The sequence below is a fragment of the uncultured Rhodoblastus sp. genome, from assembly GCF_903903185.1.
Lineage (GTDB): Bacteria > Pseudomonadota > Alphaproteobacteria > Rhizobiales > Beijerinckiaceae > Rhodoblastus.
This window is the reverse complement of sequence record NZ_CAIUXT010000014.1, coordinates 1-51933: the sequence shown is the minus strand read 5'-3', so window position 1 is coordinate 51933 and position 51933 is coordinate 1. Positions and strand designations below refer to the sequence as shown.

At 60.0% G+C, this 51933-nt stretch carries 45 protein-coding genes and 3 pseudogenes; 21 read left to right on the top strand and 27 right to left on the bottom strand.

Going from position 1 to position 51933, the window contains the following annotated elements; all coding sequences use genetic code 11:
* Both QZY01_RS01020 and QZY01_RS01015 read right to left on the bottom strand, forming a co-directional pair.
* Positions 1-916, bottom strand: a 916-nt coding sequence (locus QZY01_RS01020; protein ID WP_294532307.1) for a 3'-5' exonuclease, incomplete at its 3' end; no start/stop codon positions are given.
* A 41-nt stretch (positions 917-957) separates the two neighbouring features.
* Positions 958-1812, bottom strand: coding sequence for a hypothetical protein (locus tag QZY01_RS01015; protein ID WP_294532305.1), 855 nt, complete (start codon positions 1810-1812; stop codon positions 958-960).
* Positions 1813-1993: 181 nt separating this feature from the next.
* Between QZY01_RS01015 and QZY01_RS01010 the strand changes: the two genes are divergently transcribed.
* Positions 1994-2239, top strand: coding sequence for a hypothetical protein (locus QZY01_RS01010; RefSeq protein ID WP_294532302.1), 246 nt, complete (start codon positions 1994-1996; stop codon positions 2237-2239).
* Between the two features lie 191 nt (positions 2240-2430).
* Here QZY01_RS01010 and QZY01_RS01005 read toward each other — a convergent pair.
* The 3 genes and pseudogenes from QZY01_RS01005 to QZY01_RS00995 form a co-directional block, all read right to left on the bottom strand.
* Positions 2431-2556, bottom strand: a pseudogene (locus tag QZY01_RS01005) (HlyD family secretion protein); the annotation flags it as partial.
* 344 nt (positions 2557-2900) lie between these two features.
* Positions 2901-3074: pseudogene (locus QZY01_RS01000) on the bottom strand (transposase); the annotation flags it as partial.
* A gap of 196 nt (positions 3075-3270) precedes the next feature.
* Entirely contained in the window at positions 3271-4080 is an 810-nt protein-coding gene (locus tag QZY01_RS00995; protein ID WP_294532300.1) for a hypothetical protein, read from the bottom strand.
* Between the two features lie 297 nt (positions 4081-4377).
* Between QZY01_RS00995 and QZY01_RS00990 the strand changes: the two are divergent.
* Positions 4378-4614: pseudogene (locus tag QZY01_RS00990) on the top strand (transposase domain-containing protein); the annotation flags it as partial.
* A 184-nt stretch (positions 4615-4798) separates the two neighbouring features.
* Here the strand turns inward: QZY01_RS00990 and QZY01_RS00985 are convergent.
* From QZY01_RS00985 to QZY01_RS00945, 9 genes are all read right to left on the bottom strand, one after another.
* A complete protein-coding gene (locus QZY01_RS00985; RefSeq protein WP_294532297.1) occupies positions 4799-6355 on the bottom strand; it encodes a hypothetical protein in 1557 nt (518 codons plus the stop codon).
* Positions 6356-6617: 262 nt separating this feature from the next.
* Positions 6618-8549: a hypothetical protein gene (locus QZY01_RS00980; protein WP_294532294.1), complete on the bottom strand. Its 1932-nt coding sequence runs from the start codon at positions 8547-8549 to the stop codon at positions 6618-6620.
* Between the two features lie 106 nt (positions 8550-8655).
* Positions 8656-10143, bottom strand: a complete 1488-nt coding sequence (locus tag QZY01_RS00975; RefSeq protein ID WP_294532291.1) for a hypothetical protein — start codon at positions 10141-10143, stop codon at positions 8656-8658.
* Positions 10144-10250: 107 nt separating this feature from the next.
* Positions 10251-11042: a hypothetical protein gene (locus tag QZY01_RS00970; RefSeq protein ID WP_294532289.1), complete on the bottom strand. Its 792-nt coding sequence runs from the start codon at positions 11040-11042 to the stop codon at positions 10251-10253.
* A 19-nt stretch (positions 11043-11061) separates the two neighbouring features.
* Entirely contained in the window at positions 11062-13653 is a 2592-nt protein-coding gene (locus tag QZY01_RS00965; protein ID WP_294532286.1) for a virulence factor SrfC family protein, read from the bottom strand.
* A gap of 13 nt (positions 13654-13666) precedes the next feature.
* Entirely contained in the window at positions 13667-16747 is a 3081-nt protein-coding gene (locus tag QZY01_RS00960) for a virulence factor SrfB (protein ID WP_294532283.1), read from the bottom strand.
* Between the two features lie 5 nt (positions 16748-16752).
* Complete coding sequence (locus QZY01_RS00955; protein ID WP_294532280.1) at positions 16753-17634, bottom strand: hypothetical protein; 882 nt, start codon at positions 17632-17634, stop codon at positions 16753-16755.
* 10 nt (positions 17635-17644) lie between these two features.
* Positions 17645-19327 carry a trypsin-like peptidase domain-containing protein gene (locus tag QZY01_RS00950; protein WP_294532277.1) on the bottom strand — a complete coding sequence of 561 codons (1683 nt, stop codon included), beginning with the start codon at positions 19325-19327 and terminating at the stop codon, positions 17645-17647.
* 125 nt (positions 19328-19452) lie between these two features.
* Positions 19453-20202: an N-acetylmuramoyl-L-alanine amidase gene (locus tag QZY01_RS00945; RefSeq protein WP_294532275.1), complete on the bottom strand. Its 750-nt coding sequence runs from the start codon at positions 20200-20202 to the stop codon at positions 19453-19455.
* A 73-nt stretch (positions 20203-20275) separates the two neighbouring features.
* Between QZY01_RS00945 and QZY01_RS00940 the strand changes: the two genes are divergently transcribed.
* Complete coding sequence (locus QZY01_RS00940) at positions 20276-21118, top strand: tetratricopeptide repeat protein (protein ID WP_294532272.1); 843 nt, start codon at positions 20276-20278, stop codon at positions 21116-21118.
* Between the two features lie 100 nt (positions 21119-21218).
* On the opposite strand, the gene QZY01_RS00935 is transcribed toward QZY01_RS00940, so the two are convergent.
* Positions 21219-22937: a hypothetical protein gene (locus QZY01_RS00935; protein ID WP_294532269.1), complete on the bottom strand. Its 1719-nt coding sequence runs from the start codon at positions 22935-22937 to the stop codon at positions 21219-21221.
* A gap of 270 nt (positions 22938-23207) precedes the next feature.
* On the bottom strand, positions 23208-23681 hold the full coding sequence (locus QZY01_RS00930) for an integrase core domain-containing protein (RefSeq protein WP_294532266.1): 474 nt from the start codon (positions 23679-23681) through the stop codon (positions 23208-23210).
* Positions 23682-24018: 337 nt separating this feature from the next.
* On the opposite strand from QZY01_RS00930, the gene QZY01_RS00925 reads away from it, so the two are divergent.
* Both QZY01_RS00925 and QZY01_RS00920 read left to right on the top strand, forming a co-directional pair.
* The gene (locus QZY01_RS00925; RefSeq protein WP_294532264.1) at positions 24019-24342 is read left to right on the top strand and encodes a hypothetical protein; all 324 of its coding nucleotides are present in this window, start codon (positions 24019-24021) and stop codon (positions 24340-24342) included.
* A gap of 368 nt (positions 24343-24710) precedes the next feature.
* Complete coding sequence (locus QZY01_RS00920; protein ID WP_294532261.1) at positions 24711-25343, top strand: tyrosine-type recombinase/integrase; 633 nt, start codon at positions 24711-24713, stop codon at positions 25341-25343.
* A gap of 249 nt (positions 25344-25592) precedes the next feature.
* Here QZY01_RS00920 and QZY01_RS00915 read toward each other — a convergent pair whose 3' ends face one another.
* Complete coding sequence (locus tag QZY01_RS00915; protein WP_294532259.1) at positions 25593-26291, bottom strand: cyclic nucleotide-binding domain-containing protein; 699 nt, start codon at positions 26289-26291, stop codon at positions 25593-25595.
* A 315-nt stretch (positions 26292-26606) separates the two neighbouring features.
* Here QZY01_RS00915 and QZY01_RS00910 point away from each other — a divergent pair, with 315 nt between their 5' ends.
* The 11 genes from QZY01_RS00910 to QZY01_RS00860 all read left to right on the top strand — a co-directional run bounded on the left by QZY01_RS00910 (position 26607) and on the right by QZY01_RS00860 (position 40790).
* The gene (locus QZY01_RS00910; RefSeq protein ID WP_294532256.1) at positions 26607-29342 is read left to right on the top strand and encodes an MFS transporter; all 2736 of its coding nucleotides are present in this window, start codon (positions 26607-26609) and stop codon (positions 29340-29342) included.
* A gap of 21 nt (positions 29343-29363) precedes the next feature.
* Entirely contained in the window at positions 29364-33128 is a 3765-nt protein-coding gene (locus tag QZY01_RS00905; RefSeq protein WP_294532253.1) for a nitrate reductase subunit alpha, read from the top strand.
* A gap of 10 nt (positions 33129-33138) precedes the next feature.
* Positions 33139-34665 (top strand): nitrate reductase subunit beta, encoded by a 1527-nt coding sequence (gene narH, locus QZY01_RS00900; protein ID WP_294532251.1) that lies wholly within the window; start codon positions 33139-33141, stop codon positions 34663-34665.
* Positions 34665-35402, top strand: a complete 738-nt coding sequence (gene narJ / locus QZY01_RS00895; protein ID WP_294532248.1) for a nitrate reductase molybdenum cofactor assembly chaperone — start codon at positions 34665-34667, stop codon at positions 35400-35402. The genes narH and narJ overlap by 1 nt, the downstream gene beginning before the upstream one ends.
* Positions 35403-35416: 14 nt before the next feature.
* Positions 35417-36112 carry a respiratory nitrate reductase subunit gamma gene (narI, locus tag QZY01_RS00890; protein WP_294532245.1) on the top strand — a complete coding sequence of 232 codons (696 nt, stop codon included), beginning with the start codon at positions 35417-35419 and terminating at the stop codon, positions 36110-36112.
* Between the two features lie 5 nt (positions 36113-36117).
* Positions 36118-36942, top strand: coding sequence for a peptidylprolyl isomerase (locus tag QZY01_RS00885; protein ID WP_294532242.1), 825 nt, complete (start codon positions 36118-36120; stop codon positions 36940-36942).
* Positions 36943-36952: 10 nt separating this feature from the next.
* A complete protein-coding gene (locus QZY01_RS00880) occupies positions 36953-37132 on the top strand; it encodes a hypothetical protein (protein ID WP_294532239.1) in 180 nt (59 codons plus the stop codon).
* A 150-nt stretch (positions 37133-37282) separates the two neighbouring features.
* Positions 37283-37819 carry a DUF2478 domain-containing protein gene (locus QZY01_RS00875; protein WP_294532237.1) on the top strand — a complete coding sequence of 179 codons (537 nt, stop codon included), beginning with the start codon at positions 37283-37285 and terminating at the stop codon, positions 37817-37819.
* Between the two features lie 127 nt (positions 37820-37946).
* Complete coding sequence (nirK, locus tag QZY01_RS00870) at positions 37947-39383, top strand: copper-containing nitrite reductase (protein ID WP_294532235.1); 1437 nt, start codon at positions 37947-37949, stop codon at positions 39381-39383.
* A gap of 1 nt (position 39384) precedes the next feature.
* The gene (locus QZY01_RS00865) at positions 39385-40179 is read left to right on the top strand and encodes a formylglycine-generating enzyme family protein (protein ID WP_294532233.1); all 795 of its coding nucleotides are present in this window, start codon (positions 39385-39387) and stop codon (positions 40177-40179) included.
* The gene (locus QZY01_RS00860) at positions 40176-40790 is read left to right on the top strand and encodes an SCO family protein (protein ID WP_294532230.1); all 615 of its coding nucleotides are present in this window, start codon (positions 40176-40178) and stop codon (positions 40788-40790) included. The genes QZY01_RS00865 and QZY01_RS00860 overlap by 4 nt, the downstream gene beginning before the upstream one ends.
* A 9-nt stretch (positions 40791-40799) precedes the next feature.
* Here the strand turns inward: QZY01_RS00860 and QZY01_RS00855 are convergent, their stop codons facing one another.
* Positions 40800-41495, bottom strand: coding sequence for a Crp/Fnr family transcriptional regulator (locus QZY01_RS00855; RefSeq protein ID WP_294532227.1), 696 nt, complete (start codon positions 41493-41495; stop codon positions 40800-40802).
* A 93-nt stretch (positions 41496-41588) separates the two neighbouring features.
* Between QZY01_RS00855 and QZY01_RS00850 the strand changes: the two genes are divergently transcribed.
* Together QZY01_RS00850 and QZY01_RS00845 are read left to right on the top strand one after the other, a co-directional pair.
* The gene (locus tag QZY01_RS00850) at positions 41589-42767 is read left to right on the top strand and encodes an NnrS family protein (protein ID WP_294532223.1); all 1179 of its coding nucleotides are present in this window, start codon (positions 41589-41591) and stop codon (positions 42765-42767) included.
* 325 nt (positions 42768-43092) lie between these two features.
* Positions 43093-43449 (top strand): cupin domain-containing protein, encoded by a 357-nt coding sequence (locus tag QZY01_RS00845; protein WP_294532221.1) that lies wholly within the window; start codon positions 43093-43095, stop codon positions 43447-43449.
* A gap of 259 nt (positions 43450-43708) precedes the next feature.
* On the opposite strand, the gene QZY01_RS00840 is transcribed toward QZY01_RS00845, so the two are convergent.
* The 6 genes from QZY01_RS00840 to QZY01_RS00815 are packed head-to-tail and all read right to left on the bottom strand — an operon-like array spanning position 43709 to position 49169.
* Entirely contained in the window at positions 43709-45658 is a 1950-nt protein-coding gene (locus QZY01_RS00840) for a VWA domain-containing protein (RefSeq protein WP_294532219.1), read from the bottom strand.
* A gap of 7 nt (positions 45659-45665) precedes the next feature.
* Positions 45666-46481 carry a CbbQ/NirQ/NorQ/GpvN family protein gene (locus QZY01_RS00835; RefSeq protein ID WP_294532216.1) on the bottom strand — a complete coding sequence of 272 codons (816 nt, stop codon included), beginning with the start codon at positions 46479-46481 and terminating at the stop codon, positions 45666-45668.
* An 11-nt stretch (positions 46482-46492) separates the two neighbouring features.
* Positions 46493-47857 carry a cbb3-type cytochrome c oxidase subunit I gene (locus tag QZY01_RS00830; RefSeq protein WP_294532214.1) on the bottom strand — a complete coding sequence of 455 codons (1365 nt, stop codon included), beginning with the start codon at positions 47855-47857 and terminating at the stop codon, positions 46493-46495.
* 23 nt (positions 47858-47880) lie between these two features.
* Positions 47881-48339, bottom strand: a complete 459-nt coding sequence (locus tag QZY01_RS00825; RefSeq protein ID WP_294532211.1) for a cytochrome c — start codon at positions 48337-48339, stop codon at positions 47881-47883.
* Entirely contained in the window at positions 48336-48662 is a 327-nt protein-coding gene (locus tag QZY01_RS00820; RefSeq protein WP_294532209.1) for a hypothetical protein, read from the bottom strand. Before QZY01_RS00820 ends, QZY01_RS00825 begins: the two co-directional genes overlap by 4 nt.
* Positions 48663-48665: 3 nt before the next feature.
* Positions 48666-49169 (bottom strand): cytochrome c oxidase subunit 3, encoded by a 504-nt coding sequence (locus QZY01_RS00815; protein WP_294532206.1) that lies wholly within the window; start codon positions 49167-49169, stop codon positions 48666-48668.
* Positions 49170-49238: 69 nt separating this feature from the next.
* On the opposite strand from QZY01_RS00815, the gene QZY01_RS00810 reads away from it, so the two are divergent.
* Entirely contained in the window at positions 49239-49487 is a 249-nt protein-coding gene (locus QZY01_RS00810) for a hypothetical protein (protein ID WP_294532204.1), read from the top strand.
* A gap of 76 nt (positions 49488-49563) precedes the next feature.
* Here the strand turns inward: QZY01_RS00810 and QZY01_RS00805 are convergent, their stop codons facing one another.
* Both QZY01_RS00805 and QZY01_RS00800 read right to left on the bottom strand, forming a co-directional pair.
* Positions 49564-50040, bottom strand: a complete 477-nt coding sequence (locus QZY01_RS00805) for a hypothetical protein (RefSeq protein WP_342394865.1) — start codon at positions 50038-50040, stop codon at positions 49564-49566.
* 282 nt (positions 50041-50322) lie between these two features.
* Complete coding sequence (locus tag QZY01_RS00800; protein WP_294532202.1) at positions 50323-50511, bottom strand: hypothetical protein; 189 nt, start codon at positions 50509-50511, stop codon at positions 50323-50325.
* Here QZY01_RS00800 and ytfE point away from each other — a divergent pair.
* Positions 50462-51253, top strand: a complete 792-nt coding sequence (ytfE, locus tag QZY01_RS00795; RefSeq protein WP_342394864.1) for an iron-sulfur cluster repair protein YtfE — start codon at positions 50462-50464, stop codon at positions 51251-51253. The genes QZY01_RS00800 and ytfE overlap by 50 nt on opposite strands.
* Positions 51254-51403: 150 nt before the next feature.
* A complete protein-coding gene (locus QZY01_RS00790) occupies positions 51404-51601 on the top strand; it encodes a hypothetical protein (RefSeq protein WP_294532200.1) in 198 nt (65 codons plus the stop codon).
* Positions 51602-51690: 89 nt separating this feature from the next.
* Here the strand turns inward: QZY01_RS00790 and QZY01_RS00785 are convergent.
* Positions 51691-51933: hypothetical protein (locus QZY01_RS00785; protein ID WP_294532197.1), on the bottom strand; the 243-nt coding region annotated here is incomplete at its 5' end.

The window sequence follows — 51933 nt, the reverse complement described above, 5'->3', positions numbered from 1 at the left end:
AGTATTCTTCCTCTGCACGTTCGGGCAACTGCACCTCGCGGCTCCAGACCCCGCTGGCTTGACTCCATTGGTACCCACGCGCCCGCAAGACGCCCTTTGTCGCGAAGGCGGAGCCCGTCGCCTCGAACAGCAACGACGGCCGGCGCGAGGACTCGAAGAGAGTTTTGACGACCGTGCGCTCCTCCGAAAGGTTGGCCATCAGAAGCCCGACCAATGCGTCGACGTCGTTCGCAGCCCGATGCGCGGCGGGCTGAAACAGTCCGATCTGCATCAGCAACGCATTGAGGCCCTTGCCTTCGAAACCTTCGGCCCGCCAGTCGATTTCCGCAAAGGAACAGGCCCATGGCCGCAGCGGAAGCGATGGAAAGCGGCGTTCGATGAAGCGGCGGTCGAAGTTGGCGTTATGGGCGATCACAAGCTCGGCATTTTCGAACAGCTTGTGAACCGCGTCATCGTCGATGTTCTGGCCGCGAAGATCGTCATCCGTCAAACCGGTCAGCGCGATAATCTCCAGGGGCAAGGGCGATCCCGGGTCCTGGAAGAAGGCGACGGCCTCGCCGATGTGAACCACGGCGCCCAAATAATCCATGACGATCGGGCGCGCCGCAATCTCGACGATGGTGTCGGCGGCGGCGTCAAGACCGGTGGTTTCGACGTCGACGACTAAAACCCGAACATCGTCGAACATGCCCGGCGGGGGCTCAGGAGTCGCCTTGATATCGAGAGCGCGCAGGACGCGATAGTCGGGAGACGCCTCGAGAATTTGCGCAAGCGTTTCGAGACGGGCGGCTTCAAGCTTCCGGTGAATTTCGGAGGTCATGGTGATGATCTTTCTTTTGTTGGTGATGTGAAACGAGGGCTCGCATTCGGTTTTTTCGACGCGAACGACGCAGCCCGACGCAAACGGCGGCGCCATGAGCGCCGCCGGATTTCTTGAGAGACATGGAGTATTGACCGTCAGCCCTTCGCCGGCGCGCCGCGAACAGGCTTCAAACCGACCGCCTCGAGGAGGATCTTCTCGGCGATGGCGATGATTCGATCCGCGCCGGAGTAGATGGAGAAGGCGCAGAGCTCATCGGCTGGTGAAATCCGGGACTGGTCGGCCCCGCGATAGGCCGAAAATCGCTGACCGATGGCGGGGTCGACGCCAAGAAAACCGCAATGATCGCGACCTTCGGGCGTCATCACCCAACGGTTGAGCGCGCCCTTCCGGGTCTCCGCGTCGAAAAGCTGATCGAACTTCCTGGGGTCCATTCCGCAGGGCAGGGGCACAATGATCGCGCGTTCCTGAACAATCACCGGGCTTCCCGGCGAAGGGAAGCGCTGAGGATGGAGATGCGAGGGGTACCAATCGTCCCAGCCGGCGTCCTCCACGTAAGCTTGGCCATTATGCCAAAGCGCGCCATGCCGATCTCGGCGGGACTCATTATTCCGGGTCCAGACGCGATCGGCGCCAGTGGTCGAGACTTTGTAGACCGGTATCTTGAGAATTCGGCTGAGGCTCCAGAGACCGCCGCAGGCGGCGGCGTAGCAGCCGCGGCGATGAGGTCCTGGAATCCAAAGCTTGCGGAACTCATCGGTTTCGAACAAATCGGTCGGCTCCGGATCGAAATCGTGACCGCCGATTCTGGCCCAGTTCGTCGATAATTGCCGGCGCTTGGCGGCGTCTTTCGGTGGAAGCGGAACGGCCTGAGGCGCTTGGGTCTTTAGGCTGTCTAAACAGTGAGCCAGGGCCTGTTGCGCGGCTTCAAGCGCTCTCTCGATATCGAAAAGATGTTCCAGAACAGAAAGTGTAGTTGATTCATTTGCCATTGATGTTGTTGCCTTTTCATTCGACCCAACCTCGAAGCCGCGCACGCGACGCATCAAGCCGATCCCCGACCATTTCGGTCGTGGACAAGAATGACGGCGTCGCGTTCGAGCGCCGGAATTTGGGTCATTGGAGGGTGAAAATCCCGTGCGGGATCATTCGGTTCGAAGGACGTGCTGGGAAATGACCTTCGATGTTACAGAAGAATACCTTCTTAGCTGGCAAGCGAAGCCAACACTTGTTTCTCTTTTTTCTCTTTCTTTTTTCGGGATTCTTAGGTCTTCTCCTGCAAAAACATTTATTGAATTGTCATCTTCTCAAAATAACGCCGATGCGCCTACAAACAGGGATCGCCACTCCTGTCGACCGGCCTACAACGTGGGTTCGCCATCGCAGATGGCCGTGGAATTCGAAAGCAGGCATCAATAAGAAGGAAATACACAAAACTGCGGGACCGCCGGAAAGCGGCCATTGCCGGAATGGCAAGTTTTGACCCAAAGCCGCCGGTCGCCAACCTTGCCAAGAAACTCGGTCAGCGACCGAAAGGGGTCATTCTCGAGGCGATAAACCGCAGTATCTAAACACGAAGTGGCGCACCGGGTCTTTGTCTTTTAGCGAAGGATGCGCACAGGCACGCGCTGCACGATCTTGGTGAAATTGCCGGTCGTGTTTTCGGCGGGCAGAACGTTGAATTGGGATCTCGTCGCCGGCGCCGTGCTGGCGACGATACCGGTGATGGTTTCGCCCGGCTTTCGGTTACGGCCGAAGTTGACCAGCGCGGCGGCGAGAAGCAACAGCCGCCGACGCGCGTCGGCTCCGCCGTGCTTTGCCCAGCGGCTTCGTCGGAATCCGGAGCGCCTCAAAAAGTAGGGCTGATCCTTCGCAAAGTCGATTTGCTGGCGCGCCAAAGCGAGGTTGCCGCGCGGCGCGCATTGAGGTGAGGCGACGGTTCTGACTTGTCGCGTAGTTTTTCAGTAAGTTATCCCCCGGCAAAGCCGGGGGCTTTAGGATTGGGGCCGCTCGAAGCGGCCCTTGGGGGGCGCTAACGCGACCCCACTTCCGTTGGCCGCCTAAAGGCGACCACGCCGCGTCATTTCCACATGCTCAACTGTTCCAGGCGCGTGTCCTCGTTTTCCTGATTGCGAATATATTCCCGGATGACTTCTTCGTCGCGACCCACGGTCGAGACGAAATATCCCCGCGCCCAGAAATGTTGCCCGACAAAATTCCGCTTTTGCTCACCATAGACCCGCGCCAAATGGATGTACCCATCGCTTCGGCGCCGGGTAGAGGCGGTATGTCCGCCAGGCGCTCGATGAACCAGCCGAAAGCATTGACCGCCAGCGCAGCCGAGCTTTCCGGATGGGCGAACTTTCCGCTGCCGATCTCGTCTCCGCCGGCGGCGGCAAGGCGCGCGCGGACGTGCGCTACGGGCACGCCGGGAAGGAACGGTTCCTCGGTCATTGGCTCCTTCCAACCATCCAAGAAATGCGGTTGTCGAGTGCGGCAAGCAACGCCTCGTCACCAAGGGTCACGGAGCCGACCAACCGTTCGTCGAGTGCGTGAAATGCAAACGTCATTGTCACGCCCTGCGCTTGACCGAGCGCACGACATCCCCGGTTGAGCGCTGCCTCAAGCTCGGTGAGATTGTAACCCCTATAATAATCCACCGGAGCCAGCACCCTCAGATCGACGTGATCGGCGTCAAGGATTTCCGGCTTTAGGCTGGGTGGGTTTGCGCGGGCGAGCAGCCAAATGCAGCCGTATTCTATGATCTCGACTGCGGCATGGAGCGGTGTATCGCTGGCGATCTTGAGTTCGATCAGTTCGAAGCGCCGCTCCCCGCACCGGTGGGCGAGGTCGATCGCGCCGCGCCCGCCCGCAGGGCCAGCGATCAGTCCCGATGCGACGGGCACTTGATTGGCCCAGTCTTTGGGGCAAGCATGCTGACAGGCTGCGGCAATCTTACGCTCCAACACGACCTCGCGACTCCGGTTATTCCCGGAGATTTGGGTCTGGAGCTGCCAGCGCCAGTTTTGTTGCGACCGATTGCGATTGGCGGCGGCATCCCCCTGCTCGTAATTGCAGGCCACCGTTCGGAAGATCAGGTCTACGAGATCCTGTTCGGGGGGCGGCCGCAGGTCGCGCGTCGCCGAAATATGCCGCGTGCTGGCGATTCTCAGCGCGCTACATACTCTCTCCTCTACGCGCTCAATCAACGACCTTGGAGCGACTAAAGCAGTTCGGTCGATGTCTGGATTTTTCTGCACTTAACCCCTTTCAGTCTGTCGGGTCGCAAACGTTCGCGGCGCCGCGATGCTCCATCACAGGGCCATGGCGTAGACATAGTGCTCATTTTCGTCGAGCATGGCCCGCCATATAATATGGATAAATAATTGAAATTAAAAGACATTGTGTGAAAGCTAAGTTTTCGGCCCTGCTTTTTGTTCCACTTTCGGCGCTGGACCGCTCTCGTCATGGACGAATGGCTTCGGAAAACCGGCGCGCCAGTCTCCGACCCTGCCGATGAGAAGGGTTTGGAACCGGAGCCAAGGCTTAGTCACTGGAGCCTTTTCGAGCGGGCCATCAGACCCCAAGCAATTACAAGAAAGAACTCACTTTTCGCCGGTTCCGCCGACGGAGGGCGGACATGGGCGTCCATCGCCACCATGCTTCAGACGTGCAAAATGAACGGCGTCGACCCCAAAGCCTGGGCCAAACAGACCCTGGAGCGAATCGCCAACCGATGGCCCAACAAGGACATCGAGGCGCTGATGCCGTGGAATTTCAAGCCCTACGAGTGAACGGCGCGCGATGGACGCTTACGAGACACCAATCACTCGTTGCATTTTAGCCCTCGAAAAAATGAGGGGATAGCTGAAAGATGCGATGCCGCGCGTCACGCCGCGGGACCGAGGTTATCCAAAGAAAGTTTCTCTTCGAAAAAGCCCGCTAAAATTTTCATTTCCCCTGAACTGCCAACAGGGATCAATAGCGCTGCTCGACCTTGGAGCTTTCGCTGATTACCTTTGGATTGCTCTGGCTATTGGCGATCAGAAAGTCGAAAGACGACATGCCACGGGATCTTTTGCCACGCGCGGAGCTGTAGAAATCGTATTCAACCTGCCCGACTGCTCGACAAACTTGCCCGGAGGAATTGCATGCCACCGAGATCGAATCATTTCGCAGATAGAATCGGCGAGTGTCCCATCTCTGGTTATAGGCGATCTTCTCTTTCATGATTTCGGCATTGGATTTTTGCGATCCGTAGAAATTCACCTCCGGCGCATAAATGCTGCTTAGACTTGCGCCGTCGGCTTCGCCCTGTGAACTGGACGCGTAATAGATCCGGTCGATAAACGTGCGCGTCGCCTGTTCGGCGGACGAAATCTGAGGTGCCGGCGTAGGTGGCGCCGGTTGCTGAACGATCGGATGTTCAGTCGCACAGGTACGGGCGGCGTTCTCGGCTGTTTGCAACACTTGCGAGACATGGGCGCTGCCGGGGAAGGCGGAGGTAAAGGCGCTAGCGCACCGCGCGGTGTCGCAGGCGGCGGCGGCCACGCAGCGGTTGAAATCGGCGAATGCGGATTCTTCCTGCAGGTATCGGCAATCATTGGCCGACGTTGCGGCTGCCTGGCGCAGGCTCGACGCGTAAGGTTCGACCGTCAGCTTGTAGCGATAGCGGTCGACGCATTGCGACCGATTGCAGACGTTGATCGTGATCCTCATGCATTCGCTGAAGGCGGAGAAATCAACAGCCGCAATCTTTTTTTGCTCCTCGGCCTGACAAGATTTTTGGCTTTCCATTCTTGCGGCCTTCACCTGGACCGAATGGGCGCCATTGGTGAAGCCCGACAGATAACTGTCGCCGCAGATTATTTGCGCGCAGGCTTCCTTGCCCGGCAGACATTGCAGATAATCGTTATAGGCTGTTTGTTCAGGGTCGACCTCCGCCACTTCCGGACAGGAAACGAGCGCGTGGGCAAAGCTTACGCCATGCAAGGCCCCGGTCGGTTCGCAGACAAGCCCCTTGGCCGCTTCTGTTCCACGGAACAGGAACATAGCAATAATCAACACGGCTATGCCATTGGCGATCAGCAAGGCATAGCGCAAGCTCAAGCCTTTGGCGGCGGGCGTCGGCGCGGCAAAGCTTGGCCTCGTTTCGCTTATTGGCGGTGGCGGGGGCGGCAAAGGTTCAGCCAACGCTGCGGCCACAGCCGCCTCCGTAGCCGCAGAAGCACCGGCGGCGACAGACGGAATTTCGCCCGTTATGCCCGCCTCATTGGATGCGGTCGGCTCGGCAATGACATAGCCGCTACTCGCGCCCGCGCTAGGGCGGATCGCCGGCCAGACCAAAATGCCAAAGGCGCCGGCGCCTGCGGCGTGAAGTGCGAGGATCGTGTCCGCCTCAACATGATCGACAATTTCCGGCCCCAGCCGGGCGGAGGTCGTATTTATCGCCTCGATGTCGAAATAATTGGGCTGTTTGGTCCATTTCCCGCCTTGGGTGAGATAAAGGCCGGAACTGCGGTCCTCAATCGCCACGGCAGCAGGCGCCGCTCCACCTTCGACGCAGAGGATCGCATAGCCGCCGCCAGGCCGCGAGGGATCGCTTTTCAGGGTAAGGGACATGGAGAAACTATTTCACGGGTTTGGAGACAGGAATGGGCTTGATATGACCGGGGTGATCGACACAGTATTAGCGTGGCGAAAGCGACGTTTGCGCTGAACTGACACTTGGAGGCGAGCACGCGTCGGAAGGTGAGCTTAACCTCAGAGGCTGACCGACGAGACCGTGCGCTGTTTTTCAATAACATGTCGGTCGCTCGGACGGGGGTTGTCGTCCCTTGTTTATTTCGCGTTCAATCATTTCCCTTGCAGATTTGTCCACACAGGCGCCACGCTTAGCTAATCGCCATCCCTCAATCTTGTCTTGGCCAATGGCTGCGGGATAACCGGTATAAAGGGCGACGCCCAATGTTCCAGCGGCTCTTTCGTCGCCGCGCCGAAGGGCATCTCGCAGGAGAGTCACAGCTCGCTCGACATCCTGCCGGACGCCGTTTCCGACCAACAACTGCGCCGCATAGTTACGCTCGCCTATGACATTGCCTCCTTGCGCCGCTTTGAACCAATAGCGATTTGCCTGATATTCATCCGGAGTTACGAATTCATGTGCACCAGCTCTATTGAAGCTTCCAATATAGAATGTGCCCAAAAGGTTCGCAGAGTAAACAGAGCCTTGTTCATCTGCTGTACGCCAGTTCTTTACGGCATCTCCCATGTCCTGATCCGCTTGTGCAGAGGATCCATTTTTTGCTAGTCTGACTGCTCGTTCTGCCAGCAGGCGACCGCGCTGCAAGTAAATTCGGCGTCCCAAGTTCACATCGACATCTGCGCCCTCGCAAGCTCGTAAACCCTTTTCGAGATCTTCGTCGGACAATGTTGCGACATCATCGACAAAACCCGAGTTCGCGGGTCTGTCTGCGTCAAAACGTGCTGCCGCCAACCTGTCACAGTCAGCTACTCCTCCAGTATTTCGCTGCGTGGCTGCACAGATCCTTGCCGCATTTTCAGCCGTCGAAAGCACCTTGGAGACGTAGCTGCTTGCCGGGAAGGCGGCGGTGAAGGCGCCGGCGCAGCGCGCGGTGTCGCAGGCGGCGGCGCCGGCCACGCAGCGGTTGAAATCGGCGAAAGCGGATTCTTCCTGCAGGCGGCGGCAATCATTGGCTGCAGTTTCGGCTTCCTGGTGCAGGCTTGACGCGTACGGTTCAACCGTCAGCTTGTAGCGATAGCGGTCGACGCATTGCGCCCGATTGCATACATTGATCGTGATCCGCATGCATTCGCTGAAGGCGGAGAAATCATCGGCCATGGTCTTTTTTTGTGCATCGGCTTGGCAGGATTTCTGGCTTTCCGTTCTTGCGGCATTCACTTGGGCCGAATGGGAGCCATTGGTGAAGCCAGAGAGATAGGCGTCGCCGCAGTTGGTTTGTGCGCAGGCGGCCTTGCCCGGCAGACATTGCAGATAATCGTTATAAGCTGTTTGTTCCGGGTCGACCTCCGCCGTTTCCGGACAGGAGACGAAAGTGCGCGCAAGGCTGACGCCACGCAAGGCCCCGGTCGGTTCGCAGACGAGCCCCTTGGCCGTTTCTGTTCCGCGGAACAGGAACAGACCAATGATCAAGACGGCGAGGCCATTGGCGATCACCAAGGCATTGCGCAGGCTCAAGCCTTTGGCGGCGGGCGGCGGCGCGGCCAAGCCGGGCCTCGTTACGCTCATTGGCGGTGGCGGGGGCGGCAAGGGTTCAGCCAGCGCTGCGGTGACAGCCTCCTCTGTGGCCGCAGATGCTCCCTCGGCAGCAGGCGGAATTTCGCCCGTTATGCCAGCCGCGTTGGACGCGGCCGGCTCGTCAATGACATTACCGCTGCTTGCGCCCGCGCTGGGGCGGATCGCCGGCCAGACCAGAATACCCAGGACGCCGGCGCCGGCGGTGTGAAGTGCGAGGATCGTGTCCGCCTCAACGTGATCGACAATCTCCGGCCCCAGCCGGGCGTCTGTCGCATCTATGGGCTCGATGTCGAAATAATTGGGCTGTTTGGTCCATTTCCCGCCTGGGGCGAGATAAAGTCCAGAACTTCGGTCCTCAATCGCTACGGATGAAGGGGCCCCGCCGTCGACGCGGAGGATCGCATAGCCGCCGCCGGGCCGCGAGGGATCACTTTTCAGGGTCAGGGACATGGAGGGCGATTTCATGGGCTTGGAGAAAGTAGGGAGCTTAATCTGACCGGGACGCTGCTATAAAAAGGCTCGGTCGGAAGGGAAGCTCGTAAGGCATTGCTTCCGCCTAATTTTTGGAACATGCATTATTATCGCAGTAAGTCGAGTCTTGCCACTCCCAGTTGCAATTTGGCAAGGGGTCGCCGGTTTTCCATCGCAGGAAAGCGCTTCGTAAGTGGAGAATGCCTCCATTTGGCGCCCTTACCCCTAACGAGCGCGGAATCCATTCAAGCGTTCCCGTGCATTTCTTCTGCTCGCCATCGAGCGACATGGTCATTTCAAAAGGGATGTTCTTCGGCCGGGGGCCATCCATGGCCTTGTATATTTGGGCGGAAAAAAGATAGTTCCCGGCGGGGGGATCATCATGCCAGACAATATGTTCAACGGGATCGTGCTGGATATTCATGACCAAATTGCGGTTGGCGTCGACATCGAGGTTGCCATCGCCGCATACGCCTGGTCCAAAGGAGCCGCCAAAGGTGCCGCCAAAGGCGCCGAGTCTACCGCCGGGGCAAGTGATTACCAGATCGAGGTCATCGAGCGTGTGCCAGGCGAGGAAGACCTCCAGTTTGCCGGATGTCGCGTCTGGCACACTTTTGTGGAATTCGTGCCGCAGGGGAATAAATTCCTTGTTGGGCTTGGACGGCTCCCAGATCGGTTTGCGCGCGACATCCAATTCGGCTGCGGTCTTTTTTTGCGCATCATCACCACAGGATTTCTGGCTTTCCGTTCTTGCGGACTTCACCTGGACCGACTGGGCGCCATTGGTGAAGCCCGAAAGATAGATGTCGCTGCAGCTGATTTGAGCGCAGGCTGCTTTGCCCGGCAGGCATTGCAGATAATCGTTATAGGCTTTTTGTTCAGTGTCGATCTCCGCCGCTTCCGGACAGGAAACGAGCGCGTGGGCAAAGCTGACGCCATGCAAGGCCCCGGTCGGTTCGCAGACGAGCCCCTTGGCGATTTCTGTTCCGCGAAACAGGAACAGAGCAATAATCACCACGGCCAGGCCATTGGCGATCAGCAAAGCATTGCGCAGGCTCAAGCCTTTGGCGGCGGGCGGCGGCGCGGCAAAGCCGGGCCTAGTTTCGCTCATTGGCGGTGGCGGGGCCGGCAAGGGTTTAGCCAGCGCGGCAGCCACAGCCTCCTCCGCAGCAGCCGAAGCTCCGGTGGCTGTAGGCGAAGTCGTTATACCCGCCGCGTCGGACGCGACTGGCTCGTCAATGACATTGCCGTTGCTTGCGCCCGCGCTGGGGCGGATCGCCGGCCAGACCAGAATACCCAGGACGCCGGCGCCGGCGGAGTGAAGTGCGAGGATCGTGTCCGCCTCAACGTGATCGACAATCTCCGGCCCCAGCCGGGCGTCTGTCGCATCTACGGGCTCGATGTCGAAATAATTGGGCTGTTTGGTCCATTTCCCACCTCGGGCGAGATAAAGTCCAGAACTTCGGTCCTCAATCGCCACGGCAGAAGGTGCCGCGCCACCTTCAACGCGGAGGATCGCATAGCCGCCGCCGGGCCGCGAGGGATCACTTTTCAGGCTCAGGGTTATGGACATGGAGAGACTATTTCACGGGCTTGGAGATAGCAGCGGGCTTGATATGTCCGGGACGCTGCTATGAAAAGGCTCATTCGGAAGGAAATCTCGTAAGGCATCGCTTCCGCCTAATTTTTGGAACAGCCATTGGGGGTATCGCAGTAAATCAAGTCTTCCGACTCCCAATTGCAATTCGGCAATGGGTCGCCGGTTTTCCAGCGCAGGAAAGCGCTTCGTGAGTGGAGAATGCCTCCATTTGGCGTCCTTACCCCCAACGAGCGCGGAATCCATTCAAGCGTTCCCGTGCATTTCTTCTGCTCGCCATCGAGCGACATGGTCATTTCAAAAGGGATGTTCTTCTGCCGGGGGCCATCCATGGCCTTGTATATTTGGGCGGAAAAAAGATAGTTCCCGGCGGGGGGATCATCATGCCAGACAATATGTTCAACGGGGTCGTGCTGGATGTTCATGATCAAATTGCGGTTGGCGTCGACATCGAGCTTGCCATCGCCGCATACGCCTGGTCCAAAGGAGCCGCCCGCGCCGCCCAACCTGCCGCCAGGGCAAGTAATTACCAGATCGACGTCATCAAGCGTGTGCCAGGCAAGGAAGACCTCCAGTTTGCCGGATGTCGCGCCACGCTTGTAAGTTCTTTCGCGCAGGCGAATAAATTCCTCCTTGGGCTTGGGCGGCTCGCAGATCGGTTTGCGCGCCACATCCAATTCTGCGACGTGGATCTGCCGCTGCAACATTTCCGCCTTCTCGGCCTCCAGGGCGAGGCGCGCAATGTCCACTTTCATTGGGCAGGCGTTCCAGATCCAGCCGCCGAGGCCAAAGCCGCAGGCGAACAGGAACTGCCCTCCAAGAACCAGCAGGATGAGGGCGAAGATCGCCCAGGCGCCGCCGATCAGCCCGCGCATGTCAGGCTCCTTTCCGCTTTCATGCGGCGACTGCTTTCAAGATCTCGCCCAGCCGGGCGTTTTGCGCCGGGTCTTCAACCGAACCATTCAGCGATGTCGCATTCTTGGCGACCGTTGCGCGGAAGGCAGTGCCCCACCCAATCATGTAATCGACGGCGAAGTCGCGCCGCTCCGGGGGGAGTTCGATGACGTCATATTGCACCGGTCGCGCGATGAAGACCGGCGCCAGCAAATCTTCGCCAAATTCTGCGGTCTGTGCAGCCGGGGGTATGCCGTCGAAATCCATTTCGGCGACGAAACGATTGATGACCCGTTCCGTCACTAGACCGACCTTGCGCACTACCGAGTCGAGATTTTCATTTGGCGTCGCGCGTTCGCGCATCTGTTCAGCGATGCGTTCATCGAGCTTCACGCGCCGCGCGGCATGACCAAATTCCGCAACGATCTCTTTGAGCGTCTCGGAGCGAATGCCGATCCGGCGCGTGAAGGCGGGGTCATCCGTGCGCTCGAACATCAGATTGGTCCAATAGCTCAGGGCGGCGACGCCGATCCGGCTCCAGCGGTCGGAGGCGCCGGTCGCCGCCTCCTGCGGCTTGACGATGCCGGTGAACAACCCCCGGGCCCGCAGCTGGGGAGCGGGCGTCTCCGTCGGCGCCGCATGGTTGAGTAGCTGCCAGAAGGCGCCGTAGAAATCCGAGGCGTCGATCATCAAGCCGCGCAGCGCCGTGCCGAACGCTTCAGTTTCAGCGCAATAATTGAGATCGACGAAAATCTGCTCATCGACCATGGCCAGACGCTGCGCGCGGCGCACGGCGTAATCGTCGTCAATGTAATAGACTTGGAGCAGATTATGTGTTTCTCGGCGGATATCGACGAGCCGCGACGCGACCTGGCCGAGTTTGAGATCTTCGGTGGCGACGCCGGAGAGCGCGTTGGCGAGATGGGTTACGCCGCCGTCGTTCAGCTTCATCACCTCGTCCCAGCTGCGCTCTGGATCGCGGAAATGCGTCCTCACTGCAGTCGACCCGATGAAAGCGGCGCGCAATTGCCCGATACGATCCAGGCGTTGCGGGATGATCTCGATCTCCCGGCGTTCAACGTAATTGATGATATGTTCCGCCTTGAAATTGGGATTGCGGATCCAGAACAGATTGTCGAAAGCTTGTCCGGGCGTCCATTGCCTGGGCCAGGAGGGCTCGACCTTGGCGAAGGGATTGAGCAGGGAGGCGCTTAGCCGGATTTCGAACCGCAGCGCCGGGTCGTTGCCCTCCTCGCCAGCTGATTCCATCAGGTGGCGGTCGAATTTGGTCAGGGCAAAAAATAGCAGGATCGGCTTGCCAATCCGCTTCTCCGGCGTCGCGCCATGGGTGACGCCGATCCAATTTTCAATCGCTTTGGGCAGACTTGTGACTTCGAGATTGGAATCCGGAAGGCAGAGAATCAGGCTGGTCAGTTCGAGATTGGCCGTATAACTCTGGAACAGATAATCAACCTTGCCTCGCAGGAACAATTCCTTGGGCGCAGCAGTGGCCGCATCGCGCATGTATTTCGCCAAGTTCTGCCGGGTGCGGCTGCGATAGCCGGGGAAGTCTAGTAGGTCGGTGTGATGGAAAAACCCATGAGGTTCGTCGCGGCAGACAATTCTCAGTTCCGCCGCTAGCGCCGCGACCACGGCGCGCGACAATTCCACCGACACGCCATGGGCGTTGCAGATGCGCAGCGTTGCGCCTCCACCCGCGAGCAGGGTTTGCAGGGTTTTCACATTGAGAATGCCTTCCGTCGCCGGGAGCAGGCTCTCCATCGGGCAGAACGCTTCGGTCGCAAATTCCAGGCTGGCGAGGGCCTTCGCCAGGGCGATGAACAGCTCCGTATAGGTCTGGTGCTTGCCCCAGAGAATGCTGAGCAGGGCGCCGCGGTCGTCAGCACCGAGCAGCGGCGCGATGCGCTCCAGGCGCACCCAGCTGGACTCCAATGAACGCGCCGAAACCGCGCCGGAGGCGTGTTTGGTGACATATTCTTGCAGGTCCCATATGTCCTCGCTGCGCAGCACGTCCACTGGCGCCGACGCACAACGGCTTTCGTAACTGCGGATATGGGCGTCGAGTTCTGCCGCCTCCAATCCCGCCTCATATTCCTGGTCGCCGTCTTGAAGGTACGAATTAACAAGGATTTTCAGAATGTCGCATTGCGTCAGCAGGCGCAGGCAAACTGGAAAGCCCGCGGGAGTCGGCTTGCCCTTGAGTGTGAAACGGGTCACCAGCCCCGTCGCTTCCTCGCCACCAAGCGGATTGATGCTTTTGATGAAATCAACCTCCGGGACCGGGCCGGAGAATTTGGCGATCAGCGCCTCCTCGCCCTCCGGCCGAGCCAGAACCGAAATCAGATACGACTTGCCTGCCTGGCTCGGTCCGAAAACTGCAACGCATCCAGGCTGCGCCAAAGTTTTTTGGAGCCTCTCGGCTTCTGCGACATTGCGCCGCAGGACGCGTTCTATTTTCGTGCGATCCTGACTCAGCTTGCGCTCATTGCGCGGATTGGCCGCCCAATTGAGCGCGTCCAGCGCCGCCGCTCGGGTCTGCTGACAGGATTTCGCGAGTTCAGCCGCTTTCATCGCACAACTCCAATCAACCGATGGTCAAAATGCCGGTGTCGAGCCAATAGGCGTCTTCGCCGCCCATGGTGTCGAGATTCAATTGCATGATCTTGGTCAGTGAGGCGCCATTGGCGTCGAAGGCTTCGGTGATACGAATTTCCTCTTTCTGCGCTTCCGACTTCTGCAATTTGTTGATTTCCTCAAAACTCACGTCGTCTTCCGGAACGCCGCGCTGCAAGACGACACTGATCGGTGTGCGCGCCCGCTGTCCAGGCGGCATTGAAAGCTTGTAAAGCGGATTCGCGTTCCAGCGGCTGAAGGGCAATTGCCGGAAGCCGATACGCATGGGCGCGTCATAACGCAATTCGATGCCGCCGTCGTCAGCGCCAGAGTTCTCTGGAGCGAACCAGATATTTTCTGCCGGCAGACGGCCATCCCCTTCGAGCTGGCCGATGAATTTCGCGGTGGATTTCATGGTCAGGCGATCGGAGTGGATGGTAAGGTTCATGATCTGCCTCTCTGCGAGCGCGCAAAGCATGCCGCCGACGACCGTTGCAGTCTTCGGGTCGGAAATCCGCGCATTGCCCCTGGTCTTGAACGGATACCAGGGCCCAACGCGATATTCATGCAGCGGCAAGATGCGGTCAGGGGCTACGGCGAGCTTGTTCACAAGGAGATCAACCACCGCCGGCAGCCGGGACGGCCGACCGGAAAGCAGCACGACATCGCAATCGAAATGGTTGAGAACCTCCGCTGCGTTGCTGAAAACTTCGTCCATCACCGAAGCCACGGCGTCGCGAATGCGGGAGTAATCGTATTCGAGTTCGACCTCGCCCAGTACAAATGGGATTTGCGCCTGGGCATTGGCGCTTTCGCCGATAAAATTCTCGATACGCGCGGAGACAGGCTTGAATTGTCCCTCCGCGATCAGAGTGGCGATGGTCTTGACGACCGTGGTTTCCTGATCGCTGAAATTTGAAGCCTCAAAAGCGCGGAGCAATTCAATACCAAGTGGTCGCAGCACGCGCAGCACGAATTGCAGGCGCAGGTGTTTATCCTGCTCCGACATGTTGGCGCGATTGCCGCCGAATTTAGCGTTGAGGAATTCCTGATGCGCGGGCACGCCGCAGGCGGCGAGCCGTTTCGCTAATTGTGGAATGACTGCCCGCTCGATCAGCGACTTGAGGATATCGTCGCCCGCGATGCGGAAGCTCTCGCGGAAAGTCTGCACCGGCTTGATGGCGTAGCGCCCGTCAGCATAATAGGTGGTGATCATCAGATCGGTGGTGCCGCCGCCAATGTCGATGCTGGCGATGCGGATCGAAGGCTCCGGCTGCACGTCGGCCGCAGGCGTCTGATCGACCTCGGCGAAGGCGCGCGGACGTCCGGCCAGCTTGAAAAAGCCTGGCACGTCGCCGCCGAGTTTTCGCGCGATCTCGGTGTAGAGATAGACGAAATGGACGCAGCTCGCCTCGTCCCAGCGCACCACGATTTCCGGCACCCGCAACATAGGATTGCGCATATTGCGCCAGCCCATCAGTTCCCAGACCAGCCTGATCGCGCCCCTGACGCGGCTGCGCATGATACACTGTTCGCGCACCGGCATGGCTGTCGGAAGGGTCAGGATCAAACGGTTCAGGCGACGAGGCGAGTCAGTGAATTTGCGCTGTTGCCGCACCTGGAAATTATTGATCATCGACAAAGCCTGAGCGACGATTTCGGCGACCAGAAAGGTGAAGAACGACGATCGCGAGGCTTCGAGCCGTAACCCGAATTCATTCAGTGCGCTCAGGTCGCCCTTGCTGGTCACGCTTTCGTATAGCGCGCGTTCCGCCTTGACCTCGGAAAGAATGTCCCCGCGCCCGTTCATCAGCAGCCGCGCCGCGCGGTCGATCATCGGGCCAAGACCCAGGTCGTCGTAATCGCGGGGCTGGAACCGCCAGGGCTGAGGAACCGGCGCAGTGTCCCACAGATAGCGCTTGGGGCTCGACATGCCGGAGGCGGCTTCGCCACCTTGGGCTTCTTCGCGGAAGCGCGCGGCCTCTGAGCCGATGCGCACCAGGCTCGGCCAGAAAAAAGCCTTCACTCGGCCGGAGGTCTTGGAAAGACGTTCGGGCCCGAAATCGGCCTGCGCCAGTTCGACATGGCTTTCGAAAGGTTCGGAATAAACACATTCGGGCCGCGACAGGTCGCGCAGTTGCAGGACCATGGAATTGCCGAGATCGACGGAATCGTCGGTGGCGAAGGATTCAATTAAAATGCCGCAGGTGCGGCTATTGCCAACATCGAGCACCAGATCGACATTGACCGGCTTGGCGAAGGGTTCGTCGGAAACCGTATCGATCAGTTTAACGCGGTCGAAATCGAGCGTCACTGCGAGAAAATTGAGAAAGGCGACGTAGCGGGCGACATGCTCGAGACGAAATTCGAAATCCTCCTCACGCACCACCCGGCCACGCGCCTGCTTGCGCTTCATTTCAATGAATAAACCACGAATCCATTCCAGCGCCCATTGCTGCATGTTGCTGACGCGATTGCCATGGGGGTCCGAAACTTCGCTGGAGAAGAACCAGCCGAGGTCCATGAACCGCCGTGCGAGCATGAATTCCTGCTCGTTGCGGGCGTCCTGCTCCGTGGGGGCGATATAGCCGCCGGCTTCCGCGGAAGCCAATTGGGTGTCGAAGGCAAAGACGATTTTGTGGGTGCAGCCGGCTTCGTCCTTATCGACCCTGGTTATTCGGGCGCGCGCCCAATTGCTCGGCCCTTGGGCAAGTACTGGAATGCCGCCTGGGCTCGCGCCGGGGCGGACCGCCAGAAAGGGCATGGGAACCCATGCATCGAGAAAAGGCTCGATGGCGCGTTGCTTGTTGATGTCATAGGTCGCGTCGCCAAGATGACCATCATATTTTTGGAGTGGCTCCAGTTCCAGATCGATTTCATTATAGCCGGGCAGGAGATGAACCGGGGTCACGCCAGTGGCGCTGCGCTGGTCGATTTGCGGTCTTTCGATAAAGCTCCGCGAGAAGCGACCGCCAGCCTCGATGTCGAAACCAAAGACGAGGAATTGTACACCGCTGTGCGGCGTCAGCGTTGCGACATTGCTGTCTGCCATCTGTTTCAATTCCTCGGTTCGTCGCTAGCCAACGCAGCGGCAATGTTTTGGCGTGCGGGCGAAAAATTCGGATTTTCGGTTTGGGCGAAATAACCGGGTGCGTCGCGCGCGGCTCCCTTTCGCGGTGAAGGGCAGGTCTGCTGTTGACGCGCCAGATCGAGTTCGGCCTGTTCGATCTGGCGCAAAAGCCGGATACCCTCGGCAGAGGCGTCATCCGCGAATGAGATTGCCGGGCAATTGCCAATGGCCACGGGCGAGAAAGGCGACCGGAATTGCAGGCCGCAGGCGGGAAGCAATTCGGCGTAGATCGTTCCCATAAGAGAAATGAAAACAAACCAGAGGAACGGCGAAAGCCATGACGCCCAGCGCCGCTTGCGCTTTTCTGGGTCGGTAGCGACGGTCGGGGGCGGCACCGTATCCAAAATGACGGTCGCGCCCGAAATGGCGGCGGACGCAGCCGTTTGACTGTCGGCGAGGGCGAAGCCCCAATTGACGACGAGCGGCGCTCCTTTGTAAAGCCATAGGTCGTCGACCGGAAATATGGTGGCGTCGCGCAGGGCGCGGGCTAGGTTGCGACTATTCGTGCCTTCGCCGTCAAGGCGGTCGGCCAGGGCGCGGATGGCGCCAATCTGCATGTCGCATCGCGCCTTCAACAAGGTTCGATATTCTTCTGGAAGGTCACGAATATTCACCGGCGCCGGCGCCGCATCGACGAACCAGTCGCGCGTATCAGAATCCCGCGTCTCGAATTCGGCAAAAAGATTGGCGTAAGTCGGGCCGAGTTGGCGCTCGATCACCGCTGTGAGCAAATCGCGCTGAAGATCGGCGGTACGGCCCGCAGCATGCAGCCCGCGTAATTTTGTGGTGGTGAAAAGCAGCGTTCCCATGGCGCACCCGTCAATTTGGACCGGTCGCAGGCCTTGGTGCCGGCGTTTCCGGTCTCGGGGCTGGCGACTCGGGTTTGGGCGGTGCGAGCGGCGCGCATTCAGCGTCTGCCTTTACGTATGAAATATCGTGGCTGTCGAGGAATTTTCGCAATTCCTCCGCATCGAGGGACTCATTGTAAGTTTGGAAGTTTTGTGTCTGGTCCGAGTCGAATGAGAACCAGGAATTGACACCGACGGCGCAGGCCCCCTCATCGACCAGCGGACCGCCGGAATTGCCGTGGCCAATTTGCGCTGTGTGAATGATGGCGCCGACCCCGTCCGGCTTCTGAAATTGACGCGAGGTGACGATGCCTGCTGAAATATTGGCCTCGGGCAACTGATCCGTCCGGCCGAGATCGATGGTGGAGATCACGGCTCCGGGAAACCCGGCAGCGAGAACTGGACGCAATCGCCCCGGCGTTACGCCGATGCGCAAGGCAGGGACGGCCGAGCCAGACTCAATTTCGAGCACAGCCACATCCTGGGTGCCGCGTTCGCGCCCGGCGCCAACGGCGGCGACCCGCGCCTTGACGAAGCCGCCCAAAGCTCGATTGCCTACCATGACCCCAGAGGCGTCGCCTACGACATGGTGGTTGGTGACAATATTGCGCTCGGAAATGAAAAATCCCGACCCGCTAGAATTGCCGTTGACCACCAAGACCGTCGCCTTGTCGATCAAATCGGCGAGTGAGGAGGCGCCAGGCTGGCTCTGTCCCTGTCGCGGCGCAACGGGAACAGTAGTTTTTTCGGGCGCCACCGGCAGCAGTTTCTGTTCGCCCTGGGTATTGGGCGCCAGGCAGACATTGCCAGCAGCCTGTTTGAGCTGCGCCAGGCGCTCTGCCAATGCCTGATTGGTCTGACGCTGCAAATCCACCCGGTCGGCGAAACTTTGCGCAATCGGCGCGTCGGGATATCGGAGCAGGTGGAAGAGATCGATGACCGCCAGCACTAGCGCGGCCGTGGCGACCGCGATCAAGGGCGCGAGCCAAGGGCGGCTTAGGGGCGGGGCGAGCGGCGCGGCCTCGGCGGCCGAAGATTTCGCGGCGGCGGCCTTCACAGAGGTTGCAGGAGCCGCCGCACCAGGTTCGGAATTGTCTTGCGCGTGCGCTAACCGGGTGGCGAAAACGGCGGCTTCGGGATCCGAAAAAGGCGGAGCCGGCGCGTCGTCTGGCAAGACCCCGCCAAGAACACGGCGGAAATGGGCTTCACGGCTCGCACTGGCCTCGCCCGTGCAGGCCGGGACCATGCCCCAATTAGTCAAAACCGGTTGGCCGGCGATGGAAACCACATCCTTGGGGTCGAGAATATAGAGCCAGGACGCGAAAACCGGACCACTGGCGGGACCGACGAACAGGCTGGCGAAACGCGCTAGGCGATCGCGCAGCAGGGCTGTAGCCCGCGCCTTGTCCGCAGGGTCAAGCTGTGAAAGCGGGACGGTAGAGCCTTCAAAAGCCGCATACCAGGTCACGAGAGCCGGCTTGCCTGGACGGGCGGGGTTGCGCACTGGCTCTGCAAACAGGCCCGCGACTGGGTCGCCGCATTTCTCGCGGACGACGCCAATTAATTCGGAAAAACTGTCGATGGAATCCTTGCCGCCAACATGAGCTAACGCGACATTGCCGAGCTCGGTGGTTCCCAGCAGGTAGTCGTGCACGACAACACCCTTCAAAAAACGACCTTCAAAACTCGCAAGACTTCTTACGCGCCTCAAATATGCCGCAAATTACGCAGGCTTGGCGGCGCCGTCAATCTGCAACCGCGGTGGACCTGAATTTAAGCTCAAGGAGGAAAGTCGCAGAACTGCAGGACGGCCTGGGCGACGCTCTCGGCGATTAGTGCTCTTCGCTCGGGCGTCGCCGCGCGCCGCTCCTCATCGCGATTAACGATCACACCAGCTTCGATCAGCGCAGCCGGAGCCCGCACGCGCCGCAGGATGACCAACCCATCATAGGCGTATATTCCTCGATCCGGGTCGAGTAAAGTCTTGTTTTCATGCGAAATTGGCTCGGCATGATGCCTCGAGAAAGGAAGGCCGCGCGTTCGTAGCGCGTTTGCGAGCGCCGTGGCGAAGGACAGGCTTCGGTCGAACTGGACATTGTCGCGGGAGACAAACAAAGACCAGCCTTGAAAACGGTCCGAGTAACGTTCAATCCGTCCATTTGCCGTCCAGAATTGCAAATATTGCGGCTGGACGGAATCATGATGGATCGACAGGAACAGGCGCGGATGGATGGCGTTCGCCCGCGCCGCGCGAGAAATAAGGCCCCCGCTTTCGCTCTGAAGCACGGTCACAGGATAGCCGCCGACGAGCAATTGCTTCTCAATCGTGGTCGCCAGATCGCGGTTGAACTCAAATTCGGGCCGCCCGGTGGCGCTGATGGCCCCAGGCTGAGAAGGGCTATGGCCGATGTCGATTACGACCGGAAATGAGGCCGCGTCACAAGCGCTGGCCGGGGAGCTTTGATGGGCAACCGCCAACAGGACAGCCCGGAACAATATTTTCAAATAAAAATACTCATTTCGTTCCATCTTTTGCTTCAAGCGTCACCAGCTATTTTGGCCAAATTAGAAAATTCGTCCGTCTCTGACGAGCTAAAAAGCCTTGCCAGTCGTCGCTAAAATCAACAAAGAGGTTGTCATTGACTCTCATAGCTTAGGCGTCAACATGTCACCATTCCCGGTTATCTTCCGAAATTGCGCCTTTTCGGTGCTTTTGGCGCTTGATATTTTTCCGCTGTTTCCCGCCGTGGCCGCCGCCGATGCAGCGAGTCAGTGCAAGCGCGCCAGCCAGGCCAATGAAAAATTGCATTATTGCACTCAGGCGATCGCGCAAACGAGCGATCCCCGCTTGCTCGAGCGTTTCTATCTTCGGCGCGGCAACGCCTATCTGGAACTCAAGCTCTATGCCGATGCCAAGAAGGATTTTTCCAAACTGATCGCCCTCAATCCCGGCATCGCCGGTTATTTCGACAATCGCGCGTTTGCCTCACAGGAACTGGGCGATATGCAGGATGCGCTTGCTGACGCCAATCGCGAAGTGGCCTTGGCGCCCAACGCGACCTTCGTCTATCGCAGTCGGGGGCTTCTTTTCGAAAAAATGATGGATTATCAGCGATCTCTGAGGGACTTTGAACAAGCCGCCGCAATCGACCCAAACAACATTGGGCTTGTCATCGACAGGGCGCGGCTGAAGTCGAAATTGGGGCGGGTATCGGAAGCCGTTATGGACCTCAATGGTGTGATCAGCCGTGAACCTGGTAATCTCTGGGCTTATCGCGAGCGGGGCCTAGCCTACGTTCTCATGGGCGACACCGCCAATGCCGAACAGGACCTTGAGTTTTTCGCACGGACCGCTCCGAACGATGAAGAGGTTCAGAGCACGCTCGCTATCGTCCGCGCACGGCAAAGAGCAGGAACTCCAACTTCCAGCATAGATCCTAACTGATCATTTGCCAGGGCGATATCCGTCTCGCCATGATGCACCTCCATTTTCATTAAACACTAATTCGGTGTAGGTGGAACCCGCAGCAGCTCGCGAAATTATTTCAGTTACAGAAGATTAGGAAGCATTTAGGCTGGCGGCGCTTCTCTTCGCGGACCTTTTCGACTGTTCGTTTGGTGTTGATGAGGCGGATCTCGGTTTTGAAGGCGCCTAAACCGGTTAAGGTCGCTTTGGCCATATCGTCGGGAACTTTCGAGAAACCGGCGGCGGCCCAGGTTGCGCTGATGCGCGCGGCCATTTCTTCTCGATTGTTCATGTCTGGGATGGCGAACCCGTCCTGCTCACGCGCCGATTGCTCATGGAGTGTAGTCACCAGCGAGTCGAAAGTGGCGCAGTAGATCGTTGTTTCGATCTTTTTCTCGGCTAAAGCGCGGGTCTCACATTGCAAGATGACCTCGTTCACTCGAGCCCAGCCTTTGTATAGCAACGTACGAGCGAGGCCCTTGCCGGCGTTTGTCGCCTCATTTTCAAGGATAGCGGGAAAGATGAAAGGGTCCGCCGACTGGACTTGTATTTGTGCCGGCGGTTGTGGCGCGACTCGGCGGTCTCGACAAGTTCTCGCGGAATTTTCCGCGACCTGAAGCACACGCGAAACATAATTGCTGGTGGGAAATGCGGACGTAAAGCCGCTCGCGCATTTCGCAGTGTCGCAAGCTTCGTTCGCCGAGACGCACTCGTTGAAGGTTGCGAACGCCGCTTCTTCCCGTTGGCGTTTGCATTCACCGCTCGCGGTCTGGGCAGACTGTCTCAGGCTTGAGACGTAAGGCTCCGCCGTCAGGCGATTGCGGTATCGTTCGACGCAACCGCCGCGGTCGCAGGCGTTGACTGTCGCCCTGATACATTCATTGAACGCGGCAAAATCGCTCGCGAGTTTCAGATCGGCGTCTGTCTGGCAAGTCCGATCCATTTCGCGCTTGGCCGAACTCACATCGGCAGTGTGTGCGCCAGACGGAAAATCGGAGATATATCTATCGGCGCAAACTTTTTGCGCACAGCCCGGCTTCCCGGCAAGGCATTTCAAGAAGCCATTATAGGCGAGTTCTTCTTGATCAGGCGCCTTGGGCGCCTCGGCGACAGGACAAGACACAACGGACCGCGCAATGCGTGATTCATGTAAGGAGCCATCGATATTGCAAACGAGCCGCTGGGCGAATTCTGCGTTTCGCAACGGAACAAGAGCTGCAAGCGCCACGACAAGAATGCCGCCAATGACGAGCCATCTAATGAGAGCCGAATTCCGTGGCGTGGCGGCGATCGCAGCTGCATGAACATCTGGCGGGACCGGCGGAGCGACCGGTGGCGGCGGAAGTGGCGTCGAGAGCGGTGGCGGAGTCGGCGGCGGAGTCGGCGGCGGAGTCGAACGTTGCGAGCTGTTCTCTGAAATGGCGATTGCGTCGGCGCCGGCCTTCACGAAATCAAGTTTTACACGGTCGGGCATCACGTCGCCGCTTGCCGCTCCCGCGCTGGGTCGGATCTCCGCCCATACAACGTTGCCGACCACGCCCCCGGCGCCGTGCACTGCAACAGGCGTGTCCGACGGCATGAAATCGACGATTGCAGGTCCTAGGAGGACGCTATTGGCGTCCACCGAATTGACCTTGAAGTAAATGGGCTGCTTCGACCATTTCCCTGCTTCGGCGAGATAAAGGCCCGAGCTTCGATCTTCAAATGCGATATCGTTCGGCAGTCGGGTACCATCGAGCCGCAAAATGGCGTATCCGCCGCCCGGCTTCGTCTTATCATTGCTGACTTTCAGCGTCACAATTCAGGCTCCGTCGAAAACACTTCGTCATCCAAAAAAATCTTTGGCGCACAAGGGTAGCCAAATGCGCTGACTTTCAATGGCTTGGTTCACTTTATTGGCAACCTTCGTCGAAAAATCTGGAGCAAGCTACATCCAGTTGCATTCGAGGAGTGGCGTGTCAATCATCGCGTAAGTTATTGGAGGCGAAAACCGCCTCACTGGAGTGGGCCCCTCCGGGCGGACAGGGATCAGGCGGCTGATTTGACCGCCCGCTGGGCGGTGGTGATCCTAGAATTTCTGAGGGCTCCTGTAGCCGAGTGCCGAATGAAGCCTGCGGCCGTTGTAGACCTCTTCGATGAAGCGCGGAAGATTTTCCGCGACATCGGCGAAGGTCTCGTAGGCCATTTGATAGACCGCTTCAGCCTTCAATGTCTTCATGAAGCTCTCCGCCTTTGCGTTGTCGTATGGGTTGCCGTGCCGTCCCATAGAGCCGACGAGACCTTGCGCATCCAAGGCTTCCCGACAGGCCAGCGCGGCGCATTGCGAGCCGCGGTCGGAATGATGCACGTAACCGGTCGGAGACTTTCGGTTCTCGATTTCGGCGTTCAGCGCGGAAAGCGTCAGCCGGACGTCGATTGAGCGGCTGATCGCGTAGCCGACGACGCGGCGCGACCAGGCGTCGAGAATTACCGCGACATAGTCGAAGCCCGCCGCGATGGTGACGATTGTGAAGGCCTTCTTCTGGCCGAGCCTCGTCCGCATCCGTCCCGAGGCGGCGCCGAACCGTGAAGAAGCGCAAGCGGCGAGGCGGCCTCAGGCATGTCGAGTCCCAAGCGCTATCTCTGGACCATCGCCGCAGTGCTGCAGCCGCGGAAAGTCCTGCCGCGCGACTGGAACTGGAAGCACGTGTCGCCAGCACTTGAGTAATCGAATATGGTGTCTTTTCGGTGTAAGATCGCTACCTTGATGATGCTGTAATGACATTGCTGGCTCCGCGATCTCGTTGCCCGTCAACGATCAGGACAACCAGCACTGCCGGCAGCCGTCAAGCTGATAGTTGGGCGACGAAATGTAGCTTATTTTTCGGTCAGAGAAGCGCATGAAGAGAACCCTCCTTTTATTTTTTTTGATGTTTCACGCATGTGGAAGTCAGGCTGCTTCCACGCAATGGTATATAATGCTTGGTGCTTTTAAGGAAGAAACCCACGGAGAAATCGCCGCCTCCAATTTGCGAAACACTGCTTTGAAATGCGGATTCGACGCAAAGTTTGACTATTCAGTTACCTTGCGTGGAACAACTCTCGGTTATGTAGTTACGTTCATTGGCCCGTTTGGAAAACGGTCGATTGCTGAAGACCTACTTCCTGGCGTTAAGGCATGCATCCCGGAAGCTTACATCAAGCAAGTGATTCTCGGCGATTGAAACCACACTTCCAACAGTTTTTTGCGGTGATTTCGAAGACAACGAAATTCATGGAGGTGTGTCCGACTGATCGGCAGAGCCCACCGAGTAGGCGGAACTCTTCTTCAACTCTGGAACGAGACGCAATAGCGCGTCGCCGGACAGACGACACTGCCGAAAAAAGCAATCCTTTCTCGCTGGAATGACAGCTTTTCGCCAATCCATTGATCGACGATGGACGACCGCTTCTGGCGCCGAGCCGGCGTACAGCGGCCATTTTGAACGGCAGCTACGCTCGGCTTGGACCTTCAGAGCAGCCTACGCGTTATATTTCAGGCTCGCATGGCGCGGGGATCTCGGGTGGGAGGGTAGGACGGAAGGCTACATCCATGTCCGAGACCCACATCCAAAAAACGGCCCATCGCGAAGCGCCCTGGAACAAGGGACGACTGGTCGGTCAAAAACGCCCCCTCAAACCAAAGGAGGTCTGGAATATCCGGGCCCGCCTTCAAATAGACGCGCGAAGGCGCGACCTCGCCATGTTCAACCTGGCGATCGACAGCAAACTGCGGGGGTGCGATCTTGTCCGGTTGAAGATCGACGATCTGTGCATCGGCGGTCACCTGCGCGACCGCGCAACGATCATTCAGAAAAAGACCGGCAGGCCAGTTCAATTCGAACTCACGGAGCAAACTCGGGCGTCGGTCGAGGATTGGCTGGCGATACTCAAAATCCGAGATGGGCGTTTTCTTTTTCCAAGCCGGGTCCATGAGGAGCCCCACATTTCGACGCGACAATATGCTCGAATCGTCCATGGCTGGGTAAAAAGCGCCGGCATGGACGACTCGGCCTACGGTACGCATTCGATGCGGCGAACGAAGGCTTCCCAGATATATAAAAAGACGGGAAATCTGAGAGCGGTCCAGCTTTTGTTGGGGCATTCGAAGTTGGAAAGCACCGTTCGCTATCTCGGCATCGAGGTGGATGACGCGCTCAGCATTTCCGAGCAGGTAGAATTGTGACGGAACGGTTGCGGCGCTGCCGGACGGCGGGGCCGCAACTTGACCACAGCGGTTATTCCGGCGGCTTTCCCAAGGACAGCGGTCGTCGAAAGAGCAGCCTGACCGGGGAATTTTGACCCAAACCGGCCGTTCCCCGAAATCGACCAGTGCTTAAATGAAAGGTTCAAAGCGGACCTTCGCCAAAAATGAATCCTTCCAGAGAAACGACGATCGCCATGAACGCTCCTTTCGGTCGATGGTGGTTCGACGTCAAATCGTTTCATCGTCGATCAACGGGTCGGGATGAGCCAGTTTTTCCAGCGCCTTCCAGTCCTTGACGATTATAGTAGCACTATCGACGTGGACATCATATTGCGCCAGTGTCGCAAACGCGCGCGAAAGTACTTCCGGGGCCATCCCGAGGCGTGCGGCCAGAATTTTCTTCTCGTAAGGCAAAACGAAACGATGGCCGCCGCCAGTCTCCTTGTCGCGATGTACCAACCAATTGGCAAGGCGCTCCAGGCTGGTCCGCAACTTCTGGTTCTTCAGCTCCTGCGCCACATTTCGATAGGAATTGGCCATTTCCTCGGCGATGGCCGTCGCAAAGCCCGCGTCGCCGCGCATGGCCTGGCGCACCGATTCTGAGGGCAGCATCAGGATACGGGCCGGCTCCATCACGCGCGCCGATTGCAGGTAAAGTCGGTCGAGCACGACTGCGGCGACGATGAACGTATGCGGCGCGCCGATCACGGCAATCGTCGTTTCCCGGTCCAGATAGGCGGCGGAAAGCTCGATCGAGCCCGACAAGACCGCATAGAGGAAATCGGCTTTCTCGCCTTCTCGCGTCAGGTTCGTATGGGCGGGAAAGCGCTGGACGAAAGCTCCGCGCAGCAGAAAATCGGCCGTTTCGGGACGGCAGGCCGCAAGAAGCGGCAAACGGACGATTTCTTCGCGTTCTTCCGCGCGCATGGTCTGCTCCCCCTTCGCCGGCCTTCGATGGCGCCCGATACTTGATATTTATCAAGTCACGGTCCGCCAATCATTGCCCGCGGTCAAATGAAAACGTGATGAGACAATTGACAAAAATCTAATAACTTATTGTTTTTCCAATAATAAGTAAGTTTTTTGATCGAGATCAAGGAGACATTCGCGCCCCTGTCGCCAGGTGCTCCGAGGTCGGAGGCATGGCGTGAGTAGTTTCCGAAGCTGCCGGGTCGCCATCGAGGCCCGGTAGAATCCCCTACTTTAGGGTTTCCTTTCCTGGGCAGGTTGGCGGATTTGAAGATGACAGACGCATTGCAGGATCGTGGCGCGCAGAGACGCGCGCTTTGGATTTCGACCATCGCCTTCACCCTGTGCTTCGCGGTGTGGACGATCTTCGCCATTATCGGCATCCAGATAAAAAAAGACCTGGGCCTCAGCGAGACGCAATTCGGCCTGCTGGTTGGCACGCCGATCCTGACCGGATCGCTCATCCGCCTGGCCCTGGGCGTTTGGACCGACCAATATGGCGGGCGCCGCGTTTTCACCTTCGTCATGCTGGCCGCCGCTGTCGCCACCTATTTGCTGACCTATGCGCAAACCTATCCACAATTCCTGATCGCCGCGCTTGGCGTCGGCATCGCCGGCGGGTCCTTCGCGGTCGGCATCGCCTATGTGTCGCGCTGGTACGAGGCCGGAAAACAGGGTACGGCGCTGGGCATTTTCGGCGCCGGCAATGTCGGCGCGGCGCTTACCAAATTCTGCGCGCCCTTCGTGATGATAGCCCTGGGATGGAAGGGCGTCGCTGACGTCTGGGCGGCGGTTCTGGCCCTGATGGCGGTGGTGTTCTGGTTCACCACGAAGGAAGATCCGGTGGTGGCCGAACGTCGCCGGACCGGCGCAACGCCTCCGAGCGCGTGGCTCGAAATGGAGCCGCTGAAAAACGTCCAGGTCTGGCGCTTTGCTCTTTATTACTTCTTCGTCTTTGGCGCGTTTGTCGCTCTGTCGCTGTGGTTGCCGCAATATCTGATGAATGTCTACTCGGTCGATCTGAAGACCGCCGGCATGACGGCTGCGCTGTTCTCACTGCCCGCCAGCCTGTTTCGCGCCTATGGCGGCCATTTGTCCGACCGTTATGGCGCACGCACCGTGATGTACTGGACTTTTCTCGTCGCGATCGTCTGCACCTTCATCCTGTCCTATCCGCCGGCGGAATATGTGGTGCAAACCGCCTATGGAGCAAAGGCATTTCATCTCCAGATGGGCCTGTCCGGCTTCATCGTCACGATTTTCGTGCTCGGCTTCTTCATGGCGCTCGGCAAGGCCGCCGTCTACAAGCACATCCCCGTCTATTATCCCCACAACGTCGGCGCGGTTGGCGGTCTCGTCGGCATGATCGGCGGCCTAGGCGGCTTCGTTCTGCCGATCGCTTTCGGCGCCCTGCTCGACCTGACGGGACTGTGGACGAGCTGCTTCATGCTGCTGTTCGTGATTGTGTCGGGCGCGCTTGCCTGGATGCATTTCTCGGTCCGTCACATGGAGCAGGGCGCCGTGGCCAGCGCGCTCAAAACCCTGCCGCAACTGCCGGAAATGCAGGACATTCATACGCCGGAGCACGTCGGCGCCCTGTCCGGCGCCGTGCTGCAGGACTGGCGTCCGGAAGACAGGACCTTCTGGGAAAAGAGCGGCCGCGCCATCGCGCGGAAGAATCTGTGGCTGTCGATACCCTCGCTGTTCCTCTCCTTCGCCGTGTGGCAGGTGTGGTCGGTGGTGGTGGCCAAACTGCCGCTGGTGGGGTTCAAATATTCGACCGATCAATTGTTCTGGCTCGCGGCTCTGCCCGGCCTGACGGGCGCCACCTTGCGCATTTTCTACTCTTTCATGGTGCCGATTTTCGGCGGTCGGCTCTGGACGACTCTCGCCACATGGTCGCTGCTGATCCCGGCGGTCGGCATCGGCTTTGCCGTGCAAAATCCAGACACGCCCTATGTCGTGCTTATGATCCTGGCCTTGCTGTGCGGGTTCGGCGGGGGCAATTTCGCCTCCTCGATGGCCAATATCTCGTTCTTCTTCCCGAAGGCGGAAAAGGGCAACGCCCTGGCGCTCAACGCCGGCCTCGGCAATCTCGGCGTCAGCGCCGTGCAGTTCCTGGTTCCGCTGGTCATCGCCTCCGGCGTGTTCGGCTGGCTTGGAGGCGCGCCGGAAACCGCCGGCGAGGGCGCGAAGGCGACCACGCTGTGGCTGCAAAACGCCGGCTTCGTATGGGTACCGTTCATCGCAATATCGGCCTTCGCGGCCTGGTTCGGCATGAACGACATCGCTTCGGCCAAGGCCTCCTTCGCCGAGCAGTCGGTGATTTTTTCGCGCCGCCATAACTGGATCATGTGCGTCCTCTATACGGGCACATTCGGGTCGTTCATCGGCTATTCCGCCGGCTTCCCGCTGCTCAGCAAGATCCTGTTCCCGCAGATCGACGCGCTGCAATTCGCCTTCCTCGGCCCGCTGGTAGGCGCGCTCGCGCGCTCGGGAACCGGCTGGGTCGCCGATCGCTGGGGCGGCGGACGCGTCACGCTTGGCGTATTCATCGGCATGATGATCGGCGTGCTCGGCGTGATCTACTTCATAGGGATCAAGGACCAACCTGGCGCCTTCTGGGGCTTCTTCTCCTGCTTCCTGTTCCTGTTCCTGATGACGGGCATCGGCAACGCCTCGACCTTCCAGATGATCCCCAACATCATGCGTAAGGAAATCGCGCGCCTTGAGCCGCAACTGGACGCACCTTCGCGGATAAGGCAGGCGGAAAAGGAATCGGCCGCGATCACCGGCTTTACTTCCGCCATCGCCGCCTATGGCGCCTTCTTCATCCCCAAATCCTACGGGACGTCGATCGCCTTGACCGGCGGCGTTTCGGGCGCGTTGTGGAGCTTCTTCGGCTTCTACGTGATTTGCGTCCTCGTCACCTGGGCCGTTTACACCCGCAAGGGCGGCTTGCTGCATGACGTCGAACGCGCCGTCGCCACGCCCTCTCTCGCGCAATAAAGACAATCGGAGTTTTCGCGCATGAGCCATTTTCTCGACCGGCTGACCTTCTTCCAGAGGTCGAAAGAGCCTTTCTCCAATGGTCACGGCATCACCACGACGGAAGACCGCAACTGGGAGGACGGCTATAGAAAACGCTGGCAGCACGACAAGGTCGTGCGCTCGACCCATGGCGTGAACTGCACGGGTTCGTGTTCGTGGAAAATCTATGTCAAGGGCGGTATCGTCACCTGGGAGACGCAGCAGACCGATTACCCGCGCACGCGGCCGGAACTGCCCAATCACGAACCGCGCGGCTGTCCGCGCGGCGCGAGTTACAGCTGGTATCTCTATTCCGCCAACCGGGTGAAATATCCGCTGGTGCGTTCGCGCCTCTTGAGGCTTTTCCGCTCGGCGCGGCAGAGCTTGCCACCAGTCGCAGCCTGGGCCTCCATCGTCGAGAACCCTGTCCAGCGCGAGTCCTATACCAGCAAACGGGGCCACGGCGGGCTGGTTCGGGCGTCGTGGGACGAGGTCAACGATATCATCGCCGCCGCCAATGCTTACACGGTCAAAAAGCATGGGCCGGATCGCGTCGTCGGCTTCTCGCCCATCCCCGCCATGTCGATGGTGTCCTATGCGGCAGGCGCCCGTTATCTGTCGCTGCTCGGCGGCGTCTGCCTGTCGTTCTACGACTGGTATTGCGACCTGCCGCCGGCCTCGCCGCAGACCTGGGGCGAGCAGACCGACGTGCCGGAATCGGCCGATTGGTACAACGCTGGCTTCCTGATCCTGTGGGGCTCCAACGTGCCGCAGACGCGCACGCCGGACGCGCATTTCTATACCGAGGCGCGCTATCGCGGCGCCAAGAGCGCGGTCATCTGTCCCGATTATTCCGAGGCCGCCAAGTTCGGCGACATCTGGCTTTCGGTGAAGCAGGGAACCGACGCAGCGCTGGCCATGGCGATCGGCCATGTGATCCTGCGCGAATTCCACATCGACAAGCAGGTCGATTACTTCGTCGATTACCTGAAGTGTTACACCGACATGCCCATGTTGGTGAGGCTGGTCGAGAAAGACGGCCGTCTCATTCCCGACCGTTTTCTGCGTGCGTCCGATCTGGATGGGGCGCTGAACGAGACCAATAATGCGGAATGGAAAACGCTCGCCTATGACCGCAAGAGCGGCGAACTGGTGGCGCCGAACGGCTCCATTGGCTTCCGCTGGGGCGAGAAGGGCAAATGGAACCTCGACGCGAAATCCTCCGATGGGTCGCCGGTCGATCTGCTGCTGTCGCTGAAGGATCGGGAGCACGAGAAGGTTGACGTCGCTTTCCCCTATTTCGGCAATATCGCGCATGAGCATTTCGCCAGTTCCGACCATGCCAGCATCTTGCAGCGGCGCGTTCCCGCGACGCGGCTGAAAACGGTCGAAGGCGACGTTCTGGTTGCTTCGGTCTACGATCTTTTCCTCGCCAATTACGGCGTGGACAGGGGTTTTGGCGGCGACAACGTCGCGAAAAGCTTCGACGAGAACACGCCCTATACCCCTGCCTGGGCGGAGGCGATCACCGGCGTCGCGCGCGAAAAAATCATCCAGGTCGCGCATGAGTTCGCGCTGAACGCCGAAAAGACCAAGGGGCGTTCGATGGTCATCATCGGCGCGGCGATGAACCATTGGTTCCATTGCGACATGAACTATCGCGGCGTCATCAACATGCTGGTGATGTGCGGCTGCGTCGGCCAGTCCGGAGGCGGATGGGCGCATTATGTCGGACAAGAAAAGCTGCGGCCGCAATCGGGCTGGGCCCCGCTCGCCTTCGGCCTCGACTGGGGCCGTCCGCCGCGCCAGATGAACGGCACGTCTTTCTTCTACGCTCATACCGATCAATGGCGCTACGAGACGCTCGACCCCAAGGAGATTCTCTCGCCGACGGCACCCGCCGGTCCCTGGGACGGCGCGGTAATCGACTACAACGTGCGCGCCGAGCGCATGGGCTGGCTTCCCTCCGCGCCGCAGCTCGAACAGAACCCGCTGACGCTGGCGGCGAAGGCGGCGGCAAATGGATTGGAGCCAAAGGATTATGTCGCGCAGGGACTGGTCTCGGGCGAACTGAAACTGTCCTGCGAAGATCCCGACGATCCCAAGAACTGGCCGCGCAACATGTTCGTCTGGCGCTCCAACCTGCTGGGCTCCTCGGGCAAGGGCCATGAATATTTTCTCAAACATCTGCTGGGGACGTCGCATGGCGTATTGGGGAAAAACCTTGGCGAGGAGGGCCGCGCCAAGCCGAGCGAGGTCGCCTGGCGCGACGAAGCGCCGGAAGGAAAACTCGACCTGTTGGTGACGCTCGATTTCCGCATGTCCACGACCTGCGTCTATTCCGACATCGTGCTGCCGACCGCCACCTGGTACGAGAAGGACGATCTCAACACGTCCGACATGCACCCGTTCATCCATCCGCTGACCGCGGCGGTGGACCCGGCCTGGGAATCGCGGTCCGACTGGGAAATCTACAAGGGCATCGCCAAGGCGTTCTCGGCCGTCGCGCCGGAGGTTCTGGGCGTGGAGAAGGATGTCGTGCTGACGCCGATCATGCACGATTCCCCCGGCGAAATGGCGCAGGCGCTCGACGTCAAGGACTGGAAGAAGGGCGAATGCGCCGCCATTCCCGGCAGGACCATGCCTGCCGTCACGGTGGTTGAGCGCGACTATCCCAACCTCTACAAACGCTTCACTTCGCTCGGCCCGCTGATGGACAAGATCGGTAATGGCGTCAAGGGCATAGCCTGGGAAACTGGACACGAGGTCGAGTTGCTCAAGCAGCTGAACGGTCGCGTGACCGAGGAAGGTCCGACCAAGGGGCTGGCGCGTATCGACAGCGCCATCGACGCCGCCGAAGTCATCCTCATGCTCGCCCCCGAGACCAATGGCGAGGTCGCCGTGCGCTCATGGGAGTCCCTGTCGAAAACCACGGGCCGCGAACACGCCCATCTGGCCCTGCCGAAAGAAGACGAAAAAATACGCTTCCGCGACATCGTCGCGCAGCCGCGCAAAATCATCTCGGCGCCCACCTGGTCGGGGCTGGAGAGCGAGCACGTCTGTTATAACGCGGGCTATACCAATGTGCATGAGTTGATCCCGTGGCGCACGCTGACCGGGCGCCAGCAGACCTATCAGGATCATCTGTGGATGCGGGCGTTTGGCGAAGGGTTCTGCGTCTATCGTCCGCCCATCGACACCCGCGCGATCAAGCCGGTGATCGACAAATATCCCAATGGCGAAAAGCAGATCGTCCTTAACTTCATCACCCCGCATCAGAAGTGGGGCATCCACTCCACTTACACCGATAATCTGCTGATGCTGACGCTTTCGCGCGGCGGGCCGATCGTCTGGATCAGCGAGGTCGACGCCAAACAGGCGGGTCTCGTCGATAACGACTGGATCGAAGCCTATAATTCCAACGGCGCGCTGGTGGCGCTGGCCGTCGTCTCGCAGCGCGTCAAGCAGGGCATGTGCATGATGTATCATGCGCAGGAAAAGATCGTGAACATGCCGGGCTCGCAGACGACGGGACGGCGCGGCGGCATCCATAATTCGGTGACCCGCACGGTGCTCAAGCCGACCCACATGATCGGCGGCTACGCCCAGCAAAGCTACGGCTTCAATTATTACGGCACGATCGGCACCAACCGCGACGAGTTCGTCATCATCCGCAAGCTTTCCAAAGTCGACTGGCTGGAAAAGCCGCTCGACGAAAGCAGACAGGGCGCGTCTCGCGGCCCGCTCACGACCGCAGCGGAATAAGGGGAAGCACATGAAAATCCGCGCTCAAATCGGCATGGTGCTGAACCTCGACAAATGCATCGGGTGCCACACCTGCTCCATCACCTGCAAGAACGTCTGGACATCCAGAGAAGGCATGGAATACGCCTGGTTCAACAATGTCGAGACCAAGCCCGGCATTGGCTATCCCAAGGATTGGGAGAACCAGAAGCGCTGGAAAGGCGGCTGGAATCGCAAGACCAGCGGCGCGATCGAGCCGCGCATCGGCGGCAAATGGCGCATTCTGGCCAATATTTTCGCCAATCCGGACCTGCCGGAAATCGACGATTATTACGAGCCCTTCACCTTCGATTACGAGCATCTGCAAAAGGCGCCCGAGCTCGAAGCCGTCCCAACCGCGCGCCCGCGCTCGCTGATTTCAGGCGAGCGAATGGAGAAGATCGAGTGGGGTCCGAACTGGGAGGAAATTCTCGGCGGCGAATTTTCCAAACGCTCCGTCGACAGCAATTTCGAGGGCGTGCAGAAGGAAATGTACGGCCAGTTCGAAAACACCTTCATGATGTATCTGCCCCGGCTTTGCGAACATTGCCTCAATCCGGCCTGTGTCGCCTCCTGTCCGTCGGGCGCGATCTACAAGCGCGAGGAAGACGGGATAGTCCTGATCGATCAGGACAAGTGCCGGGGGTGGCGCATGTGCGTCTCCGGCTGTCCCTACAAGAAAATCTATTACAACTGGTCCTCGGGCAAATCGGAAAAATGCATCTTCTGCTATCCGCGCATCGAGGCCGGACAGCCGACGGTCTGTTCGGAAACCTGTGTCGGACGCATCCGTTATCTCGGCGTGGTGCTTTATGACGCCGACCAGATCGAGGCGGCGGCGAGCACGCCGGATGAGGCCGATCTTTACGCCGCGCAGCTGAAAATATTTCTCGATCCCAGCGACCCGAAGGTCATCGCGCAGGCGCGCGCCGATGGCGTGCCGGACGCCTGGATCGAGGCGGCTCGACGCTCGCCGATCTGGAAAATGGCGATGGAATGGAAGGTCGCCTTCCCGCTGCATCCCGAATATCGCACCTTGCCGATGGTCTGGTATGTGCCGCCGCTGTCGCCGATCCAGTCCGCCGCGGAAGCCGGCAAAATGGGTATGGACGGCGCCATGCCGGACGTGAAATCGCTGCGCATTCCGCTGCGTTATCTCGCCAATCTGCTGACGGCGGGCGACGTGGCTCCCGTGGCGACCGGCCTGGAGCGGATGCTGGCGATGCGCGCCTATATGCGCGCCAAAACCATTGATGGCGTGATCATCGAGAGCATCGCCGCAAGGGTTGGCCTCACGGGCTTGCAGATCGAGGACATGTATCAAACCATGGCCATAGCCAATTACGAGGATCGTTTCGTGATCCCGACGGCGCATCGCGAAACGGGCGAAGACGCCTTCGATCTGCGCGGCTCCTGTGGCTTTTCCTTCGGCAATGGCTGTTCCGGCGGCGAAACCGAAACCAACCTCTTCGGCGCTCCCAAAAAGCCGCGCGCGAAAACGCCGATGGAGGTCGAGTGATGCAAACGTTCAGAGCCTTGTCGGCGATCCTCTCCTATCCGAGCCAACCGTTTCTCGACGCCCTCGACGAGATCGGCGCCGTCATCGAAAGGGAGGCGCTGGCGCCGCCCGTCGAGCGGCGCGCGCTCCTTGCCTTGCTTGAACAGTTCAAGGGCCGCGATCTCTATGAATTGCAGGAGCAATATGGCCTGCTGTTCGACCGCACCCGTTCGCTGTCGCTGCATCTATTCGAGCATGTCCATGGCGAAAGCCGCGACCGCGGGCAGGCGATGATCGATCTCAAGGCGGTTTACGAGGCAAAAGACCTTCATCCCGACCCGCGCGAACTGCCGGATTTTTTGCCGCTATTCCTGGAATTCGCGTCGCTGCTGGACCTTGAGGCGGCGCGGGAATTGCTCGAACAACCGGCGCACGTCTTCACCGCTTTGGCCGAGCGCCTGCGCAAGAGAGACTCGGGCTTCGAGGTGGTGTTCCTGGCGCTTATCGCGATCGCCCGCGCAAAACCGGACGCCGCCCTGCTGGAAGTTCTGCGCGCGGAGCCCGATCCGGCGCCGGATGATTTCGAGGCGCTCGACGCCGCCTATGATGAGGCGCCAGTGGACTTTGGAGAGGGCGACGATCCCGCCAATTGCGGCAAAGACACGTTGGCGGCGAAACTGCGTCAGGCGCGCCGCCCTGCGCCCGGCCTCGAGACCAAGGGCCAGCGTCCAGTTTTCACTCATTCCACCAACATCTGAAGGGAAGGCGCGCCATGAACGCTTATGTCAATCATGCGCTGTTTGGCTGGTATCCCTACCTGTGCCTGACGGTCTTCCTGCTGGGCAGTTGGCTTCGCTTCGACCGCGAGCAATACACCTGGCGCACCGGTTCGTCGCAACTGCTGCGGCGCAGGCAATTGTTCTGGGGCTCGAACCTGTTTCATGTCGGCATCCTCATCATCTTTCTCGGCCATTGCGCCGGCCTGCTGACGCCGATCTGGGTGTTCGACGCGGTGGGCATAAGCCATGGCTTCAAACAAGGGTTGGCGATTGTCGTCGGCGGTTTCGCCGGATTGATCTGCCTCGTCGGCATTGCTCTTCTGACCCATCGCCGCCTGCTCGATCCGCGCATCCGCGCCAATTCCTCCTTTGGCGATACGGCGATCCTGCTCGTCCTGTTCGCGCAATTGCTGCTGGGCCTCTCCACCATCTTCGTTTCTCTCGGCGCGCTCGACGGTCATGAGATGGTCAAGTTCATGAACTGGGCGCAGGGCGTGCTCACCTTGCAGACGGACGCCTGGGAAAATGTCGCTGATGTCCCGCTGGTGTTCAAACTGCATCTCGTCCTCGGCATGACGATCTTCCTGCTGTTTCCGTTCACGCGGCTGGTGCATGTCTGGTCGGCCCCTATCTGGTATCTCGGCCGCAAGGGCTACCAGATCGTGCGCACGCGCGTTCCGGCGGAGTAAGTGAAATGAACGCTTGTACACCTGGCCTTGCGCCGTCCCGCAAAATCATCAGCGTCAATGGCGTCGCCATTGCGCGCGAGGAAATCTCTCGCGAGGCGCAAAATCATCGCGCCGCGACTCCCGCCGCCGCCTGGCTCGAAGCGGCTCAGGCGCTGGTGATCAGGCAACTGCTGTTGCAGGAAGCGCGCCGCCTTGGCCTGCGGCCCGAGCCTGAAACGGACGACCACGGGCGCCGGGAAACCGACGACGAGGCCTCGATCCGGGGTCTGGTCGAGCAAGAGGTGAAAACCCCGACGCCCGACGTGCCGGCCTGCCGCCGCTATTACGAGCAGAACCGTTCAAAATTCCGATCGAGCGATCTCTACGAGGCCGCGCACATCCTGATCGCCGTCAAGCCCGACGATCCGCAACAGGTCGAAGAAAAGCGCAGGAGTGCAATGGAGCTGATCGCAATTCTCGGGCGGGATCCCGAATCGTTCGCCGATGCCGCGCGTGTCTATTCCGCCTGCCCCTCGCGCGAACAGGGCGGCAACCTCGGCCAGATTTCGCGCCGGCAGACCGTGCCAGAATTTGAAAGCGCTCTGACCCGGCTGACGCCCGGAGTTATTGCGCCCGAACCGATCCAGACACGTTACGGTTTTCATGTCGTGCGTCTCGATCGCAAGATCGAGGGCGAAGCCATGGCCTTTGAACTGGTCGGTGGCCGCATCGCGGCCTACCTCACGCAGAACTGCCGCCGACGCGCCGTCGCGCAATATATCGGTATTCTCGCCGGGCAGGCGCGCATAGATGGCTTTTCCCTGCTCCCGCCAAAGGGCCAGCCACTGTGATGAGGGTAAAATGATTCTAGGCGATGTGTTGCGGAAACTTGATGACCCCCAGGTGGTCGCTGCTGCCTTGATGCAGTTCACCGATCCAGATCTGATTGCGAAGGCAGAAAAAAAAGGCGGCGGCTCATGGCGAGACGCTTGGCGAATACGCTTCCGCTTCCGTCAGGCTCTTCTCCAACGCAGCGAATGACGAGGATTGGGTGGCGATGATGGGGGCGCTGGCCCGCACCGAAGATCCTGGCGCCATCTGCCTGCGCCGAATGCTCGAATGGGCGATCACGCGGGAGGCGAAAAGCGATTCATGCTGTGGTGGCGGCTGCGGTGGAGGCGAATGACTCCGATGAACGCAACGGAAAAAATCGCGGGGGCTTTCGTAGAAGGCTTTTCGCTTGACGTGCTCGCCAATCCGCTGACGGCGCTGATTTATGATGAAGGTTTTGACACAAACGAAATTTTCAACGTCATCGCCGCGGGCGCAAAGGCGGGTGGGCTGCGTCTGGGCGGCGTCATCGAAAAGCCTGTCGCTCCGACAGCGCCGGGGCGGCGCTGCGACATGGTTTTAACGGATCTGGCCTCCGGCGAGACGGTGAAAATTTCAGAAGACCGTGGCGCCCTTGCGCGCGGCTGCCGGCTCGACCTCGACGCTCTGGCGCGCACTTGCGCGCTGGTGCTCTCCACCCTGCCGGATTGCAATCTCGTGCTGTTGAACAAGTTTGGCAAGACGGAAGCCGAAGGCGGCGGATTCCGCTGCATCATTTCTGACGCGCTGGGTTTGGAGACGCCCGTCATCATCGGCGTGCCGCGCCGCAACCTGGCGGCGTGGCGGGCCTTCGCCGGCGATTTTGCCATCGAGCGCGAAATCTCCGGGGGCAATTGATTTGGGGACACGCGGCACGGGCGGCCGATCGAATTTTGTTTGTGCTTCCGCAAAGCACGCGGAACGCGGTCGTATACTGTCGCCGCTCAAAGGCCGAGGAAATCGTCAAGAAAACAGGGATGACATCATGAAAATCCGGACCAAAGGCGCCATCCTTATTCTTGCTTCCACATTTCTGGCTTCGCCCGTTTTCGCCGCCAGCCGCGAGGAAAACGCCGCTGCAAAAATCGTCGGGGAAGAAAACGCCATTTTGACTGACGCGCCCAATGTGCCGCCCGTCATCAAGCGGAAGAACGCGACCAAGGTGATCGTCCATCTTGAAGTCAAGGAGCTCGAAGGACGCCTGGCCGATGGCGTCAGCTATACGTTCTGGACTTTCGGCGGCAAGGTTCCCGGCAAGTTCATCCGCGTACGCGAGGGCGATCTGGTCGAGATGCATCTCGACAATCATCCAGACAACAAGATGCCGCATAATATCGATCTGCACGCCGTCAACGGTCCCGGCGGCGGCGCCGCCGCGTCGCTGACCGCGCCGGGCCATACCTCGGTGTTTTCCTTCAAGGCGACGAATCCGGGGCTTTACGTCTATCATTGCGCCACGGCGCCGGTCGCCATGCATGTCGCCAATGGCATGTATGGTCTAATTCTGGTTGAGCCGAAGGAAGGACTGCCGAAAGTCGATCGCGAATATTATGTGATGCAGAGCGACTTTTACACCAAGGGGTCCAATGGCGAGAAGGGCCTGCAACCCTTTTCGATGACCAAGGCGATCGACGAGCGGCCAGATTATGTGGTGTTCAACGGCGCCGTCGGCTCCACGTCCGGCGACAAGGCGTTGACCGGCAACGTCGGTGAGACCGTGAGGCTTTATGTTGGCGACGGCGGCCCGAACATGACCTCCTCCTTCCACGTCATCGGGCAGATTTTCGATACGGTCTGGCCGGAAGGTAACATGAGCACGCAGACCCATAATGTGCAGACCACGATGATCCCCGCCGGCGGCTCCGCTATCGCCGACTTCAAGCTTTCCGTGCCCGGCGCCTTTATTATCGTCGATCATTCGCTGACCCGCGCCTTCAATCGCGGCGCGCTGGCGCAGCTGAAGGTTTCCGGTCCCGAAAACAAGATCGTCTATTCCGGCAAGACCAACGATCTGGTCTATCTGCCGGAAGGCGCGGGCGCGCGTGTCGCCGATCAGCCGGGGCGGGCGGCGCCCGCCGCCAGGGACAAGGCCGAACGGATCAAGGCCGGCGAAGGCGTGTTCGCCAATAATTGCGCAGCCTGCCATCAGCCGGCGGGGCAAGGCGTTCCCGACGCTTTCCCGCCGCTCGCCCAATCCGATTATCTCAAGGGCGGCAAGGCCCACGCCATCAATGCCGTCACCGGCGGACTGACCGGGAAAGTGACGATCAACGGCCAGAATTTCGACGGCGTAATGCCGGCATGGGACCTGCCGGATGAGGATATCGCCAATGTCCTGACCTATGTCTATAATTCCTGGGGCAATTCCGGCGAGGACGTGACCCCGGACGAAGTCAAGGCCAGCAGGACCAAGGCGAACTGAAATGCGTCCCGGCAAAGGGTGGATTTTTGGGGCTGCGGCTTTGCTCGCCGCGTCCCTCGTCGCCCAGGCGATTGGCGCGGAAGGCCCCGCTCAGGCGCATCTGCCCGTTGGAGACTACCTGCCTTTTTTCAAGTTCAGCGCCGGCAAGGGCCAAACCAATTCGGAAAGCCGGCCAATCCAGGTCGGCGCCTTCCGGCTCGACAAGACACCCGTCCAAAATGGGCAATTTCTCGACTTTGTCCGCGCCCACCCGGAATGGCGCCGCTCGCAGGCGAAAAGCCTTTTCGTCGATCCGCGCTATCTCGCCAAATGGCGCGGCGATCTGGCGCCGCCGGAGGGGGAGGCGCAAGCGCCGGTGACCAATGTTTCATGGTTCGCGGCGCAAGCTTTTTGCGAAGCGCGCGGCCTTCGCCTGCCGACCACGGAGGAATGGGAATATGCCCTGGATGATGCGGGACGCGAACGGTTGGCCATGACGCAAAGCGCTCTCGACTGGTTTTCCAAGCCCAATCCGAGGCGCCTGGCCGGGGTAGGTCGCAGTGCGCCCAACGGCTACGGAATTTACGACCTTGTTGGAATGGTCTGGGAATGGACGCAGGATTTTTCCAGCACCGGTTCGGGGACCGAACAGCGCAATACCGCTGGCAAGGACGACGCGCAATTTTGCGGTGGCGGCGCCCTGGGCGTGCGCGATGCGACCGACTATCCCGCCTTCATGCGCTACGCGCTGCGCGCCAGTCTGAAGGCGGCCTATACCCAGGACAATCTTGGCTTTCGCTGCGCCGGAGACGAATGATGCGCTTTTCGACTTTTTCCCTTGCCGTGACCGCACTCCTGTATTGCGTCGGTTCGGCGCCGGCGCGGGCCCACGATCACGACCATATGATGCAAATGCAGGCGGCGGAGCCGCTTTCCGGCGCCTCCGTTTATAATCTTGCTTCGCCATGGACGGATCAGGACGGCGAAATCGTCGAACTGAAGAGCCTGCGGGGAAAGCCGGTGGTCGCCGCCATGGCCTATACGAGTTGCAAGGACATCTGCCCGCTGATCGTCACCAATATGGTCGCCATCGAAAAGGCGGCCGGGCGCAAGAACCTGACCGGCATCCGCTTCGCCTTCTTCTCGCTGGACCCGGCGGTGGATACGCCCGCGCGTCTCAAAGCCTATGCGGAAGAACGCGGCCTCGATACGGCTGACTGGTCGCTCTATCACGGCGACGACAAGGCGGTGCGCGATCTCGCGGCGGCGCTCGGCGTGCGCTTTCGCCGCGACGACAAGGGCGGCATCGATCATTCGGCGGCGATTTCGCTGCTCGACGAAAAAGGCGAAATCGTCTTCCAGAAGCTCGACACGAAAGTCGATGCGGATGAATTCGTGGCGAAGATCGAGGCGCTGACGAAACGGTGACGCTTTGCCTCAATCCTGCTTTTTGGCGATCTTTTGAAGACCCGCCCTGTCGCGCACGACGACGCGCTGGCGGCCGCACTCGACGAGGCCAATGGCCTCCCAGGCGCTGAACGTGCGACTGACCGTGTGCAGCGTCGTGCCGATCATTTCCGCGAGGTCCTGGCGCGACAGCGGGAAATCGATCAGCAGGCCATCTTCCGTTTTGCGGCCCGCCTGTTGGGCGAGTTGCAGCACGGCGCCGGCGATGCGCTGCTCGACCTGCTGGGTCGAGAGGTCCAGGATACGTTTCTGTGAATCCTGCAAACGCGCTCCGAGCGATTGCATGGTTTTGACCGCCAGACTGGGATGTCGCGCGAGCAACGCGCTCCAGACGGCATTGGGCCATGCGAGCGCGAGGGAATCGACCGCCGCCGTCGCCGTGCCCGGATAGGCTTCGACCTGGATCGCCATGGCGACGCCGAACATGTCGCCCGGCGCGATGAAACGCGCGACCATCTGCTGGCCTTGCGGATTGAGGCGCGTGACGCGCAGGCGGCCGTGCAGCAGCAGGAAAAACCTTTCCGCCGGTTCGCCCTGGCGGAAGGCGGCCTCGCCTTTTGGCAGGCGCAGCGCCGAGGCCTGGGCCAGAATTTCGTCCAAAGCCTCAGGCGGCATGCCGGCAAAAGTCGGCGAACCGGCGATCAGCGAACGGTCGAGCTGCGCCATGAAAAATCCTGTGTCCCGATTGTTTGTCTTCGCGCAAAGTCGCGACGTCGCTGATGTTTTAGCAAGAATTCCATTCTCCCCCAAGGAGCCATCATGTCCGATACCAAAAGCCGCCGTATTTACGCCGGCCCCGCCGGGCTTGGTTACGGCTTCCGGCCGTTCTTTCTGGCCGGAGCGCTTTGGGCGATTGTCTCGGTCATGCTCTGGATGCCGCAATATTTTGGCGAATTGACCTTGAACATGGCCTTCCAGCCACTCGACTGGCACGCGCATGAAGCTTTGTTCGGTTATGTCGCCGCCATCGTCACCGGCTTTCTGCTGACCGCCGTGCCCAACTGGACCGGGCGGTTGCCGTTAAACGGTCTGCCGCTGCTGTTCTTGCTCGTCGTCTGGCTGGCCGGGCGCGCCGCCATCGCCTTTTCGGCCCATATCGGTTGGGTTGCCGCCGCCATTATCGATTGCGCCTTTCTCGCCATGGTCTGCGCGGCAGTGGCGCGCGAAATCCTGGCCGGAAAAAACTGGCGCAATCTCAAGGTCTTGATCTTTGTCGGGCTGTTGTTGGCCGCCAATGTGGTGTTTCATGTCGAGGCGCATTTCGCGGGTTCCGCGTCCTATGGCCGGCGGTTCGGCGTCGCCGCGACGATCGCGCTGGTGATGCTGATCGGCGGACGGATCATTCCCAGCTTCACCCATACCTTCCTCCAGCGGCGCGGCGCTGGGCGCCTGCCGATAACATTCAACCGCTTCGACGGGCTTTGCCTGGCCTTTTCCGTCACCGCGCTCATGGGTTGGGTTCTGGCGCCGGACAGCAAAATCGTCGGCCTGCTGCTGATCGCCGCCGGACTATTGAACCTTTTCCGACTGGCGCGCTGGGCCGGCGACCGGACCTCCGGCGAGGCTTTGGTGCTGATCCTGCATCTGGCCTATCTGTTCGTGCCGCTTGGCTTTGTCTTGAGCGGCCTCGCCGCCTGGACTGCAATTCCAATGAGCGCCGGCTTGCACACCTGGGCCGTCGGCGCCATCGGCGTCATGACTTTAGCGGTGATGACCCGTTCGAGCCTCGGCCATACCGGCCAGGCCTTGCATGCAGGCAAGGGCGCGCAGGCGATTTACGCCGCTGTTCTGTTGGCCGCAACCGCCCGCATCGTCGCGGCCTTTGCGCCGCAATGGAGTTTTGCCCTGCTGCATCTTGCCGCTTTCGCCTGGGCTTTCGCCTTTCTCGGCTTCATTGCTGCTTTCGGCGGCGCGCTTCTGCGCCCGCGCAAAGCCTGACCTTCCAGTCTACTTTTACCGCCCGTTCGAGAGTTCGCATGAATCTACCCCAATTGCCCCTCGACGTCGCCGTGAAGGCCAAATTCGTCCGTACACTCCGGCTTCGTGAGTCCATTAGGGCCGGACCGCTCTTAAGTTGGCGGTTTTCTTGCGAATTTGGGCGACCGTCGCAACCGCTGGAGATGTTCTCGGCCAAAAAAGACCGACGCGGAGCGATCCTCGGCGCTATATTTACACCGAAGGCAGTGACAATTCTCAGCCGCTTTTTCCAACAAGCCCGGCTGATGGCGACCCACCCGTTACCTTCGTTTCAAGGGGGTAGGAATTGAAAATCGAACCGAGGATATTTTTGATTGCCGATTTTGTTCGCCCATCGGATGGGGAGCCAATTCGGTCGGTTGTTTTGGAAACGGCGGACTCGGCGGTTGTCGTTTGGCACGCCCATCCTGGCCAAGAAATAGCCCCTCATGTCCATCCCCGTGGCCAGGACACCTGGACAGTCATCTCGGGTGAGGCCGAATATCATCAAGGCGACGGCGTCATCGCCCGTTTGAAAGCTGGCGATATCGCCATAGCATTGCCTGGCCAGGCGCATGGCGCGACAAACACGGGATCCGACCCATTCGTATTTGTTTCCGTTGTCGCGCCAGGCAATGCCGGTTTTGCACTCGCGGAAAAATAAGCGTTCCCGTGGCTGCGCAAGGGTTCTGATCGGTGGTGGCGACATCCGGTTCCCGCGAAGCCGAACCGATCGAAATAGGCCTGAATGTGGTGGCGCCGAAGGGCCTCATCCATCAGCCTTGATAGTCACTCCGCAGGGAGCTGATTTTGCACTGGAGGATCGGCAATGTCTTGGCATTGAACCACGCGTTTCTCCTTAGCCAGATAGTGTTGCGCGGGCTTTGGCATACATTGCGACCGAGATGGATGGCGCGAGCCATTCATCCCACAAGATGCCGATAGATCGCCGGCAGCGCGGCCGATAGCTTTTCGGGTTTTGCAACGATCGAAAAGCCTGCCGGCCCGAACAGGTGGGGCAAATAGCTTCGCGCCTGTGGGTCGATGGCGACGCAAAAGACCGAATGGCCGCGCCGCCGCGCCTCCTGCGCCGCCCGCCGCGTGTCCTCGACGCCGAAACGCCCCTCGTAATGGTCGAGATCGTTGGGCTTGCCGTCGGTGATGACGAGCAGCAGTTTTCGGGCGTTAGGCCGTTCGCCGAGGCGGAAGGAAACGTGGCGCATGGCCGCGCCGAGGCGGGTATAGAATCCCGGTTTCAGCGCGGCGATCCGCGCATCCACTTTCGCGCCGAATGGTTCGTCGAAGCTCTTGCAGATATCGACGAACACGCGTTCCTTGCGCAGCGAGGAAAAGGCGTAAAGCGCTACATCGTCGCCGCAGGCTTGCAGGCCGCGCGCCAGAGCCACCAGGGCCTCGCGCGCCACGGCGATGACCTGTTGGCCGTTCACCGCGCTTTCGGTCGAACGGGAGCAATCGAACAGAATCGCCACCGCCAGATCGCGCTCCTCGTTGCGCGCATCGCGATAAAAGCTTTCGCTGCCGTGCCCGCAGGCGAGACGGTCAGCTTTCGCGCGTAAAAATTCGTCGAGATCGAGTTCGCTGCCCTCGCTTTGCCGCGACAGCATTTTTCGCTTCGGTCGCAAGGCTTCGAACTGGCGCCGCACCGCATCGATGCGACGACGTGCGGCGGGGTCCAGCAGGAGCCCTTGCGGCGTCTCGACGGCGATGTTTTCCAGCACACGCGTCTGATCGGCGACCAGCACGCCCTTTTTCCAGTCCCATTCGGGATAGACGAAACGCCCGGCCAATTTCTCCCGGTCGCCATCCTCCGGCGAAAGATCGAGATCGAATCGCAATCGCGTCTTAGGCTTTTTGCGATGTTGCGCCAAGCCGATCTTTTCGGCGTCGGCGGCGGCCTTGCGCGCCGAATCTTCGTCGTCGTCATCGACATCGCGATTGACGTTGAGAAAGTCCGCGAAGGAAAGGATGGATTCGAAGCGATGCAGGATCAGGCTGTCGCGCCGATCCGCTTGATCGCTTTTCCGCCTTTCGGCTTTCAACGTTTTCTCGACGCCGTCGGCGGCGTTTTCACCGGGTTCGGGCGCGTCGGCGTCGGGGCGTTTGCCGCCGCCCGCAGGCTCGGCCGTGCGCTCGCCCCAAATCAGCACGGGCCGATAGGTCTTGTAGGACGCTGGCGCCGTCAAGGTTTGCAAAGCCTCGGCGTCGCCGGCCAGCGCGCGCTCCAGCGCGGTGGCCGTTTTGGGCGCCTCGCCCGCCAGACGCTCGCGAATGGCCGTTTCCAGTTGCATTTCGAGCGGCGGCGCCTTCAACAAAACGCGTCCCTCCAGCGTTTGTCGCGCCATATTCTCGTGGATCGGCGTCAGGCCGGGAAACAGCGTCATCGCCCGCCGGCAATCGCCAAAAATCCGGCACAGGCGCGCGATGTCGCGGCGCAGCGGATCGTCGTGGAATTCGTCACAGGGTTTTGCCGCGACGGCAAGCGCCGCCAGCCAGAGGTAGAGTTGGCGGTTCAGATCGGCGCTGGCGAAGGCGTCGATCTTTTCCGGCAGCAACAGCGTCGAGCCGTCAAAGCGCGCTGTCTCGATCTTGTCGGCGTCGCGGGCAAAACGCCGCCGCCATGAGCGGCGATGTTGGGAGAGGCTTTCGCCGCCCGCCTTGATTTCGACTCCGCTTTCGCCGCCAAGCCCACGAAACAGCACGCCCAGAGGGCCCTTGACCTGAGCCAGTTCGACCGCCGCCAGCGGAAATTTCGGCGCGGCGTCGAGGCGCTCGACACAGGAATTCCAGAGCTTCCCGACCGTCTCTTCCGGCTCCCAGAATTTGGTCTTCAGAATCGCGCGGATCAACGACATGGAAGCCTCATCCGAGGGTCACTTTGACCAGATCGAGCAGTCCGGTCTTGACATCGGGATCGTCGGTAAGCGGCTCGATCAAGGCCGCTTCGATCGCCAGTTCGCGTTTCATGCCGTCGGCGATCAGACTGGCGCAGGCCACCAGCAGGCGGGTCGAGGCGCCTTCCTCGAGGTCCTGACCTTTCAGCGCGCGCAATCGTCCGGCCAGCCTGACCAAGGTTCGGCAAGCGTCGAGATCGAGTCCGGTCTCGCGCGAAACAATGGCGGCTTCGACTTCCGCGCCGGGATAGTCGAAGGCGATGGCGACGAAGCGTTGCCTCGTCGAGGGCTTCAAAGTCTTCAGCACCGACTGGTAGCCCGGATTATAGGAGATCACGAGCATGAAATCGTCCGGCGCATGCAGCGTCTCGCCGGTGCGGTCGAGCGGCAGGATGCGGCGGTCGTCGGTGAGCGGATGCAGCACCACGGTCACATCCTTGCGCGCCTCGACCACTTCGTCGAGATAGCAAATGCCGCCGCGCCGCACGGCTCGGGTCAGCGGACCGTCGCTCCAGATCGTTTCGTTGTTCTTGATGAGAAAGCGGCCGGTGAGGTCGGCGGCGGTCAAATCGTCGTGGCAGGCGATGGTGTCGAGACCAAGGTTCAATCTCGCCGCCATGTGGGCGACGAAGCGGGTCTTGCCGCAGCCGGTGGGGCCTTTGAGCAGGATGGGGAGACGGCGTCGAAACGCCGCCTCGAAGATTTCGCATTCATGGCCTTGCGGCTGGTAGAAAGGAAGCGCGGTTTTTGTTTCTTTTCCAGGTGTCACAATGGCAAGGCTCATGAACAGTCCCCTTATTCCGCCGCGGCGGCGACGGGCGTCGAACGGCCCGGGGCGATCGCTTCCGCCGAGCGCGGAACGAGCAGCGAGTAGATGAACAGAAAGGCGCCGATCACCGTCACCACGCCGGCGCCGAGGCGCATGATGTAGAACAGGCCGAGCTGATCCTGCGCGTCCATGTAGCTCATGCCCATCACCCGTTCGAGGTGCGTCTGCAATACGCCGGCGAAGGTCAGCGACACGGTCATGAACACCACGCCGCTGGAGAGAACCCAAAAGCTCAACATGTTGAGCACCTGGTTATAGGGCGCGCGGTTGTACAATTGCGGGAAGGCATAGGTCATGATCGCCAGATTGAGGCATACATAGGCCCCGTAGAAGGCGAGATGGCCATGCGCCGCCGTCACCTGGGTGCCGTGGGTGTAAAAGTTGACTCCATGCAGGGTGTGCATGAATCCCCACACGCCGGCGCCGAAAAAAGCCAGCACCGAACAGCCGAGCGACCACAGCAGCGCAGCCTTGTTCGGATGATCGCGGCGACCCTTCCAGACCATCGAGAAGGTGAACAGAACCATGCCGAAGAAGGGCACGATCTCCAGCGCCGAGAAGATCGAGCCGATCCACTGCCAATAGCCCGGCGCGCCGATCCAGTAGAAGTGATGGCCAGTGCCAAGGATGCCGGAAAACAGCGCCGTGGCGACGATGACATAGAGCCACTTCTCGATCACTTCGCGGTCTACGCCGGTCATTTTCAGCATCAGGAAGGCGAGCACCGCCGCCATCACCAGTTCCCAGACGCCTTCCACCCACAGATGAACGACATACCACCAGAACATCTTGTCTTCCGATAGATTGGCGGGATTGTAGAGTGAGAACAGAAAGAAGATGGCGATGCCCCACAGGCCGAACAGCAGCACATTGGTAATCGCGGTCTTTCGCCCCTGCAGCACGGTCATCGAGATGTTGAACAGGAAGATCAAAGCGGCGACAATGATGCCAAGTTTCACCCACAGCGGCTGCTCCAGATAGGAGCGCGCTTCGGACGCGTGAATGTGGAACAGATAGCCCACCACCGCCGCCAGCGCCCCGCCGAAGAAGATGGCGAACTGGATATAGGCGAGTTTCGGCGAGTAGATTTCGCGTTCCGCCTCTTCTGGTATCAGGTAATAGGCGGCGCCGAAAAAGCCGAGCAACAGCCATACGATCAGCGCATTGGTGTGGACCATGCGGATCGTGCTGAAATCCAGCAGATTCACAGGAATCAGGTTCGGCATCACGTAGACGAGACCGCCGAGAAGCCCAAATAGGACTTGCACGGCGAAGATGAGCATGGCGCCAAGCCAGTAGGTCTTGGCGATGCTTTGGGTTTTGTATTGCATCAAATCCTCCGCATCTTTGTGGATCAGTTGGCCAGGGGCGGGCGTGGCGGCCAGCCTTGGGTGTTTGTCCGGCTTGCCCAGGCGAGGAAATCGGCGAGTTCGTCGAGTTCGGCGTCGTTCAGGTTGAATTGCGGCATCTGGCGACGGCCTTGAGCGCCCGACGGTTGCGCCTTCATCCAGTCCTTGATCGTCTGATGCGCGCCCGCCGGATCCTTTTCGCCGCCCCAGCGCTTGAACACGTCACCGACTTCGGGAGCGAAACGGGCGCCTTCGCCATAGATCGTATGGCAATCGAAACAGGCGTTGCGCTCCCAGACGCGCTTGCCTCGCACGACCGAGTCGGTGAGATTGGCCTGGTCGGTGCTCTTGGTAAGGATGTAATGGCGGCTATGCGCCGTCAGTCCGATAAATATGACAAAGAAGAACAGCGACCCGCCATAGAAGATATTGCGGGCCGTCGATTTGGTCAGAACTTCACTCATTCGTTTCCTCCGGCGAATGTTTGGGCGAAAGCGGCCGGCGCGCCGCTCATTCTGGCGGGCGTCGGGAAGATCAGGAAAGAGATGGCGACGACCGCCAGAACCGTGACGACGGCGGCGAAGAACCCGGCCAGGGCGCCAGGCGCGCGAGAAAGGCCGAGATAGGAGCGCAGCACGATGCGCGCCTTGATCGCGGCGACGGCGGCGATGACGACGATTCCGACGGAGCCGGGCAGCGACGCGCCGCCGCCAGCCAGCGCCAGCAAGACGGACAGCGCCATCAGTTGAACCCAGGCGAAAATGAGTGAAAAGCGCGGGTCAGCCATCTTTCACCTCAGCAGGTAGAAACAGGGGAAAATGACGACCCAGATCAGATCGACCATGTGCCAGAAGGCGGTTCCGGTCTCGACCGCGCCGGGCGAGGCGTTCCTGGCGACGATGGCGAGAACGACCAGACCCAGCGCGACATGCAGGGCGTGAAAGCCGGTGACGAGAAAATAGAGGGTGAAGAAGGGCGAGGAATCGATGTCGGCGCCGGCGGCGAATTCGCGGGCGTATTCCCAGCCCTTTAAGGCAAGGAAGGCGATCCCGAGCGCGCCCGCCATGCTCAAGAACGTGCGTGCGAGATTGCGGCGACCCAGTCTGGCCGCCTCATTGGCCAATGCGGCGAACAGGCCGCTGGTCAGCAGAATGGTGGTGTTGATCGTTCCCGCCAGCCGGTCGAGCGTATCCTGCGCGGCGACAAATCCGAGCGGATCGCGCGCCCGCGCGCCGGCATAGCCGAGCAAAGCCAGGCCGAAAACCGCGAGTTCGGACGCGATAAGCACCCACATCAAGGGGTTGCCAGGTAGCGCCGACAGAGGGCCCCAGCCAGATTCCACTTTCGCTGCCGAACATTCAGGTTGGCTCGCGAAAAACACATCGCTCATTTTGCCCGCGCCCTTTCCAGACGCCAGCAATGGGGTGTCGAGGAAAGGAAAACTTTGTTGGGGAGCAAGGAGCGACACGAATGTCACGATGGGCGTGGCGATGCTCTTTTCGGCGTCGAAACCGACGACGAGCGACGCAACCTGTTGCGTCCTTTACGCGCCCCCGCGATCGCGGCGGCGATGCGATGGTGGGTCACAAAAAATGGCGGTCTGCTTTCGTGAAGCGTTTTCGTCCGCCAGCCCTGTGGCGCCGAGGAAACAAGCGATACGAGGATTGCCCGCGCCAGCCAAAGCTTTTTCAGAAAAGCCAGCCATGCGCTCCCGCGACGGCTCCAAGAATGGTCAGAGCCGCAATAGCGAGCAAAATCCGATGCAGACGGCACAGGCGATCCAAGGCTGCTAACGGGTCGCGCGCCGCCATTTTTTCGAACCTGTCGTTAAACAGGGGCTCGACGACGAAGACGACAGTCATGAAGACAAGCCATAATCCGAACATGGCGCCCATCCACCAGAAATGGAAATCGCGGAACCGCTCCCAAAGGTCCATTCTGTAGGTCAGCCAGAGTCCGGCTGCGCCGGCTATGGGGATGGACAGGCGGACCTGCGAGGCGAACCGCCGCTCGACGGCGTCGAAAAGCGCAAGGCCTTCCGCCGCCGACGAGCGGGAAATCGCGTAGGGGAGGACGACGAGCGTCACGAAACCGACGCCGCCGATCCAATGAACCAAAGCGAGAACATGCAGAGCGCGCGCCAGGATAAGATCGTCGATCAACATCACTTTTCTCCTCGATATCCCGCAGTCGAACGCGCGCCAAAACTCTTGTCACCGTTGAAACGAATGATTCAGAGTTAGCCGCCGCCAGCAACATGTAAAGGGCGAGGGCCACAAGCAAATCTGTCGGCGCGATCATGCCGGGCGGTCGCCGAGGGGCGTCGAGGATGACGACGGATTGCGTTTTTCCATCTGTCAATCGCTTAAAAAGGTCGAATGCCAGACTTCCCGGCTTTGCCTTTGGCGCTTCCGTCATCGCGTCACCTACCCAGTCGCACGATGTGCTCAATCGGCGCAAGCCGACTGAGCCGACCGGCCGTCCTGAACGGCAGCGACCGGAAGGGCGCGTGCGCCATGATCGAGCAATAGCGAGCGCGCGGCATCGGGTGTCGCCTGTTCTGCCATCGGCGACACGTCCTTCGACATGATATCCGGGCAAAGAATGCGTCTGGATGAAAGTTTGCGGACGCGCAACGATCTATCCCGGCCGCAGCGCAAATGTCGACCGCGCCGATTGGCGGTTTCTTTGCTCGTAACGAGGCAGGCGATGACAAATCCGGATGTTCAGGAATGGAATTTTGGCGAAATGCCGATCGGTGAAATTGCGGTGCAATTTCCTGGCGCCACCGCCATCTTCCGCAAGCACAAACTCGACTATTGCTGCGGCGGCGCGATCTCACTCGCCGGCGCCGTCCAGAGACGCGGGATCGCGCTTGCCGATGTCGAAAACCAGCTTGCCCGACTGATACCGCAGCAGACCGACCTTCCGGACGATTCCGAAGGAATCATCGATCTCGTCATTTCCCGCTATCATGACACCCATCGGCGCGAATTGCCCGAACTCGGCCAGTTGGCGCGTCGCGTCGAACGCGTGCATGCGGAACATCCGGAAGCTCCCATAGGACTGTCCGATTTCCTGGCGCGGATGGACGCCGAACTCGGCTCGCATATGGAGAAGGAAGAGCAGGTTCTCTTTCCGATGATCCGCGAGGGGCATCCGATGGTCCGCGCTCCGATCAGCTTGATGCGAGCCGAGCACGTGGATCACGGTCAAACCCTGGAGGCGCTTGCGGCGCTCACCCATGACATGGAGCCGCCCGAGGGCGCCTGCGGTTCCTGGCGGGCGCTTTATTCCGGCCTGCGCAAGCTTTCGAATGATCTGATCGATCATATCCATATCGAAAACAACATTCTGTTCCCGCGCTTCAACGGCTGAGCATTCAAGAAACGACGGCGCCGCCGCATTGAGTCGTGCGGCCGCTGGCCCGCCGGGGCTTGCCGACGAGGGGTTCAGAAGTGGAGCAACGGCCAAGCGCCCGAGATCAGAGCCGGAAAGCCGTGAAAGCACTTCGCATCGAGGCCAAGGTTGGCTCAGTCGGACGAGCGCGTCGTCGAGCGCGCCGCCGGTGAAGTGAAACGACAGCAGGGCCGTTTCGCCGTTCCTTTCGACGACATCCGCGTCCAGAAAGGCCAAAAAACACGCCGGGTTCTCGGACGTGTCGCCAAAAAGCAGGCGATCGCCGGCATTGACCTTGTCCGAGGGATCGATGCGCGCGCGCCATGAGTCCTCGCTGACCTTGGCGACAAGAATCACTTCGACTCCGATCGAAGCTTCGTTCCGGACTCGAACGCCAGTGAGGCGAAGGTTGGTTGTCACTTCCAGCGCTCCATTCGGATGCCCCGCTTTGGTCTTGGGCGTCGATGCCTTGATGAAGAAAGATTCAGCGCCGCTTGCCGGTCGCGAACGCGAGCGTTGGGCGGGTTCGCGCTTCTTTTCGCGGGTGCGATTTCGATACATATGCGGCGCTGTTCCCATTTGCCATCGTGCTGATTCTCCATCGCTGCTATCTTCGGGGATCGGGCCAGCCCTAAAGAGGACGCGATGTCGCTGATTTT

Coding starts and splice junctions, on each gene's coding strand:
- QZY01_RS01015 (WP_294532305.1), bottom strand. CDS start 1,812: ATGGCAAATGAATCAACTACACTTTCTGTTCTGGAACATCTTTTCGAT.
- QZY01_RS01010 (WP_294532302.1), top strand. CDS start 1,994: ATGACCTTCGATGTTACAGAAGAATACCTTCTTAGCTGGCAAGCGAAG.
- QZY01_RS00980 (WP_294532294.1), bottom strand. CDS start 8,549: ATGTCCCTGACCCTGAAAAGTGATCCCTCGCGGCCCGGCGGCGGCTAT.
- QZY01_RS00975 (WP_294532291.1), bottom strand. CDS start 10,143: ATGTCCATAACCCTGAGCCTGAAAAGTGATCCCTCGCGGCCCGGCGGC.
- QZY01_RS00970 (WP_294532289.1), bottom strand. CDS start 11,042: ATGCGCGGGCTGATCGGCGGCGCCTGGGCGATCTTCGCCCTCATCCTG.
- QZY01_RS00965 (WP_294532286.1), bottom strand. CDS start 13,653: ATGAAAGCGGCTGAACTCGCGAAATCCTGTCAGCAGACCCGAGCGGCG.
- QZY01_RS00960 (WP_294532283.1), bottom strand. CDS start 16,747: ATGGCAGACAGCAATGTCGCAACGCTGACGCCGCACAGCGGTGTACAA.
- QZY01_RS00955 (WP_294532280.1), bottom strand. CDS start 17,634: ATGGGAACGCTGCTTTTCACCACCACAAAATTACGCGGGCTGCATGCT.
- QZY01_RS00945 (WP_294532275.1), bottom strand. CDS start 20,202: ATGGAACGAAATGAGTATTTTTATTTGAAAATATTGTTCCGGGCTGTC.
- QZY01_RS00930 (WP_294532266.1), bottom strand. CDS start 23,681: ATGCGGACGAGGCTCGGCCAGAAGAAGGCCTTCACAATCGTCACCATC.
- QZY01_RS00925 (WP_294532264.1), top strand. CDS start 24,019: ATGAAGAGAACCCTCCTTTTATTTTTTTTGATGTTTCACGCATGTGGA.
- QZY01_RS00920 (WP_294532261.1), top strand. CDS start 24,711: ATGTCCGAGACCCACATCCAAAAAACGGCCCATCGCGAAGCGCCCTGG.
- QZY01_RS00915 (WP_294532259.1), bottom strand. CDS start 26,291: ATGCGCGCGGAAGAACGCGAAGAAATCGTCCGTTTGCCGCTTCTTGCG.
- QZY01_RS00910 (WP_294532256.1), top strand. CDS start 26,607: ATGACAGACGCATTGCAGGATCGTGGCGCGCAGAGACGCGCGCTTTGG.
- QZY01_RS00905 (WP_294532253.1), top strand. CDS start 29,364: ATGAGCCATTTTCTCGACCGGCTGACCTTCTTCCAGAGGTCGAAAGAG.
- narH (WP_294532251.1), top strand. CDS start 33,139: ATGAAAATCCGCGCTCAAATCGGCATGGTGCTGAACCTCGACAAATGC.
- narJ (WP_294532248.1), top strand. CDS start 34,665: ATGCAAACGTTCAGAGCCTTGTCGGCGATCCTCTCCTATCCGAGCCAA.
- narI (WP_294532245.1), top strand. CDS start 35,417: ATGAACGCTTATGTCAATCATGCGCTGTTTGGCTGGTATCCCTACCTG.
- QZY01_RS00885 (WP_294532242.1), top strand. CDS start 36,118: ATGAACGCTTGTACACCTGGCCTTGCGCCGTCCCGCAAAATCATCAGC.
- QZY01_RS00880 (WP_294532239.1), top strand. CDS start 36,953: ATGATTCTAGGCGATGTGTTGCGGAAACTTGATGACCCCCAGGTGGTC.
- QZY01_RS00875 (WP_294532237.1), top strand. CDS start 37,283: ATGAACGCAACGGAAAAAATCGCGGGGGCTTTCGTAGAAGGCTTTTCG.
- nirK (WP_294532235.1), top strand. CDS start 37,947: ATGAAAATCCGGACCAAAGGCGCCATCCTTATTCTTGCTTCCACATTT.
- QZY01_RS00865 (WP_294532233.1), top strand. CDS start 39,385: ATGCGTCCCGGCAAAGGGTGGATTTTTGGGGCTGCGGCTTTGCTCGCC.
- QZY01_RS00860 (WP_294532230.1), top strand. CDS start 40,176: ATGATGCGCTTTTCGACTTTTTCCCTTGCCGTGACCGCACTCCTGTAT.
- QZY01_RS00855 (WP_294532227.1), bottom strand. CDS start 41,495: ATGGCGCAGCTCGACCGTTCGCTGATCGCCGGTTCGCCGACTTTTGCC.
- QZY01_RS00850 (WP_294532223.1), top strand. CDS start 41,589: ATGTCCGATACCAAAAGCCGCCGTATTTACGCCGGCCCCGCCGGGCTT.
- QZY01_RS00840 (WP_294532219.1), bottom strand. CDS start 45,658: ATGTCGTTGATCCGCGCGATTCTGAAGACCAAATTCTGGGAGCCGGAA.
- QZY01_RS00835 (WP_294532216.1), bottom strand. CDS start 46,481: ATGAGCCTTGCCATTGTGACACCTGGAAAAGAAACAAAAACCGCGCTT.
- QZY01_RS00830 (WP_294532214.1), bottom strand. CDS start 47,857: ATGCAATACAAAACCCAAAGCATCGCCAAGACCTACTGGCTTGGCGCC.
- QZY01_RS00825 (WP_294532211.1), bottom strand. CDS start 48,339: ATGAGTGAAGTTCTGACCAAATCGACGGCCCGCAATATCTTCTATGGC.
- QZY01_RS00820 (WP_294532209.1), bottom strand. CDS start 48,662: ATGGCTGACCCGCGCTTTTCACTCATTTTCGCCTGGGTTCAACTGATG.
- QZY01_RS00815 (WP_294532206.1), bottom strand. CDS start 49,169: ATGTGGGTGCTTATCGCGTCCGAACTCGCGGTTTTCGGCCTGGCTTTG.
- QZY01_RS00805 (WP_342394865.1), bottom strand. CDS start 50,040: ATGTTGATCGACGATCTTATCCTGGCGCGCGCTCTGCATGTTCTCGCT.
- ytfE (WP_342394864.1), top strand. CDS start 50,462: ATGATATCCGGGCAAAGAATGCGTCTGGATGAAAGTTTGCGGACGCGC.